Origin of the sequence: Salinisphaera sp. G21_0 (assembly GCF_017744115.1) — a bacterium.
In the GTDB taxonomy this organism is placed as follows: domain Bacteria; phylum Pseudomonadota; class Gammaproteobacteria; order Pseudomonadales; family Endozoicomonadaceae; genus Endozoicomonas.
Genome location: NZ_JAGHQW010000008.1, coordinates 1 through 57,671, shown reverse-complemented (window position 1 = coordinate 57,671; position 57,671 = coordinate 1). Strand labels below are relative to the sequence as shown.

56 protein-coding genes and 2 pseudogenes (1 of these 58 running past the window's edge) are annotated in these 57,671 nt (G+C 49.5%); 20 read left to right on the top strand and 38 right to left on the bottom strand.

Annotated elements, in window-relative coordinates; all coding sequences use genetic code 11:
* The 5 genes in view from J7439_RS05855 to J7439_RS05835 are tightly spaced (at most 16 nt apart) and all read left to right on the top strand, a layout consistent with a single transcriptional unit that may run on beyond the window.
* A protein-coding gene (locus J7439_RS05855; protein ID WP_209200891.1) for a PAAR domain-containing protein crosses the window boundary here: on the top strand, positions 1-261 show its 3' portion. The gene continues 42 nt to the left of window position 1, outside the view; 261 of the gene's 303 nt are visible here — the last part of the coding sequence; the start codon falls outside the window, past its left edge; the stop codon is at positions 259-261.
* A 5-nt stretch (positions 262-266) separates the two neighbouring features.
* Positions 267-776 carry a type VI secretion system lipoprotein TssJ gene (gene tssJ, locus J7439_RS05850; RefSeq protein ID WP_353620122.1) on the top strand — a complete coding sequence of 170 codons (510 nt, stop codon included), beginning with the start codon at positions 267-269 and terminating at the stop codon, positions 774-776.
* Between the two features lie 8 nt (positions 777-784).
* Positions 785-2,137 (top strand): type VI secretion system baseplate subunit TssK, encoded by a 1,353-nt coding sequence (gene tssK, locus J7439_RS05845; protein ID WP_353623004.1) that lies wholly within the window; start codon positions 785-787, stop codon positions 2,135-2,137.
* 12 nt (positions 2,138-2,149) lie between these two features.
* The gene (gene icmH, locus J7439_RS05840) at positions 2,150-2,974 is read left to right on the top strand and encodes a type IVB secretion system protein IcmH/DotU (protein WP_209200888.1); all 825 of its coding nucleotides are present in this window, start codon (positions 2,150-2,152) and stop codon (positions 2,972-2,974) included.
* Between the two features lie 16 nt (positions 2,975-2,990).
* On the top strand, positions 2,991-6,305 hold the full coding sequence (locus J7439_RS05835) for an ImcF-related family protein (RefSeq protein ID WP_209200887.1): 3,315 nt from the start codon (positions 2,991-2,993) through the stop codon (positions 6,303-6,305).
* A 7-nt stretch (positions 6,306-6,312) separates the two neighbouring features.
* Here J7439_RS05835 and J7439_RS05830 read toward each other — a convergent pair.
* Positions 6,313-6,528: pseudogene (locus J7439_RS05830) on the bottom strand (peptidylprolyl isomerase); the annotation flags it as partial.
* Here J7439_RS05830 and J7439_RS05825 point away from each other — a divergent pair.
* The gene (locus J7439_RS05825) at positions 6,478-6,747 is read left to right on the top strand and encodes a hypothetical protein (protein ID WP_209200955.1); all 270 of its coding nucleotides are present in this window, start codon (positions 6,478-6,480) and stop codon (positions 6,745-6,747) included. The pseudogene J7439_RS05830 and the gene J7439_RS05825 sit on opposite strands and share 51 nt — an antisense overlap.
* 13 nt (positions 6,748-6,760) lie before the next feature.
* On the opposite strand, the gene J7439_RS05820 is transcribed toward J7439_RS05825, so the two are convergent.
* Positions 6,761-7,738, bottom strand: a complete 978-nt coding sequence (locus tag J7439_RS05820; RefSeq protein WP_209200885.1) for an NAD(P)/FAD-dependent oxidoreductase — start codon at positions 7,736-7,738, stop codon at positions 6,761-6,763.
* 445 nt (positions 7,739-8,183) lie between these two features.
* On the opposite strand from J7439_RS05820, the gene J7439_RS05815 reads away from it, so the two are divergent.
* Positions 8,184-8,798: a LysM peptidoglycan-binding domain-containing protein gene (locus J7439_RS05815; RefSeq protein WP_209200884.1), complete on the top strand. Its 615-nt coding sequence runs from the start codon at positions 8,184-8,186 to the stop codon at positions 8,796-8,798.
* Positions 8,799-9,080: 282 nt separating this feature from the next.
* On the opposite strand, the gene J7439_RS05810 is transcribed toward J7439_RS05815, so the two are convergent.
* The gene (locus J7439_RS05810; RefSeq protein ID WP_209200883.1) at positions 9,081-9,293 is read right to left on the bottom strand and encodes a hypothetical protein; all 213 of its coding nucleotides are present in this window, start codon (positions 9,291-9,293) and stop codon (positions 9,081-9,083) included.
* Positions 9,294-9,325: 32 nt separating this feature from the next.
* On the opposite strand from J7439_RS05810, the gene J7439_RS05805 reads away from it, so the two are divergent.
* The gene (locus J7439_RS05805; protein WP_209200882.1) at positions 9,326-9,970 is read left to right on the top strand and encodes a hypothetical protein; all 645 of its coding nucleotides are present in this window, start codon (positions 9,326-9,328) and stop codon (positions 9,968-9,970) included.
* A gap of 19 nt (positions 9,971-9,989) precedes the next feature.
* On the opposite strand, the gene J7439_RS05800 is transcribed toward J7439_RS05805, so the two are convergent.
* The 10 genes and pseudogenes from J7439_RS05800 to J7439_RS05755 form a co-directional block, all read right to left on the bottom strand.
* Complete coding sequence (locus J7439_RS05800; protein WP_209200881.1) at positions 9,990-10,754, bottom strand: SDR family oxidoreductase; 765 nt, start codon at positions 10,752-10,754, stop codon at positions 9,990-9,992.
* 236 nt (positions 10,755-10,990) lie between these two features.
* Positions 10,991-12,064 carry a hypothetical protein gene (locus J7439_RS05795; protein WP_209200880.1) on the bottom strand — a complete coding sequence of 358 codons (1,074 nt, stop codon included), beginning with the start codon at positions 12,062-12,064 and terminating at the stop codon, positions 10,991-10,993.
* A 351-nt stretch (positions 12,065-12,415) separates the two neighbouring features.
* Positions 12,416-12,550, bottom strand: a pseudogene (locus tag J7439_RS26935) (NADH:ubiquinone reductase (Na(+)-transporting) subunit F); the annotation flags it as partial.
* 61 nt (positions 12,551-12,611) lie between these two features.
* The gene (locus J7439_RS05785) at positions 12,612-13,883 is read right to left on the bottom strand and encodes an ankyrin repeat domain-containing protein (RefSeq protein WP_209200879.1); all 1,272 of its coding nucleotides are present in this window, start codon (positions 13,881-13,883) and stop codon (positions 12,612-12,614) included.
* Positions 13,884-14,099: 216 nt separating this feature from the next.
* Positions 14,100-15,326 (bottom strand): NADH:ubiquinone reductase (Na(+)-transporting) subunit F, encoded by a 1,227-nt coding sequence (nqrF, locus tag J7439_RS05780; protein ID WP_209200878.1) that lies wholly within the window; start codon positions 15,324-15,326, stop codon positions 14,100-14,102.
* Between the two features lie 16 nt (positions 15,327-15,342).
* Positions 15,343-15,939, bottom strand: coding sequence for an NADH:ubiquinone reductase (Na(+)-transporting) subunit E (gene nqrE, locus J7439_RS05775; protein WP_209200877.1), 597 nt, complete (start codon positions 15,937-15,939; stop codon positions 15,343-15,345).
* A gap of 3 nt (positions 15,940-15,942) precedes the next feature.
* Positions 15,943-16,608, bottom strand: a complete 666-nt coding sequence (locus tag J7439_RS05770) for an NADH:ubiquinone reductase (Na(+)-transporting) subunit D (RefSeq protein ID WP_209200876.1) — start codon at positions 16,606-16,608, stop codon at positions 15,943-15,945.
* Entirely contained in the window at positions 16,608-17,399 is a 792-nt protein-coding gene (locus tag J7439_RS05765; RefSeq protein ID WP_209200875.1) for a Na(+)-translocating NADH-quinone reductase subunit C, read from the bottom strand. Before J7439_RS05765 ends, J7439_RS05770 begins: the two co-directional genes overlap by 1 nt.
* On the bottom strand, positions 17,399-18,571 hold the full coding sequence (locus J7439_RS05760) for an NADH:ubiquinone reductase (Na(+)-transporting) subunit B (RefSeq protein ID WP_502950406.1): 1,173 nt from the start codon (positions 18,569-18,571) through the stop codon (positions 17,399-17,401). The genes J7439_RS05765 and J7439_RS05760 overlap by 1 nt, the downstream gene beginning before the upstream one ends.
* A gap of 33 nt (positions 18,572-18,604) precedes the next feature.
* Positions 18,605-19,942, bottom strand: a complete 1,338-nt coding sequence (locus J7439_RS05755; protein WP_209200873.1) for a Na(+)-translocating NADH-quinone reductase subunit A — start codon at positions 19,940-19,942, stop codon at positions 18,605-18,607.
* A gap of 76 nt (positions 19,943-20,018) precedes the next feature.
* On the opposite strand from J7439_RS05755, the gene J7439_RS05750 reads away from it, so the two are divergent.
* Positions 20,019-20,177, top strand: coding sequence for a hypothetical protein (locus tag J7439_RS05750; protein WP_209200872.1), 159 nt, complete (start codon positions 20,019-20,021; stop codon positions 20,175-20,177).
* Positions 20,178-20,656: 479 nt separating this feature from the next.
* On the opposite strand, the gene J7439_RS05745 is transcribed toward J7439_RS05750, so the two are convergent.
* A complete protein-coding gene (locus J7439_RS05745) occupies positions 20,657-21,439 on the bottom strand; it encodes a TatD family hydrolase (RefSeq protein WP_209200871.1) in 783 nt (260 codons plus the stop codon).
* Positions 21,440-21,668: 229 nt separating this feature from the next.
* On the opposite strand from J7439_RS05745, the gene J7439_RS05740 reads away from it, so the two are divergent.
* Positions 21,669-22,808: a multidrug effflux MFS transporter gene (locus J7439_RS05740; protein ID WP_209200870.1), complete on the top strand. Its 1,140-nt coding sequence runs from the start codon at positions 21,669-21,671 to the stop codon at positions 22,806-22,808.
* 260 nt (positions 22,809-23,068) lie between these two features.
* On the opposite strand, the gene J7439_RS05735 is transcribed toward J7439_RS05740, so the two are convergent.
* The 9 genes from J7439_RS05735 to fabD all read right to left on the bottom strand — a co-directional run bounded on the left by J7439_RS05735 (position 23,069) and on the right by fabD (position 30,840).
* Entirely contained in the window at positions 23,069-23,410 is a 342-nt protein-coding gene (locus J7439_RS05735) for a PilZ domain-containing protein (RefSeq protein WP_209200869.1), read from the bottom strand.
* A 54-nt stretch (positions 23,411-23,464) separates the two neighbouring features.
* A complete protein-coding gene (locus tag J7439_RS05730; protein WP_209200868.1) occupies positions 23,465-24,484 on the bottom strand; it encodes a DNA polymerase III subunit delta' in 1,020 nt (339 codons plus the stop codon).
* A 30-nt stretch (positions 24,485-24,514) separates the two neighbouring features.
* The gene (gene tmk, locus J7439_RS05725) at positions 24,515-25,156 is read right to left on the bottom strand and encodes a dTMP kinase (protein WP_209200867.1); all 642 of its coding nucleotides are present in this window, start codon (positions 25,154-25,156) and stop codon (positions 24,515-24,517) included.
* Between the two features lie 29 nt (positions 25,157-25,185).
* A complete protein-coding gene (mltG, locus tag J7439_RS05720) occupies positions 25,186-26,241 on the bottom strand; it encodes an endolytic transglycosylase MltG (protein WP_209200866.1) in 1,056 nt (351 codons plus the stop codon).
* Positions 26,234-27,058 carry an aminodeoxychorismate lyase gene (pabC, locus tag J7439_RS05715; RefSeq protein ID WP_209200865.1) on the bottom strand — a complete coding sequence of 275 codons (825 nt, stop codon included), beginning with the start codon at positions 27,056-27,058 and terminating at the stop codon, positions 26,234-26,236. Before pabC ends, mltG begins: the two co-directional genes overlap by 8 nt.
* A gap of 24 nt (positions 27,059-27,082) precedes the next feature.
* Entirely contained in the window at positions 27,083-28,324 is a 1,242-nt protein-coding gene (gene fabF / locus J7439_RS05710; protein WP_209200864.1) for a beta-ketoacyl-ACP synthase II, read from the bottom strand.
* Positions 28,325-28,647: 323 nt separating this feature from the next.
* Positions 28,648-28,881, bottom strand: a complete 234-nt coding sequence (acpP, locus tag J7439_RS05705) for an acyl carrier protein (protein WP_020582918.1) — start codon at positions 28,879-28,881, stop codon at positions 28,648-28,650.
* A 223-nt stretch (positions 28,882-29,104) separates the two neighbouring features.
* Entirely contained in the window at positions 29,105-29,887 is a 783-nt protein-coding gene (gene fabG, locus J7439_RS05700; protein ID WP_209200863.1) for a 3-oxoacyl-ACP reductase FabG, read from the bottom strand.
* Between the two features lie 14 nt (positions 29,888-29,901).
* Positions 29,902-30,840 carry an ACP S-malonyltransferase gene (gene fabD / locus J7439_RS05695; RefSeq protein ID WP_209200862.1) on the bottom strand — a complete coding sequence of 313 codons (939 nt, stop codon included), beginning with the start codon at positions 30,838-30,840 and terminating at the stop codon, positions 29,902-29,904.
* Between the two features lie 822 nt (positions 30,841-31,662).
* Between fabD and J7439_RS05690 the strand changes: the two genes are divergently transcribed.
* Both J7439_RS05690 and J7439_RS26345 read left to right on the top strand, forming a co-directional pair.
* On the top strand, positions 31,663-32,298 hold the full coding sequence (locus J7439_RS05690; protein WP_209200861.1) for a hypothetical protein: 636 nt from the start codon (positions 31,663-31,665) through the stop codon (positions 32,296-32,298).
* Positions 32,299-32,601: 303 nt separating this feature from the next.
* The gene (locus tag J7439_RS26345; protein WP_286198219.1) at positions 32,602-32,733 is read left to right on the top strand and encodes a hypothetical protein; all 132 of its coding nucleotides are present in this window, start codon (positions 32,602-32,604) and stop codon (positions 32,731-32,733) included.
* A 72-nt stretch (positions 32,734-32,805) separates the two neighbouring features.
* Here the strand turns inward: J7439_RS26345 and plsX are convergent, their stop codons facing one another.
* The 3 genes from plsX to J7439_RS05675 are packed head-to-tail and all read right to left on the bottom strand — an operon-like array spanning position 32,806 to position 34,634.
* The gene (gene plsX, locus J7439_RS05685; RefSeq protein ID WP_209200951.1) at positions 32,806-33,840 is read right to left on the bottom strand and encodes a phosphate acyltransferase PlsX; all 1,035 of its coding nucleotides are present in this window, start codon (positions 33,838-33,840) and stop codon (positions 32,806-32,808) included.
* An 8-nt stretch (positions 33,841-33,848) separates the two neighbouring features.
* Positions 33,849-34,031 carry a 50S ribosomal protein L32 gene (rpmF, locus tag J7439_RS05680; RefSeq protein ID WP_209200860.1) on the bottom strand — a complete coding sequence of 61 codons (183 nt, stop codon included), beginning with the start codon at positions 34,029-34,031 and terminating at the stop codon, positions 33,849-33,851.
* A gap of 33 nt (positions 34,032-34,064) precedes the next feature.
* The gene (locus tag J7439_RS05675) at positions 34,065-34,634 is read right to left on the bottom strand and encodes a YceD family protein (RefSeq protein WP_209200859.1); all 570 of its coding nucleotides are present in this window, start codon (positions 34,632-34,634) and stop codon (positions 34,065-34,067) included.
* Between the two features lie 219 nt (positions 34,635-34,853).
* Here J7439_RS05675 and J7439_RS05670 point away from each other — a divergent pair, with 219 nt between their 5' ends.
* Complete coding sequence (locus J7439_RS05670) at positions 34,854-35,435, top strand: Maf family protein (protein WP_209200858.1); 582 nt, start codon at positions 34,854-34,856, stop codon at positions 35,433-35,435.
* Positions 35,436-35,477: 42 nt separating this feature from the next.
* Here J7439_RS05670 and J7439_RS05665 read toward each other — a convergent pair whose 3' ends face one another.
* Positions 35,478-36,464 carry a S49 family peptidase gene (locus tag J7439_RS05665; RefSeq protein WP_209200857.1) on the bottom strand — a complete coding sequence of 329 codons (987 nt, stop codon included), beginning with the start codon at positions 36,462-36,464 and terminating at the stop codon, positions 35,478-35,480.
* Positions 36,465-36,687: 223 nt separating this feature from the next.
* The gene (rluC, locus tag J7439_RS05660; RefSeq protein ID WP_209200950.1) at positions 36,688-37,632 is read right to left on the bottom strand and encodes a 23S rRNA pseudouridine(955/2504/2580) synthase RluC; all 945 of its coding nucleotides are present in this window, start codon (positions 37,630-37,632) and stop codon (positions 36,688-36,690) included.
* A gap of 857 nt (positions 37,633-38,489) precedes the next feature.
* On the opposite strand from rluC, the gene J7439_RS05655 reads away from it, so the two are divergent.
* The 3 genes from J7439_RS05655 (at position 38,490) to J7439_RS05645 (ending at position 42,641) form a co-directional block, all read left to right on the top strand.
* Positions 38,490-38,681, top strand: a complete 192-nt coding sequence (locus J7439_RS05655; protein ID WP_209200856.1) for a hypothetical protein — start codon at positions 38,490-38,492, stop codon at positions 38,679-38,681.
* 68 nt (positions 38,682-38,749) lie between these two features.
* A complete protein-coding gene (rne, locus tag J7439_RS05650) occupies positions 38,750-41,911 on the top strand; it encodes a ribonuclease E (protein ID WP_209200855.1) in 3,162 nt (1,053 codons plus the stop codon).
* A gap of 247 nt (positions 41,912-42,158) precedes the next feature.
* The gene (locus tag J7439_RS05645; RefSeq protein WP_209200854.1) at positions 42,159-42,641 is read left to right on the top strand and encodes a hypothetical protein; all 483 of its coding nucleotides are present in this window, start codon (positions 42,159-42,161) and stop codon (positions 42,639-42,641) included.
* Between the two features lie 114 nt (positions 42,642-42,755).
* Here the strand turns inward: J7439_RS05645 and murB are convergent, their stop codons facing one another.
* The 8 genes from murB to J7439_RS05605 all read right to left on the bottom strand — a co-directional run bounded on the left by murB (position 42,756) and on the right by J7439_RS05605 (position 49,943).
* Positions 42,756-43,808, bottom strand: coding sequence for a UDP-N-acetylmuramate dehydrogenase (murB, locus tag J7439_RS05640; RefSeq protein ID WP_209200853.1), 1,053 nt, complete (start codon positions 43,806-43,808; stop codon positions 42,756-42,758).
* An 11-nt stretch (positions 43,809-43,819) separates the two neighbouring features.
* On the bottom strand, positions 43,820-44,311 hold the full coding sequence (locus J7439_RS05635) for a low molecular weight protein-tyrosine-phosphatase (RefSeq protein WP_209200852.1): 492 nt from the start codon (positions 44,309-44,311) through the stop codon (positions 43,820-43,822).
* 5 nt (positions 44,312-44,316) lie between these two features.
* Positions 44,317-45,207 (bottom strand): 3-deoxy-manno-octulosonate cytidylyltransferase, encoded by an 891-nt coding sequence (gene kdsB / locus J7439_RS05630; protein ID WP_209200851.1) that lies wholly within the window; start codon positions 45,205-45,207, stop codon positions 44,317-44,319.
* Complete coding sequence (locus J7439_RS05625; RefSeq protein ID WP_066015636.1) at positions 45,207-45,398, bottom strand: Trm112 family protein; 192 nt, start codon at positions 45,396-45,398, stop codon at positions 45,207-45,209. The genes kdsB and J7439_RS05625 overlap by 1 nt, the downstream gene beginning before the upstream one ends.
* A 16-nt stretch (positions 45,399-45,414) precedes the next feature.
* Entirely contained in the window at positions 45,415-46,473 is a 1,059-nt protein-coding gene (gene lpxK / locus J7439_RS05620) for a tetraacyldisaccharide 4'-kinase (protein WP_209200850.1), read from the bottom strand.
* A complete protein-coding gene (locus J7439_RS05615; RefSeq protein WP_163372422.1) occupies positions 46,470-46,898 on the bottom strand; it encodes an ExbD/TolR family protein in 429 nt (142 codons plus the stop codon). The genes lpxK and J7439_RS05615 overlap by 4 nt, the downstream gene beginning before the upstream one ends.
* Complete coding sequence (pocA, locus tag J7439_RS05610) at positions 46,895-47,596, bottom strand: flagellar polar localization protein PocA (protein WP_209200849.1); 702 nt, start codon at positions 47,594-47,596, stop codon at positions 46,895-46,897. Before pocA ends, J7439_RS05615 begins: the two co-directional genes overlap by 4 nt.
* Positions 47,597-47,735: 139 nt before the next feature.
* A complete protein-coding gene (locus J7439_RS05605; protein WP_209200848.1) occupies positions 47,736-49,943 on the bottom strand; it encodes a DNA internalization-related competence protein ComEC/Rec2 in 2,208 nt (735 codons plus the stop codon).
* Positions 49,944-50,342: 399 nt separating this feature from the next.
* On the opposite strand from J7439_RS05605, the gene J7439_RS05600 reads away from it, so the two are divergent.
* The 3 genes from J7439_RS05600 to J7439_RS05590 all read left to right on the top strand — a co-directional run bounded on the left by J7439_RS05600 (position 50,343) and on the right by J7439_RS05590 (position 53,167).
* Complete coding sequence (locus J7439_RS05600; RefSeq protein ID WP_209200847.1) at positions 50,343-50,876, top strand: DUF2062 domain-containing protein; 534 nt, start codon at positions 50,343-50,345, stop codon at positions 50,874-50,876.
* Positions 50,877-50,910: 34 nt separating this feature from the next.
* A complete protein-coding gene (locus tag J7439_RS05595) occupies positions 50,911-51,216 on the top strand; it encodes a hypothetical protein (protein WP_209200846.1) in 306 nt (101 codons plus the stop codon).
* A 346-nt stretch (positions 51,217-51,562) separates the two neighbouring features.
* Positions 51,563-53,167: a hypothetical protein gene (locus J7439_RS05590; RefSeq protein WP_209200845.1), complete on the top strand. Its 1,605-nt coding sequence runs from the start codon at positions 51,563-51,565 to the stop codon at positions 53,165-53,167.
* 88 nt (positions 53,168-53,255) lie between these two features.
* On the opposite strand, the gene J7439_RS05585 is transcribed toward J7439_RS05590, so the two are convergent.
* Entirely contained in the window at positions 53,256-53,483 is a 228-nt protein-coding gene (locus J7439_RS05585; RefSeq protein WP_209200844.1) for a hypothetical protein, read from the bottom strand.
* A gap of 532 nt (positions 53,484-54,015) precedes the next feature.
* Positions 54,016-54,555 (bottom strand): hypothetical protein, encoded by a 540-nt coding sequence (locus J7439_RS05580; protein WP_209200843.1) that lies wholly within the window; start codon positions 54,553-54,555, stop codon positions 54,016-54,018.
* Between the two features lie 49 nt (positions 54,556-54,604).
* On the opposite strand from J7439_RS05580, the gene J7439_RS05575 reads away from it, so the two are divergent.
* A partial coding sequence (locus J7439_RS05575; RefSeq protein WP_209200842.1) for a hypothetical protein occupies positions 54,605-57,671 on the top strand: 3,067 nt, incomplete at its 3' end.

Here is a 57,671-nt window from a genome sequence, read left to right as displayed (position 1 = left end):
ATGCAAAGCCCCGCAGTTCCTCCGATTCCTCACGTGGGGGGGCCGGTTCTACCAGCACCTTCAGTGCCCACTGTGTTGATTGGTGGTATGCCTTCGGCTGGTGCTGGTCAGCAATGCCTGTGTATTGGACCGCCGGACTCCGTCGTTGGCTGCAGTAAGTCTGTTCTGATTAATAAAATGCCACAGGCCAGGATGGGGGATTCCACTGCGCATGGTGGGGTTATCGCCATGGGGTGTCCTACTGTTCTGATAGGGGCTTGAGTGTTGTGATCATGTTTCAACAGGGAGAAGAAATGATTAGATATGCCATGAAGATGCTGTTGATTTTGCTATGTACAACACCTGTTGGTTGCTCCAGTGGATTAAGATCAAGCGGGTTAACAGCGAAAGAAGCCATTACGATCAACATTAAAGCCAGTGAAATATTAAACCCATATCTGGGCAATGAACAAAATCCATTATTTATTCAGGTCGTTCAGCTCAAACAGATTGATCGCTTTCAATCACTGGATTTCATCTCTTTATACCAGGATATAGAAAATTCACTTGGGAAAGACCTTATCTACCTTGAACAATCTTTCCCGATAAAACCAGGAACCACTGTAACAAAATCCATCAAACCTGAAATGGACACAAATTTTATCGGACTCCTTTATTTTTTCAGCAACTTTGAGCAGGCGACTACCCGTCACTGGTTCACAACCCAGCCCGGCAAAAAACAATGTTTTGATGTTTTCTTCAATAACAATAAAGGGGTATTAGAACGCTGCAAATAAGCAACGCAATGGTTTGCACTTCACTTTATCATTGGTATATGAGGACTGTTATAGTGAAACCCTATCCTGTGTGCTGGCTTGAAGGTGCTTTTATGACTCCCCAGCACTTTCAACAGCAAAACCGGTTTACCCAGTACCTGGCAGGGCAGTATTTCCAATTGATGAACCCGGTCTGTTTTGGCTTCACGGCATTGGAAATTGACGTAGAATCGCTGAAATCCGGTAGATTCCGCATCAATTATGCCAGTGGCATATTGCCGGACTGTACCCCTTTTCTTCTGGACGAACCTTTAACCGCCACCCCCCCATCAGCCACCAGCGATGCGATAGTGACTCTCGTATTGCCAATAACCCGCGATGGCTGTTCAGAAGTTGGTGATTCAGCCCAGCATCGCTACCGGTTCCATGGGCAGTCTCTGGTTGACAGTGTCAACCCGGATGCCCCCGTCGCCCATGTTGATATGGCTCTGCCAAATTTCCAGTTAATGATTGGCAATGATGCCATGGAAAGTTATGTGAGTCTTAATGTGGCCCGGATTTCTTATATTGATGGTAATGGTGCCATTTGCCTGGATAGCAGCTTTATTCCTTCTGCTATTAATTTACAAATATCCCGGGTGGTCATGGATAAAGTCGAGCATCTTTTTAACAGAATCCAACAGATGGCCAGTGCCGTTGCTTTCAGGATCAATAGCGGCAGGCAGTTTAAAAGCGAGCACATATTATTACAGGATCGTTTATGGAGCATGTATTTCAGTCAGTGGCAAGCACGTTTGGCGGTTATGATGACGCGCCCTCACCTGCTTCCCCGGGAGCTTTATCAAGAACTTTTTTCCATGGCCGGTGGACTATCCGGCCTGACAGGTTACGAAATCCCCAAACCCAAAACACTCCATCAGGATTCACTGGGCGATGTGTTACCTGAAATATTTGAACAGCTTATCAATGCCATGGATGTTGTCTCCCGTGACACGGTCATGGAAGTACCCCTTGATCACTCCGATTTTCCAATGGAGAGAATCCTCACCGCCGCCATTCCCGCAGCACTGGGCTCTAATGTCCAGTGCGTGCTTTCTTTTGAAATTTCCGGTGCTGACTCCGGTTGGTTAATGGCGAATATACCCCGGTTTATCACGGTAGCCCCGCAGGACCGGATTCAATCTCTGTTAAAAGCCGCCATATCAGGACTCAAGCTGACGCCACTGGCCACGCCTCCTATTGAGTTATGTTTGCCGAATTGCCAGACTTTTGTCGTTGATCTCAGCGATCCGTTGATCAGGGACTGCTCCCATTTCGCCCTGCATTTTGATAAACAGCTGGGTGACCCGGAAGTCAGGTTATTCATGATTCAAACGCTTTGAGAAGAACCTTATATGTCTGATCCGGTTGCTAATCCTGAGAATAACAGTCCAGCTTATGGCCAGCTCCAATCGCCGGGGGATTGGCTTGACCCTGTAACAGGTATGATACCCGTTGATACCGGTAACCGTCTTGTAGACGGCGCATTGCCACTGCTAACCCTGATCAATGGGATTCAGCGGCTTGAACCACCGGAGAGTATTTCTGCCTTCTACCATAATATCCAACAGCAACTGCAAAACTACGAGAGTGAGGTTCAGCACCCGGATAACCGACAAGCCCTTCTGATTCTGGCCGCGACGTTGGATGAGCTCATTATGGCGACCTCCTGGGGAACTGGTTTCTGGCTCCAGGAAACCTTATGTAGCCGTTTATTCAATAGAAGGGATGCAGGTAGATATGTCTTCGAGATCATTGATGAGAGCCTCAAAGAGGCTGACCAACACATGGATCTGTTATTTCTCTCATTTCTCTGTTTCAAATCCGGCTTTAGCGGCCATTTCAATGAGGGCAGACAGGAAGAGCTGAACTCACTTCTGGTAAAACTCTACCATCTGTTTATCAAACAGGGTTTATTGCAAAAAATAAAACTGGAGACCAACAACAATCAACAGGAATTCCAGCCATTACGCTCGTTCCCCTATCGAAGAACACTGTTGTGTTTTCTGGGGGCATTGATGTTCCTGTTTATTATCGGTGGCATTTTAATCTATGAGCAAAAAGATATTGCCATCATCACACTTGAAGATACCGGAAATGTAACAAATCAACCGACTCACGGTTACCAATTAACCACAACGGACAAGGTTTATGAACTCTTATTTAATAAGAATAATTAAGCTAACGTGCTTAATTGTGGGAGTGGTGTCTTTATTCCCGTTGGGGTTGCTGGCGTTGTTGCTGAAATGGAAGGTCACACTTTACTGCCTGGTAGCTATCAGTATTATTTCCCTTTGTACAGCATTCTGTTTTACCCTGCTCCAGAAGCGCAGAGAACAGGATGAGCGAGCCACACAGAGCTATATATCGGCATTTATCAGCAAACACATTTCTCGTACTAATCGCTATCATCGCCCATTATTCCTGATATTTTCTGATAACAACGCTGCCCTGGATCAGTTTTTCCTGACCATGGGACTTGAGTTATTCATGCCCCGAATTGCCGGGGAAAAGTTCATCGAGGGCTGGCACGGTAAAGACTGCCTGTTGCTCCATGTAAAACAACTCAACGAACTGGAAGAAAGCAACTGCTCCTGGAGCACCATGCTTGCCATGGTCAGGAACAGACGACCACGACAGCCTTTTAATGGCATTCTGCTGGATTTACCACTGACTACCCTCTCCATGAGCCCTGAAAAGCAGGAGGCCTATCTTGATTGTATCTGCAGATACAGCAATCAGGCGGCTGTCGCTGCACAGCAAAAGCTGCCAACCCTGTTCATGCTCTCCGGTATTCGCCAGTTACCCGGGTATGACAGCTTTTGTAAAAGCTTGCACAGGGATGAGCTTACCTGTTCGTTAGGCGCTATACGACCAGAAGACAGCACCGAAAAAATAGTACTCTGGTTTAACTCTTCTTGGCAAAAACTGTTGCAACAGCTTTACCTACGCCAGTCAGATTTCATTGGCCTGATATACAACACCCAACACGCAAACGACAGTCTGGAAATACTGTTCCAACTGTCAACATTTGGCAGTCAGATTCAGCCGCTTATCGCCCGTTCTTCAGAGACCCTGCTGACCAACAGGCTGGATGTTGCCGGCTATTTTATCTGCCCGCCGAGCAATCCCGACGACAACAACCGTTATGACTGCGCAGCCACCTATTGTCACTCCCTGTTTTCTTCCGGTAACCGGCAGAAGTTCGACACTATCAGTTCTGAGTATCACAGTTCATTCCTGCAGAATATTTTCCAACAGTTTCTGCTCCCCCTTGCCAACCGCGCTGGCATGAATAAAAAAGCACACTATTTCTATCGCTTTGCCGGCCTCAGTGGTTACGGCTTCTGTTGCCTGTTGCTGTGTCTTTCCGGTTGGTGGTTATATCGCAATTTCACGGCTGGAAAAGAGCTGACCAACCAGACCAGACAGGTACTGCTGGCCTACAAAGCCAACACTGATCTGCTGGTGCGAGACCAGGGCCGTATCAGCTCATTGCCTGACACGCTGGCAAAGCTTAATTCTCTCGCAGACTTATTGACGGAGTTCGAGCAAACACCCCGGATGTTAGTGGCCAGTCGTCGAAGTCTCCAACCGTTACAGGAAATGCTCAAAAGCTATTACTATCAACAGTTAAAGTTGAGACTGTCGCCTTACCTGATTACCGCTTTAGCCAAATCACTGGAGTTGCAGAATCAAAAAAGAAACACGGTGCCGGTTTTTGAAAGTCTGCGGCTTTATATGATGCTATTTGACTCATCCCAACTGGTAACCCATGAATTAATCAACCACACCCTGTCTCTTCTGGCACAACCGGCGGGCTTAAACCAGCCGTTTTCTGAACAACTTGAGCAACGTCTGACAGATTACCTGACCTTGCCAGATTATATCCATTACCAGCCGGACTCTGCATTAATACAGAAAGCACAAAAACAGCTACAAGGCATGACAGCCAGCATTTTGATCTACAATCGCCTGAAGGTAATGCCTGATTTCAAACAGTCCATTGCTATTGCCAACCTGATGGGACCTCATTTCAGTCATGTTTTTGAAGTGAGTAATTCCTCCTCCTGCAACAAATACCACCCGTTACTGTTCACCTCCAACAGCTGGAACAATAAACAGCTACACCATGATGCACCACTGGTCATCAACAGCATTCAGGATACCCTGAAAATACAGGGAGAATCTGCCCATGTCTCCACAGCATTGGCAGTGAACACCCTGGACTCAGTCAGAAAGCTTTTTGCCCAGGAATATATTACTCACTGGCATCAGTTGTTGAACTGCATACATATACGCCGATCGTCGACCATAAACGAGCTTACCGACATCGTCTCTTTACTGGCGCTGCTGGGTGTTTCCCCATTAACCGATGTTCTGGGTGCCGTTAAAGAGCACACCAGGTTCCAGACAGCGGCAGAAACCAATGACCCCGGTAGCGAAGATGGTTTTAGCAGTGAAGGAAAGAATACTCTGCTGACCTATAACCAACTCGGTGGCTCCGCCGGTCATAATCAACTGCTGTCACTGGCATTTACGGATTATCACCGCCTGGTTGACGAAAACAGTAACGGGGAATTTTTCCGCAATCTGCACAAACATCTGGAAGAAATTCTTGAAAACCTGATCCACCTTCGCAGTGCTGATAACCCCACCGTGATTGCTTTCAAACAGGTTCGTCAGCTGCTTAATGGGCATCACCCGGTGCTGGCTCTTACTTTGCTGGCTGAAGGGCAGCCGGTGGCCGTCCGGCAATGGATCAAACAGCTGGTTTCGCAATGGGGCAGTGTCTATTTCCGGCTGGCTAAACAATATATAGAGAATCAGTGGTTAACTGAGTTAGTGTCTCCATGGCACCAGACCATTGCCGGCCGGTTCCCGGTTTATGGCAATGGCTCACTGCAAATAGAGCCTGATGCATTTCAAGCGGCTTTCGGTCCGGGAGGCTGGATAGATAATTTTTATTCGTCTTACTTAAAGCCTTTTCAAGTCAACGCCAATCGGCTTCAACTCCTGGAGCATCAGGATTTCCGCCTTAGCCCTGAACTACAGGTATTCTTTAACCATGCCCGGGTGATTAAACGCTTCTTTTTCAATGACACCGGAACCATGGCTGATAATTCAATAAATATTCGGGTATTCTCCTTAAGTTCAGATTCAACCCATTACCAGTTGGACGACGGGTACAAAAAAATAATTTACAATCACGGCCCATCGTTATGGCAGAAAAGTATTTATCGAATGAATGACGATGACCGAATACTGAGTTCATCATTCCATGATGTGGCTCAACAGCAGGCTGCCAAAACCTACTCTGGTCCGTGGGCATGGCTCAGGTTCATTCGGGAATCTGCCGGGGAGAAAAATGGTGACACGATTATCCTGCATCATAAACAGGATAATTATGAATCTTCAATAGAGCTTCAATCTGCTTCCAACAAAAATCTTGAAGCCCTGCTCTCCAGTTTTAAGCGTATTACCATACCTAAAGCTGTTTTTGGCGTTTGAACTTTACTCAGGTTCGGTAAAGCACCTTGTCCACATGCCAGCCGAATTTGGTTTTCACCAGATGGTGTGTCAGTAACTCGCCGGTAAAACACACCTTATCAAAGGCTGGCACCATCTGCCCTTTCCTGAACTCTCCCAGGTGTCTGCCTTTTTTACCAGAAGGGCAGGTGGAATGCCTCTTTGCCAGGACATCGAATTTGGCACCTTTCTTAAGCTGTTTCACTCCAGCAAGGCTAAAGATTTTTTCAGCCATCTTGATCATGCCCTTGAGGACTCACAACGACTGACCTCCATTTTTGATGAATTGCTGCGAATCACTCAGATCGAGTCTGGCGCGCGCAGAAGCCGTTTTACCCGGATAGATCTGGCTCAGATCGTAGATACCGTGACAGAGATTTATCAGGACCTCGCAGAAGGCGGGGGCGATCAACGATCATGGTGAGATCTGTTCATCATTAACCCGACAGATCCTGTATACACTTCTGCGCTGATAACCAGGCCCCCTCAACCCTGCCACCCGCACACCAGGCACCAATGACCGCAAGCCGCTGACGTTCATCCAGAAGATAAGGTTGCTCAAAGGTTACTGGCTTAATATTGGCATAGCGCCAGTAATGTCGATATTCCGCAGTTTTCTCAAGCCCGGTAGCCATTATTGTCTGCAGCCAGTTCAAACCTGTCTGACCAATGTCCACTGCCGTTTCCTTACCCTGTTGTTCAGACCACTCTGGCGAGAAATGCAACATCCACACATCGTCAACATCCGGCGCTTTAATAAAACCGGGTCGGCTGGATAACCGCGAAGCCCAGCGGACCGTTTTATCACCAAAGATACCCTGCACATCTTCTGGAATTTTCCCCTGGGTAGCAAGGCCTGCTGCCCAGCAGGGTTGATGGACGGCCTCAGGTACAAGAGCCATCACATCAGAACAGCTATCAAGCAGGGTACGGCTTTGCTCTGCAGGACTACTGACAATCAACCAATCGAAGCCGGAAAAAAGCGCACCATTGTCAGACAACAGCCGCCACCCTTCCCGGCTCTTTTCCACCTTCGAGATGTGACATCGGAAGTTAACGGCAATGTTGCTGCTCAAACAATAAACCAGCTGATTCATTAACGGGGAACCAATATAGCGCACCGTTTCATCCGGTGACGGTGTTAATGTTCCCTGTTCAACACAATAGGGTGAAAAATCCCAGACCTGTACAGCAGACGCTTGCAGCCAGAGCTCTACCTGTTTCTGAAACCCCGGATCCCTGGCGGTAAAGTACTGGGCACCAATATCCAGCTTACCCCATGCTTCCCGTCGATTGGCTAACCGCCCACCTAATCCGCGACTTTTCTCAAAGACAGTCACTTCATGCCCCAATTCCGCCAACAGACTTGCGGCCTTTATCCCGGAAAGTCCGGCTCCAATCAGTGCAACTTTCATGGGTATTCCTCGTTACTTATCATCCGGCCCTCTCAACGAAACGTGAATGCCACGTTTTTTTATACCATTTTCATCTGGCAAGCAGATTGCGGAAAAATTTGCAAAGTTGCAACCCACCTCTACGTGGAGGCCGCACAAATAGATGTAAAATGTACTAATTACGTTTTCCGACGCGATCCGGGGGTTTGATGGTCATCAGGAAAGAGCTGCTGAGGGTACCGGATGACCCGGCTCTAACCTTGCTCAATGAATTGAAAATGAGGCAATTGGATTAAGTAACTCCAGACCAGTAACAGAGATGACTGTCAATAAAGCATACCTGACGTAATTGTTAAGTCATAGTTAATACCTGACCAGTCAAATAAACCAAACAACCTTTATTTATTCATTTTCCTCACCAACAATAAGATCACTTCATTCAAAAATATTTTATCCAGGTGTATATATGAAAAGCTTATTGATCATCGGTCTGGCAGTTGGCTTGGCTGCCTGCTCTGATTCAAAGCAAAGAGAAGGCACGATTAACAGAGACAAAGAGTCATCACCACTTTCTGAAAACCCCAGCCAGGCAAAGACCACAAAAATAAAAGAAAATTATTCATTTTCAGACACCTATACAGAAAATGATGCAAAATCCAAGCTCTATAAACTATCGAATTTTGCCACATCAGGTTCAGATATAAACGACCTTTCTTATAGTCTTGGCTATTACACCGTCAACCAAAATGACACTCTGATGAAAATTGCATTTGAGATATACGGCGATTATGAACAATGGATAGTCATTAAGAATGCAAATTCCGAAAAAATTGATTCTGAAAATGTAATAAAAAAGGGAGTAACCTTAACTTTTCCAGAACCAGCGGATAAATTCGTTCAAAGCAAAAAAGGGGATCCATACCTTATAAAGCGTGGGGATACGTTAGCCTCTATTGCCAGAAATACATACGGTTCAAGCCGTCACTGGAAAGCCATCTGGAAGAACAACACCCGTTTGATAAAAGATCCGGATAAAATTTTTGCCGGATTCACAATATACTTGCCAGTTATCAATTACTAAACAGACAAGGGCTGCCTCATACTCTGAAAGAGGTCATTGACGTTACCATCAATGACCTCTCTGCCACTTCCACCAGCCTCCACATTCGTGCGAGGCTGCATTTTGAATGCGTTTTACATCACAACTGCTCATAGTCATAGCCAATTTATATGCCTGGTTAACGCAAATATTAAATAAACTGTGTTTGATAAGAACTTTTACAAGAAGCAGATGTCTTAAGAAATAATTCAGCAATTCAATAATTCAATAATTCAATGAATTTCCAAAATAAGTCATCTTCATTCAATCCTGCTTTTTTTGATCTTTATAACGGATCATTAGGTTTAGAACAGAATTTTCAGTTTTACGATAGCAGACAACAACCCGCGTTCCAGGGTATGTCTGTTCAGAGGATGGATGATCCTTTTTCTGTTTATCATAATCAATCAGCCATACATCATTATGGCGCTGGCTTTTCCGGTCTATTAAAGGAATATGAGATTGCACCTGTGGCATCAGCTAATCCAGCAGGCTCTTCCGGAATTGATATGTATGAGATACCACCACCAGCTCATGAGAAATATGTACCCCGGGAATATAGCAATCAACCCGATAATGGTGCCCTGCCACCAATAACAGACATCTGCTTTACTCAGCCGTCAGTCCCGAAAAGTGAGTCAGAGATCAAGAAACGAACAACAGCGCACCATTACAATCCAGATTACTGGTTAACTCATCCTCCTGTCGTATTCTTTAATCCACAAGATTCAGGACCAGTTGCTGTAGTTAACCCGCTAAACCTGAATCAGCCTACAAGTAATAACCAGTCGACTCAGAGAGAAGAAATTACGGATGGTAGCTCTTCAATCATTGATCACCAAAGGGTTCCTCGCCAGGAGCCTATTTACGCAAAGCGCAAGGATGGGTGCAGAATTAATTACTACCAAACTTATCCCGAGTATGCAGAGCGCCAAAGGAAGCGCCAGAAGGAGCGCTACCATAATGATCCCGATTACGCAGAGCGCATAAGGAAACGTCAAAGAGATCGTCAAAGGGAGCTTCGCAAAGATCCCGAATACCGTGAACGCCAAAGGAACAGCAACAGGGAAAGCCGAATGAAACGCAAAAAAATAATAGAGAGTATGGCAAAAACCCTGTTTCCCCAGAACATCAAAGGTAACACAACCAGCTAATCCCCGGGATAACTTCCCATCAGTCCATTTTTCGGACCACCTTGAAGTTATCCCACGCTTGAGAAGTTGGCATCACTTCCAGACTGTTGATATTGATATGCGCTGGCTGTCGAGCAATCCAGAAAATGATATCCGCAATGTCTTCCGGACGAAGTGGGTTAACTCCTTGATAAATACTGTCACTTTTCGCCTTATCTCCTTTAAAACGAACCAGTGAAAACTCGGTTTCACACATGCCTGGCTCAAGACTGGTCACACGTACGCCGCTGCCAGCCAGGTCACAGCGGAGGTTACGGGAAAACTGGGCGACGAAAGCCTTACTCCCCCCATAGACATGGCTGCCCGGATAAGCCCAGTTAGCGGCCACCGACGCCAGGTTAATAATGGTAGCTTTGGGTTGCTCACGTAAAATGGGCAGCAACTTATGGGTGACATTCACCAGACCGGTCACGTTGGTATCAATCATGGTGTGCCAGTCTTCCAGGCTGGCTTCCCATGCAGGACCAGCACCCAGCGCAAGTCCGGCATTATTGACCAGAACCTCAATATTGCGAAATTCATCAGGTAGTGAATCCACCATTTCTGATACTGCCCGGGCATCGCGAACGTCCAAAGTGACACTGTGAACCGGTACTTCAGGTGTCAACTCTTCCGCCAGTGCCAGCAGACGTTCTGAACGGCGACCAGTGATTATCAGGGAGTGGCCATGTTGAGCAAATAACCGGGCACTGGCGAGGCCAAAACCAGAGGTTGCCCCGGTGATCAAAACGGTGGAAGAACTCATTCCACATAACTCCATTTCATTAATGCCAAGTAGTGTACACTATTCGTGTCTTTAAATATTTTATTATGACGTCATAAGCATGAAGACACCATAAATAATAACCTGCCAATGCACATGCAATAATGACGAAGGATCAATCAGTATCCTAAGAAGCTCACACCGGGATTAATTTTTATACAGATAATATGGCTCTATCAACAGTCAAAACATTTGATTCATTGCCGTTCAGTGATTGATTACCCTTGCCTCCTGTTTACTCCTGGTTTTATTTTGCGTGCTGACTGGATTTTTGGATGATCTTTGTGGCCAGCTATGTTGGTAATATTATAAATTGATTGAAAATCCACATCACCAAATACATTGACATTACATTGTTCAAAATGCTCCTGAGTATCATCACTGATAATAATTCCTGAATCCAATTTATGTAGATCATCATCGTGCCAAAGACCAAAAAAATCATTAAGCTCAAGAGCACATGCATTACCAGGATCATACAATGAAAAAGTTTTATGCCTTCCTGTATCATTAGGTTCATAAAAAATCACTTTGAGACATCCCTCCTGTTTTTTAAATCGCAAGCCCATGATATGCTTTGGAATCAAAACCATGAAGTTTTTCTCAGTAGCATTTGGCATATCCCAATACTTCCTGGCAATTGACTGAATAGCATGACTGATAGTTGATTTGGTAAAATAGTAACCTTCACTGGATGGTTTCCTCCAACGAGCAACTAAATCTTTATCTGTTGGAAGTTTACCAGAGAAAAACTTCAGTGCTGACGGAGTATCAATGGAACTGAATGTATGCTTACCACGACCAAAAGCGCCATTAACATAACCCATGGATAAGTGCCGACACTTTAAAAGCTTACCACTATCTTCAGCATCAAAGAAAGATCGATGAACTTTACCATTCAAATTTTCAGAAATTTCATTCTTTGAATAGTACATAGGCACAGCTTCAACACCATCTGGCTTGAATGCCAATTTTACTTCCACAGTGCGGCCTTTATTACACAACTGCTTAATCTTATCAGCCAAATACTTCCCTTTATCACTAAACGTTTGAACGATATTGATCTGGTATGCACTCAGGGGTTTACATAACACTTTGGCATACCTTGAATTGGGGTTTTCTAATACCAAACGCGGAGTGACATCACCAAGAACACTGACAGTATATCTACCAAACAGTGCTTTTATACCATTAACAATGGTTTTGATCGCCCTTACTAAAAACCATGACTCGTCATGACGATGCCATGAGTGTGACATAGCTGGTAAGACACCCAACTTTATTGCGTCCATTTCTTACTGCCCTTATCAGTATTTACCTAGCTAAAATTATTTAATTATAGATTCTGTATGAAGTCCGGAATCATAGATACTTCCAGAACACAGATAATTAGAATACGAAAGTACTTAAGAGCCCACCTTCACCACCAAAATGACTTAACCATCTGATTTTGATATATATTACATTCGAATAGATGATTGGCATGATTTTTAATCGTTTAAAATAAAAATGTTATCAAGGGGTGGTGAAGACCGGTAATAGCTTCCCTCTGTTATCAATTCGCATTAAGAAATTACCCAGACAAAAAAAGCCAGCTCCCAAGAGAACTGGCTTTTCTGAAATATCAGCTGCAAGACATAGATTTAGCCGCCAAAATCATCCAGCAGGATGTTTTCAGGCTCTACGCCCTGATCTTCCAGCATCATGATAACGGCTGCGTTCATCATGGGTGGTCCACACATGTAGAACTCGCAGTCTTCCGGGGCCGGATGATCTTTGCTTTGCAGGTGTTTTCGGCCCGCGTCCGGTTACGGTTTTACATACTGATGTTTATTACCCTCACAAAATACGGCATCGCCACAGCTCTTCCCTCTTTTTTGCCCCTTTGGCAAGCAGGAGTTCTACACATCGGTCGCGACCTTCACTGATGGCCCAGTCCAGGGGCGTAAAACCCATTGAATCGATGACATTGATATTCACCTCCGGGCTAGTGAGCAGCAACTTCAAGCTATCAGCCTGGCCCATTTGGGCAGCCGAACTCAGGGGGGTTTTGCCAAAATCATTTTTGGCATTGACAAGTACTTTGCTGTTTTTGAGTAACGCTTGCACACTAAGGGTCTTATCCCCTCTAGCGGCGACGTGCAACGGTGTTTCGCCGCAAAAATTGGTGGCGTTGACATTCACTTTACTGTGAGTGAGCAGTTCATCCAGGATATCGCTTCTGTTCTCTATGGCTGCCAAGTGCAGAGGCGTGCGGCCTAACTGAGCGATGGCATTGACATTCACCTCTTCAGTATTGAGCAGTACCCTCAGGCTTTTGACGCTTCCTCTTCTGGCAGCGCAGTGCAGGGGGGTTTCGCTGAGGGTATTAATGGCATTAACCGTTGCCCCGAACTCGATTAGTAGTTGCAGGCAGTCGCTGCTATCGGTATAAGCAGCCAGGTGCGCGGGCGTGCCAAGGGAAATACCGGCGGCATTGACATCCGCCTGGCAGTTAATCAGTCGTTGCGCGCAGCCGACGTTATCTTTTATGCAGGCCCGGTGCAAGGGAGTGTAGCCGCTCTCATTAACGGTATTAACCTTTGCGCCGAAATCAATCAGTAGTTGCAGGTAATCCGCTTTGCCCTCGAAGGCGGTTATATGCAGGGGCGTTTGGCCAACCTTATTAGTAACATTGACATTGGCACCCGCCTCGCACAATCGTTTAAAGCCTGCATAATTTTTTGCCTCCAAAGCGATAAAAAGCAAGTGGCCATATTCATGTATGTTGACACCACGATCACTGTTTATTGTCAGACTCTTTTCGAGGGCTTGCATATCTCCAGTGCGAAGGGCGCTTTCCAGTGCCGGGATACCAGACGATGGCCCGGATTGATGGGGAAGCGATGATCGGGGCTGCTGATGACATTCGACACAGCCCCGTTGATTCAGTTTGGAGGGCTCCTGATCCGCGGTATGGTCAATATGATCAGGATGAAGCTGCCATCCATCCGGACCAGACATTTCGACCCGCGACCAGGAAGCAAATTGCCCTGCGGTGGAAACATCTTCGTCCTGGCGGATAATGCTATCAAACGAAGGGTTGTTGATGTTAGCGCTGACACTCTCCATTTTCACACCTCTGTTTGTTCGCGATTCGCGGTTTGGTTGGGTGCTTTTGGACAATAAACAAAATAGAAAATTCCATCATGACGAGTGCCTTTACAGAGACACCATCAGCATGGGTTCTACCGCAAAAGCATGAGTGAGGCGTATTGCTATAAATATTGCCTATAAAAAAAAGCCGGGCTCAAAGAGCACCGGCCTTTACTTCATTAAAGCCAGAGTTTAGCCACCGAAATCATCCAGCAGGATGTTTTCAGGCTCTACGCCCTGATCTTCCAGCATCTTGATAACGGCTGCGTTCATCATGGGTGGTCCACACATGTAGAACTCGCAGTCTTCCGGGGCCGGATGATCTTTCAGGTAGTTATCAAACAGAACCTGATGGATAAAGCCGGTGTAGCCGGTCCAGTTATCTTCTGGCAGCGGATCGGACAGCGCCAGGTGCCAGCTGAAGTTCTCGTTCTCTTCGGCCAGCTTATCAAACTCATCCACGTAGAAGGCTTCACGCAGGGAGCGGGCACCGTACCAGAAAGAGATCTTACGGGTAGAAGACAGACGCTTCAGCTGGTCAAAGATGTGCGAACGCATAGGTGCCATACCAGCACCACCACCGACAAAGACCATTTCGTTGTCGGTTTCTTTGGCGAAGAACTCACCGAACGGCCCGTACACGGTCATCTTGTCGCCGGGCTTCAGGTTGAAGACGAACGAAGACATCTTGCCAGGCGCAAAATCAGTACCCGGAGGTGGTGAAGCAATACGAATATTGAACTTCAGCAGGCCTTTCTCTTCCGGATAGTTAGCCATGGAGTAAGCACGGATGGTCTCTTCATCCACCTTGGAAACATATTGCCACTGGTTAAACTTATCCCAGTCACCACGGTACTCTTCGCCGATATCGAAGTTTTTGTACTCGACGGTATGAGGAGGACATTCCAGCTGGACGTAACCACCGGCACGGAAGTTAACGTCTTCACCTTCTGGCAATTTCAGTACCAGCTCCTTGATGAAAGTGGCTACGTTGTCATTGGAAACAACTTCACACTCCCACTTCTTGACGCCGAAGAGTTCTTCTTCGACTTCAATTTCCATGTCCTGCTTAACCGCCACCTGGCAGGACAGGCGCCAGCCTTCCTTCTCTTCACGCTTGGTGAAGTGAGAACGCTCAGTTGGCAGCATTTCCCCACCACCGGACAGCACCTTACACTTGCACTGCGCACAGGTGCCACCGCCACCACAGGCGGACGGCAGGAATACCCCGGCGCTGGACAGGGTGTTGAGCAGCTTGCCACCGGCAGCTGTGGTCACGGCCTTGCCGGGATCTTCGTTAATCCCGATGGTCACGTCACCCATACTCACCAGTTTCGAACGGGCGGCGAGGATAACCAACACCAGTGCCAGTACGATAATGGTAAACATGGCAACGCCATAGATAATATTTAAATCCATATCGTCCCAATCCCCCTTACAGCTGTACGCCAGAGAACGACAGGAAGCCCAGGGACATCAAACCAACGGTAATGAAGGTAATGCCCAGACCTCTCAGTCCTGCAGGTACATCACTGTACTTGAGCTTTTCACGAATGCCCGCCAGTGCAGCAATGGCCAGAGCCCAGCCCACACCAGCACCGAAACCATAAACCACGGATTCACCGAGGTTGTAGTCACGCTGAACCATGAACAATGACGCACCCATAATAGCGCAGTTTACGGTAATCAATGGCAGAAACACGCCCAGCGCGTTGTAAAGAGCAGGTACAAATTTATCCAGGAACATTTCCAGAATCTGTACCAGGGCAGCAATAACACCGATGTAGGTGATCAGGCCCAGGAAGCTCAGGTCAACACCGGCAACCAGTGCCCCGTCTTTCAGGATGTTCTGGTAAATGACATTGTTAATGGGAACGGTGATGGTCAGTACGGCAACCACCGCAACCCCCAGACCCAGGGCAGTTTTCACCTGCTTGGATACGGCCAGGAAGGTACACATCCCCAGGAAGAAAGCCAGCGCCATGTTTTCCACGAACACTGCTTTCACAAATAGCGAAATAAAATGTTCCATGACTTAGTGCGCCTCACTGAATTTGGTATTGGGAGCAATCTTGAATTCCACCTCTTCAACCTGGTCTGTCTTCCAGCTGCGAATCGCCCAGATCAGCAGACCGATCAGGAAGAAGGCACTGGGTGCCAGCAGCATCAGGCCGTTGGGAACATACCAGCCACCGTTGTTCACGGTTGCGAAGATTTCCATACCAAACAGGTTGCCCGCACCAAACAGCTCACGGAAGAAAGCAACAATCATCAGCACACAGCCATAGCCCAGACCGTTACCAAAACCATCCAGGGCTGACAGCGTTGGGCCGTTCTTCATGGCGAAGGCTTCTGCACGACCCATGACGATACAGTTGGTAATGATCAGGCCAACGAATACCGACAACTGCTTGGAGATGTCGTAAGCGTAAGCTTTCAGGATCTGGTCAACCACAATGACCAGCGAGGCGATAACCGTCATCTGACAGATAATACGGATGCTGTTGGGAATGTGGTTACGGATCAGGGAAACTGCCAGGTTGGAACAGGTGGTTACCCCGATAACTGCCAGTGCCATCACCAGGCTGACCTGCATGCTGGTGGTGACCGCCAGCGCAGAACAGATACCCAGAATCTGCAGGGTAATAGGGTTATTCTTAACAACCGGTTCCAGCAGGATATCTTTGGTCTTCACAGACATTATGCATTCCCCGCTTTCAGATTATTCAGGAACAGTTTAAACCCGGCATCGGACAACCAGAACTTGATCAGGTTGCTGACACCGTTGGCAGTCAACGTCGCGCCCGCCAGGCCATCAATCTGATTTACGGCCCCCGGGTTGGTTGAGTCAACGCCACCTTTGATAACGTGCAGCGCTACCTTGCCATCAACACTGTAGATTTCCTTGCCAACCCAGCGGGATTTCCAGACCGGGTTGCTGACTTCACCACCCAGTCCGGGGGTTTCCGCCTGCTCAAAGAATCCGAAACCTTTGACGGTGTTCAGATTGTTTTCCAGCGCCAGGAATCCGTACATGGTAGACCAAAGGCCACGGCCGTGAACGGGCAGGATCAGTGTCTGCATCTGACCATCCTGTTCTACCAGGTAGACCTTGGCGACGTCCGCCTGACGGGAAATACCCGCAATGTCGGCACTGCCCAGGGCTCTGGAAGTCCTGGCATCTTTGGCGGCAGTACGCTGATCGTACTGGTCTACGGTCAGGCCATTGGCTTCATCAACAAACTTACCGGTTTTCAGATCCACCAGCCGTGGTTGGATCTGCTGGTACAGTTCAGCAATTTCAGCAGGACTCAGCGCCCTGGCATCATTGCTCAGACCGGCGATATCCAGAATGTTACGCTGAACGTCCAGCTTGATGTTCCGGTCCTGAACCGGCTTCAGAAATACTGCCGCCATGGATACCAGCACTGAACAGATCAGTGACAGCACCACCGTGACCAGCAGCGTCTTTTTAATTGTATCGTTTCCCATCAGGCCCGAGCCTCCCGACGCTTGATATTAGCCTCTACCACAAAGTGGTCAATCAGCGGCGCAAACAGGTTGGCAAACAGAATGGCCAGCATCATCCCTTCCGGATACGCAGGGTTCACCACTCGAATCAGGATAACCATGACACCAATCAGCGCACCGTAGAACCAGCGGCCCTGGTTAGTCATGGACGCCGATACCGGATCCGTAGTCATAAAGATCAGACCGAAAGCAAATCCACCCAACACCATATGCCAGTACCAAGGTACATGGAACATGTAATTGGTGTCAGAACCGATCATGTTGAACAGGGTAGACAGGGCAATCATACCGATCATGGTACCCGCGACAATTCTCCAGGAAGCAATACCGGAGAACAGCAGAACCGCACCACCGATAAAGATAGCCAGTGTCGATGTCTCGCCGACAGAACCCTGCATCACTCCAACAAACGCCTGGATCCAGCTGATGGACTGTTGCAGTGCTTCCATACCGCCCTGCTGGGTAACGCTCAACATGGTGGCACCGGAGAAGCCATCAGCCGCAGTCCATACCAGGTCACCGGAAATCTGCGCCGGATAAGCGAAGAACAGGAACGCACGGCCAGTCAGCGCCGGATTCAGGAAGTTCTTGCCCGTACCACCGAATACTTCCTTACCGATAACGACACCGAAGGAGATACCCAGGGCTACCTGCCAGAGCGGGATGGAGGGTGGCACAATCAGGGCAAACAGCACAGAGGTAACGAAGAAACCTTCATTCACTTCATGCTTACGGATAATGGCAAACAGTACTTCCCAGAAACCACCGACAAAGAAAGTCACTGCGTAGATGGGCAGGAAGTGAACAGCACCATAGATCAGGTTATCCCAGATACTGGCAGGATCATTACCGGCCAGCATGGCAATCAGCATACCGTGCCAGTCAGCCGGGACAGTGCCCAGACCATTGGCAATGGCCGTGTTTGCCTGGTAACCCACGTTCCACATACCAAAGAACATGGCCGGGAAGGTACATAACCAGACCAGCCCCATCATGCGCTTCAGATCAACCGCATCACGCACGTGACTGGTGTTATGGGTTTTGTCCAGCGGTGTATAGAACAGCGTGTCAGCGGCTTCATACAACGCATAGAATTTTTCGTATTTACCGCCCTTGACGAAATGGGGTTCCATCGAGTCAAGGAGATTTCTTAATGGCTTCACTGATTACCCCTCCAGCTCAATACGGGTCAGGTTGTCACGCAGCAGGGGGCCGTACTCATACTTACCCGCACAAACGAATGTGCAGAGAGCCAGGTCTTCTTCTTCCAGCTCAAGGGCACCCAGTTTCTGAGCGGTCTCGGTGTCGCCGACAATAATGGCACGAAGCAGCTGAGTCGCCAGTATATCCAGAGGCATCATCTGCTCGTAGTTGCCTACGGGTACCATCGCACGCTCACCACCATTTGTCGTTGTGGTGAAGTTGAACAGGCGGCTCTTGCTCAGGCCGGAGGTCATAACGCGCAGAATGGAGAAGCGATCCACCATTGGGTTGACCCAGCCCAAGAACAGACGCTCGTCACTCTCTTCCAGAACGGAAACCTGATTATGGTAACGTCCCAGGTAAGCAAATGGACCGTTGGCAGTGCGACCGCCAAATACCGATCCAGAAATAATACGGTTGGTGGCAGGCTTCAGTTCACCGGCAGTGATTTCATCGGTAGAGGCACCCAGGCGGGAACGAACCAGGCGTGGCTTGTCAACCTGAGGCCCTGCCAGAGAGACAACACGGTCCGTGAACAGCTTACCGGTGGTAAACAGTTTACCGACAGCAATAACATCCTGATAGCCCACCTGCCAAACCGTTTTGGTGGCAGAAACCGGGTCCAGAAAGTGGATGTGTGTACCTGGCAGACCAGCAGGATGCGGACCTGCAAACTCTTCGCTGTTGGCAATGCCCGCAGGAATATTGGCACCTGGAGCCTTGCACAGGAAGATCTTGCCACCACTGAGTTTACCCAGGATATTGATACCCTGTTCAAAAGCCTCGGCCTGTTCCCTGATCACCACTTCCGGATTGGCAGCCAGCGGGTGAGTATCAATCGCCGTGATAAAGATAGACGCCGGACGGGTTCCCAATACAGGTACCTTGCTGAACGGACGGGTGCGCAGTGCAGTCCAGAGACCGGATTCATTCAGCAGCGCTTCCACCTGTTCAGCGGTCAGACCCGCCAGTTCTTCAGGCTTGAAGGCTGTAAAGGTCTCTTCTTCTTCCTGGCCATCGACATCGATCACCACGGATTGCAAAACCCGTTTTTCACCACGATTAATTGCTGAAACTGTACCGCCAGCCAATGCTGTGTACCGGATACCCGGTGTCTTTTTATCGGTAAAGAGCAGTTGCCCTTTTTTAACTCGATCTCCCACAGCAACCGCCATCGTAGGCTTCATACCTACGTAATCAAAGCCAATCACGGCGACAGAACGCACTGCCCTGCCTTCCGAGATACTTTGTTCAGGCGATCCTGAGATCGGGAGATCCAGCCCCTGTTTGATTTTGATCATACCTTTCGCCTAATCAATCAAGTTGAGGTCAGGAGTAACCCGTCTCTCCGGTGATCCGGAACTGTCGTAACGAATTATGGAAGCCATGGTCATTGAGTCTTCCCTGACGAAAAACACAAAAACCAAACTCCCGGTAACCAGAACACTGGCCGGGGCACTGCACATTATGTTCAGTAGACAACTTGAGAAAGGGGGGAGCAAACCTGCCGGGCAAAGCGAAACCCTGAGGCATTAGAGCCAGGCAGCAGAAGCCGGTAGTGCACCCCCTTTTTCAAGGTTACTGCTGCGCAGCTATATTCCCGGAAAGCAGTCTGGCAATCCGATCAGACACAGAAAAAACTCCGCTGAAAGTCAGCAGAATTCTGATGGGCATCCAGATAGACAAGCGTCGTAATTGGAGAACTTAAGTTCTTTATAATTAGTCGAAGCATGATCGGAAATTCCGTACCTGAGCCTAAATCCGCAACATCACCGATGAAAATGGTGGGACAATTATAAAGAGACTGGAGGTGATATGCCATACTGGCAGGGAGGATATTTTTACCAATGCCTATAAGAAATAACCAACAAATACCCTAATCGCCAGAGTTTTTCTCGCTCTTCCCCAGCAGAGAAAACAGCGAGAAATCTCGGCAAACTCACCCTTCAATCATGCAAAGCCTGATAAATAATTTTTCCTTTATAGCACTAAATTACACGACCATTGCTTACCAATCAGACTGCCCGGCGGAACAGCCGATAGAAATTGCCAGAAGTTTTTTCTCCAAGCTCCTCAGGTGTCACTCCTTTCAGAGCAGCAATGAATCGTGCCACATCGGCAACGAACCGGGGTTCGTTCGACTTGCCCCGATGGGGGACCGGTGCCAGATAGGGAGAGTCCGTTTCAATCAGCAAGCGATCCATGGGTAAATAGTCAACCACCTCCCGCAACGCAGACGCATTCCGAAAGGTCACAATACCCGATATGGAAATGTAGTAATTCAGGTCCAATGCCGCTTTTGCCATCTCCAGAGACTCGGTAAAGCAGTGCAGCACCCCGGCAGACTCCCTGGAACCGTATTCACGGAGAAAGTCCAGAGTATCTTCCCGGGCATCGCGGGTATGCACCACCACCGGCAACGCCAGTTCTGCGGCCAGTTCAAGATGATTAATAAAGGACTGTCGCTGAACCGCCTGAGCTCCTTCGGTGGTGGCGTAGTAGTAATCAAGCCCTGTTTCACCGATAGCAACCACTTTTTTATGGTTGGCCAGTGAGCGCACGACGTCGATATCAGGCACAACCTCTTTGCAGTCCAGTGGATGAACGCCAACCGAGGCATAGACATCCTCATACCGCTCCGCCAGTGATACCACCTCCGGGCCATTGGCCAGATCGATGCCAATACAGAGCATACGATCAACACCCGCCGCCCTGGCCGCCTCTACTGCAAGGTCAAGATTTCCCTCATAAGCACTCAAATCCAAACGATCGAGATGACAATGGGAGTCAATAAACATTCTTCTCTCCTGAAAGCTCAACCCTGACAAGTTTGAACTTTTCAATTCACCTCAGTTTGTCAAGCCTTATGTCAATACCAAAAAAAAAACGACTATGGCGATGCTGAAGCGATTACAAAAGCAACTTCACGGCCCGGCATACGTTTTTTCCTGTTAAAGCGTCAGGGCATTAGAATATCATAAACCCACTTCTGCTTTTCCCACGTTTTTTTAATGGCAAGACTGAATTGTGAAAGTTAACTCCACATTATTGATTCTGCTGCTGATGATCATGTTTCCACAGATTGTCGAAACGATCTATAGCCCGGCGCTGGGATCTATTGCCAATGCTTTTTCAGTGAGTACAGTTCAGGCCGCCCAGACTCTCTCTGTTTATTTTTCTTCTTTCGCAATAGGTGTTGCGGTTTGGGGAATCATGGCTGATAAATGGGGCAGAAGACCTTCAATGTTAGCCGGCCTATTGATTTATGGATTGGCAACTTGCACAGCAACGTTAACCGATAGCTTTACCATATTAATGTTTGCAAGAGCGATGAGTGCTTTTGGTATTGCTGTGGGTTCGGTGATCACACAAACCATGTTGCGGGATCTCTTCACCGGAGTCGAACTCAGTAAAGTTTTCAGCCTTGTCAGTATGGGAATTGCACTAAGTCCGATTATCGGCATGTTTGTTGGCGGGCAACTTACTCAAATGGGCGGTTATCAGTATGTTTTTGCTGCTTTGTCTTTCTCCGCATTCCTGTTATTTGTGCTGAATAGGGCGAAACTTCCCGAAACACGACCAGAAAGAATAAAATCGGTAAACCTTGTTTTGCTTGCCAGGCGTCTCTATTCAGATTCACATATATGGCACTCAGCACTGCTGGTAGCACTATACAATGTTGCTCTGTTTTCTTATTACCAGCTTGGCAGCTTCACGTTTCATCAACTTGGTCGCAGTGCTGAGGAATTTGGCCACAGTGGTTTAATCTTGAGTATTGGCACCTTGCTGGGCAGCTATTTAAATAAAAGACTGCTGGAGAGAGATATTAGTCAGCATAAATTATTATGGCTGGCTAATGGCTTCCTTCTATTCGGTGCATTGGGTGTATATCTGTTAAATACCACTATCTGGTTCCTGATACCAATGCTGCTGGTCGTCATGGCTTTTGGTATTGCAATGCCTAACGTTATAAGCTCTGCACTACAGCAATATCAGGATAATCTCGGCAGCGCTGGAGCTCTTTTTGGCTTACTGTATTATCTGATCATCGGAAGTGGTTTGATGCTGGCTGGCATTGTCCAGGATCTTGGTCTGGTTTTGCCAGGAGTCGCTATCTTAATTTCGCTGGTAATGCTATCTCAAAGCCGAAATTATTTTCATACATAAGTAGTTGGCCAAATGGAATCGTATATTTCTGGCTGAGTGGGCAGTTACTATGCAAGGCACAACGAAGGGAGCATAGCCTTAGCTATGTGACCGGAGTTGTAACGCCGCAGAGTGACTGTCCACTTAGTCAGAAAATACGATTTCATTTGGTTAACTACTTAATTGTGGCCGAAAGCAAATCGGCCATAAGGATTAATGAATCAACGAAACAGGCTCTTGTAAAACGGGGCGGATCATATAAGCCGCCTGCGTAAGACCGCTCAAATTGTGTTGGTATGGCGGTCTGAAGACAAGGCACCGGCAATGTGCTTCTCAATTTTACTGCGGACACTGTCAGTCGGATCATTAAATTGAACACCGATCCCTGCCTGTCGGCCACCCTGGGCCCCCATCGGCGTAACCCAAACCACCTTCCCCGGCACAGGAATCTTCTCCGGCTCATCCATCAACGTCAGACGAATAAACACGTCATCCCCGAGGTTGTAATGTTTGTGGGTTGGCACAAACAGCCCGCCGCCACTGATAAACGGCATATACGCTTCATAGAGTGATGCCGTGTCCCGTATGGTTAGAGACATCAGTCCCTGCATCCCTTTCCCCATGACAACCCTCTCCTTTTTTTCCTGAATTCAAATTCAACCTGTTAGGAACCCGATTTATATCACCAGCTCAAGATAATCGCTGAACACCCCTTCCATCAACATCTGACTGTTCAGGTTAGCGCCCTCAAGCAACTGCTGTCGCTGCAGCATGATTTTATCGCGCAATACCAGCAGATCAGCCGCTTCCACTTTTTTAGCCATATAGTCCAGCATTCTCATCAAATCACGATTCCGAACACAGCTTTCATCGGCCGCCAGTTTCAGTTTTACAGCATCATCCAGCCAGCTGCCCATCCAGGCCAGCAGTTCAACCAGGTTACCCGTATGCCACTCTTTCGCCATCTCTACGGGGGTAAGATTCCCCCGAAACAGTTCGGGCATAGCATTGAACAAACGTCCTCGAACTGCCAGCGTATCATGATCAAACATTGCCCTGGCGATCATGGGTGAACCTGATGAAAGGCTCAACAACTGATCCACCACCAGAGGATCGGCAATATGATCCGATAACCAGGCTTTTGCCTGCGCAATATCCGGCACAGTAAAAGAAACCATCTGACAACGGCTGCGGATGGTCGGCAACATATCTCCGGAGCGGGCACTGACCAGAATAAAGAGGGTATCACCACCGGGCTCTTCCAGACTTTTCAGCAATGCATTGGCGGCATTAACATTCATCGCTTCCGCCGGATTAATAATGATTACCCTGCGCCCCCCCTGCTGGGCGGTTTTACGGGCAAACTCATTGACCTGACGAATCTGGTCAATCTTGATTGGCTTGCCTGTCGACTCAGGCTGAACCACCAGCAGATCAGGATGAGTTCCCGCCTTGACCAGCTCACAGCTCTTACAATGACCACAAGCGTACTCGCCACTGTTTTGATGACAAAGCACACGAGTGGCCAGAGCCCTGGCAAAATAACCTTTACCCACCCCGGGCACCCCCTTCAACAACAGGGCATGGGAAAGCAGGCCTGCCTGCATTCGCTGAACCAGTGGTTGCCACTGAGCCCCGTGCCAGGGTAACGGCTTTGACAAGAAGTTACTCACCATATCAGTTGATTCAGAACTCAATTAATCCAACCTTTATCCTTGGCCGTGGAGCTATTGACTCCCAAGCCGACGCTGCAAAGCCTTGATGATGTGTGTTTCAACCTCTGGAATCGGCTGACTGCCATCAATAACAACGTACTGATTGGGAAAACGCTCAGCCCTTTCCAGATAGACATTGCGAACGCGGTGAAAGAACTCGATCGCTTCCTGCTCAATCCGATCCAGAGCCCCACCCTGCTCAATAGCCCGACCTTTCGCCCTTGCCAGGCCAAGTTCCGGCTCAATATCCAGAAGCAACGTCATATCGGGCCTGCGATCCCCCTGTACCAGCTGCTCCAGCACCGCGATACGCTGCTCATCGATACCACGACCGCCACCCTGATAGGCATAAGTTGCATCGGTAAACCGGTCACAAACCACCACCTTGCCCTCAGCCAGTGCCGGCTCAACACGCTGACTGAGATTCTGGCTGCGTGCCGCAAAGACCATCAGCAGTTCGGTAGTATCCGTCACCGTCTCCTCGTGCTCAACAAGCACCAGGTTTCTCAGCTGTTCAGCCAATGGTGTGCCACCGGGCTCCCGGGTTTCTACAACATCATGACCATTAGCCTTTAACCATTGCAGAACAACCCCTTTGGCGGTGGTTTTACCGGCACCTTCACAGCCTTCAATCGTCAGAAAAAAACCCATCAATCTCTCAATTTCATCAATAACCAGTGTTTCTATTGCACCGTAGAACGATAATCTTTCCGCCGTTCCGTAATCTGATACTTCCTTACGGCCCGATTGTGTTCCGCCAGTGTTTTGGAAAAGTGGTGAGTACCATCGCCACGGGCAACAAAATAAAGCGTTTCCCCATCGGACGGATTCAGTGCTGCCTGAATGGCCTCGCGCCCAACCGTCGCTATCGGGGTTGGGGGCAGACCATGAATAACATAAGTGTTATAGGCGGTTCGCTCCCTCAGCATGCGACGATTCAATTCACCCTGATAACGATCACCCATACCATAAATAACGGTCGGATCGGTCTGAAGTCGCATCCTTTTTTCCAGACGTCGGATAAAGACACCGGCAATATCAGGCCGCTCTGATGGCACACCTGTTTCTTTCTCAATAATCGACGCCATAATCAAGGCTTCATAGGGGGATTTATACGGCAGGTTTTCGGCCTTTTGATCCCACTCATTCGCAAGGACGGATTGCAGTCTTTGATGGGCTCTTTGCAGAATTGACGCCACCGGCGTCCCTGCTTCAAAGCTGTAGGTATCCGCATAGAACATCCCTTCCAGGTTATCGGTCTGCGGTACATCCCTTAGCAACGCCCCCATCACCTCTGTCAGATTTTTCTGCTCTACCGGAGCGGTCAGCTTCGGGTGGCTGTTCAAGTCTATGAGCAACTCTTTTAATGTCCAGCCTTCCACCAGGGTCGCACTGAAGTAACGGACATCGCCAGTAACAAACTTCTGCAACAGCTGCCGATAGGTGGTACCGGGAGCAATCAGGTATTCCCCGGCATGAAGGTCAGCAGCAACCCCCTTAACCCTGGCAAAGACCTTAAACATATCAGGATATTGAATCAGCCGGTCTGCCGCCAGCCGCTGCACCACACGCCCCAGCGAGTCACCCGCAACAATGACAAACCCGGCATCACTGGTCACCGGAACCTGCTGATCACCATACCAGCGCAGACCATACCAGCCAGCTGCAAGACCCGCTATGACCAGCAACAGAGCCAACAGCAAACCACCGAACAGTGTCAGCAGCAACTTCCTAAGCATTGAATTCTTCCAGTACACAATCTCGAATTTGGCTAGTCAGGGGACCAATCCCCCACTCCCTTCCTTCGTATTCAATCACAGGCCAGACACCGTTGACACTGTTACAGAGAAAGATTTCTGCAACATCCAGACCCCGGGGTACGGACTGCTCTTTAACCGTCATCCCACGATGACGGGCAAACTCAATGATAAACTCGCGACAAACCCCGGCCACACCATGGAATGACAGATCCGGAGTCACCAGGTCACCTTCATGAGTCACAATAAACAGATTACTCATGGTGCCTTCAACCAGGTTGCCCTCAAAATCACACAGCAGACCTTCGTCGTAAGCATCGCCCTGCCATTCACTTCTGGCCAGCACCTGCTCAAGACGATTCAGATGCTTCAGCCCTGCCAGGGCACTTCGCCCAAGACGCATCTGACAGAGCTTTACCCGTGCGCCATGCACTCCGGGATCACGGGACCTTGACGGTAGCGGGTGGAGTGACAGAATCCGACGCACAGAGAGACAACCCTCAGGATTATAGCCGCGTCCACCGCTGCCCCGGGTGATCATAACCTTCAGCACACCGTCAAAGGCCCGGTTATCCAACAGAAAGGCATCCACCTCTTCAAGCAATCGCTCAATATCCACGGCAATACCCAGCTGCTGGCAAGAACGTTGCAGGCGACGCCAATGATAGTCAGCCAGCGTTGGCTTACCACCGGCAACCCGAACCGTTTCAAATAAGCCATCCCCGTAGGCCAGCCCACGGTCTGAAACCGGCAGGAAACTTTCAGGCACTCCATTCACCCAGACTGGATACTCACTCACCCGGAACCCCCTCTTTAACCGGCCCTATCTGTCTAATTTGGAAAATGCCAGGGTTACATTGGTACCACCAAAGCCAAAAGAGTTGGTGAGCACATGATCCATCTGCATTTTTCTGGCATGGTGCGGCACATAATCAAGATCACAGCCTTCGCCGGGCTGATCCAGGTTGATGGTCGGGGGAATCACACCTTCAACCAGGGATTTGATACTGAATACCGCTTCCACAGCCCCGGCAGCCCCCAGCAAATGGCCGGTCATGGATTTGGTTGAACTGACCGCCAGACGCGCGGCGTGGGTACCAAACACCTTATGAATCGCCCGTGTTTCAGCCACATCCCCTGCCGGTGTGGACGTGCCGTGGGCATTAATATACGACACATTTTCAGGTACCAGACCGGCATCTTCAAGAGCTGAAATCATGGCACGCGCAGCACCACGACCATCTTCTGGCGGTGACGTCATATGCCAGGCATCACCACTCATGCCAACACCACTGAGCTCAGCGTATATCCTGGCACCACGTTTAACCGCATGCTCGTACTCTTCCAGTACCAGAATACCGGCACCATCGCCCAGGACAAAACCGTCACGATCCGCATCCCACGGGCGGCTGGCTTTTTCAGGCTCATGGTTACGGGTAGAAAGCGCACGGGCCGCAGCAAAACCGGTCATGCCCAGCGCTGACGAACCTTTTTCGGCACCACCAGCCACCATCAGATCGGCATCACCATAAGCAATGGTTCTCGCGGCAAGGGCAATGGCATGGCTGCCGGTAGCGCAGGCTGTAGAGGTGGCAAAGTTGGGTCCCTGAAGATTGTATTTCATGGAAACCCAGCCCGCCGCCATATTGACGATGGCAGCGGGAATAAAAAATGGGGATATTCGACGGGGGCCGCTGTTCAGCAACGTGGAGTGGTTCTGCTCAATAGACGTCAAACCACCAATACCCGAGCCGATCGCCACACCATATCGGTGCGCACGGTGATCATCAATCACCAGACCGGAGTCAGCCATGGCCTCGGCAGCAGCAGCCACACCGTACTGAATAAAGACATCCATTTTACGGGCATCTTTCTTATCGATAACACCGTCAGGATCAAAACCTTTGACCGCGCCACAGATAGACACACTGAAACCTTCCGTATCAAGGTGGGAGATCGCCTCAATACCACTGCGTCCCGCCAACAGAGCAGACCAGCTGTCATGGACATTATTGCCCACCGGGGTTATTGCCCCCATGCCTGTTACAACAACCCTTCTACGCATTCGCTGCGATAACCATTCTGTATTTTTTTCTTCCGACAAGACTGACTCTCCTGCTGACCTGTCGTACAGATTTAATGAACCGTCATTCACATCAAAGCATCGCCACAGCAGCCTGACTATGAAAAAACGACAACAACACGATGATAATCGTCATCATGCAGCCAGCTTTTACAGCGATAGCCAGCAGACTGCCATAAACAACAAAAGCCGCAGACCATCGTCATGCGGCTTTCGAGTGACACACTTTTTGTAGATACTTTCGCTAAAGAATCAGTATCGAAAAAGCGTGTCACAAAGATACAGTTGTGCAAATCAAGGCAGAATCAGGAGTGTGCAACAACGTAGTCAATTGCTTCCTGAACAGTGGTGATTTTCTCAGCCTCTTCATCAGGAATCTCGGTTTCGAATTCCTCTTCCAACGCCATCACCAACTCAACAGTGTCCAGAGAGTCCGCGCCAAGATCCTCTACGAATGACGCACTGTTAGTGACTTCGTCTTCCTTCACGCCAAGCTGTTCGCAAACAATCTTCTTAACGCGCTCTTCAATGGTGCTCATACCTTGTTGTGCTCCTATCGATATTCGGTGCAGCCTGAGGCTACAGGTGAACTAGTTTATATGGTCAATTATGGGAATTTCAAGCCAGTTCATGGAAAACCAGTGACTATCCACGCAAATTGACAACAGATTTAACAAAACCCCAAAACCCAACCCATTAGAACAGGGTTTGCCTCGCCCTGCTCACTACTGCCAAAGCACTAAAGGTTCAGGCAAAGGAGGATTAATTCATGTACATGCCGCCATTGACATGCAAGGTCTCACCAGTGATATACCCGGCAGGCTCACTGACCAGAAAAGCAACAGCAGCGGCAATTTCTTCCGGCTGACCCAACCGGGCCAGGGGAATCTGGCCAAGCAGGGAGGACTGCTGCTCTTCAGGCAGCGCCCTGGTCATATCGGTTTCGATAAAGCCCGGAGCAACGGTGTTCACGGTAATGCTTCTTGAGCCGACTTCACGGGCCATCGCCCGGGTGAAACCTTCGATACCGGCCTTGGCTGCCGCGTAATTTGCCTGCCCCTGGTTACCCATGGAACCAACAACAGAACTGATATTCACTATCCGCCCCCAGCGTGCTTTAGTCATACCACGCAGGACAGCCTTACTCATCCGGAAGATGGAACTGAGATTAGTATCAATAACGTCATCCCACTCATCCTCCTTCATGCGCATCAGGATATTATCACGGGTAATGCCGGCATTGTTGATCAGAATCAACGGTGCGCCATATTCTGCGCTGACCGCCTTGAGCACTGCCTGACATTCTTCCGCTGAGGTTACGTTCAGTGCCATGCCCTGACCTTGAATACCCTCCGCCTGCAAAGCGTCAGTAATGGCCGCCGCACCGGACTCAGACGTTGCCGTGCCAATCACGATGGCTCCGGCCTTCCCCAGGGCAAGCGCTATGGCTTTGCCAATACCACGACTGGCACCGGTAACCAGGGCAACCTTCCCATTCAGACCATCTCCTGCAATAGGCCGTTCCAGCTCTCTTTCAGCAGTCATTTCCCGCCTGTTCCTTATTGGTTAGCTTCTGCCAGCATCTGAGCCATAGCGTCAGCAGACTCCAGCGTAGCAATGGGCGCACGTCGCGCAATACGTTTATTCAGTCCAGCCAGTACTTTACCGGGGCCACATTCAGCAAACCGGCCAACACCAGCGGCCATCATGGTTTCCACAGACTCAACCCAGCGTACCGGACTGTACAGCTGGGCAACCAGGTTCGCCTTAAGCTGAGCCGGATCAGAACAGACATTAGCAGAAACATTCTGCACCACCGGAATCACCGGCTCAATCAACTCAATACCGTCCAACGCTTTCTGGAGGCGCTCTGCAGCAGGCTTCATCAAGGCACAATGGGAAGGAACACTGACTGGCAGCTCAATCGCCCTCTTGGCACCCGCTTCTTTTGCACACTCAATGGCACGTTTAACTGCGGCAACCTGACCGGCAATCACCACCTGACCGGGAGCATTGAAATTGACCGCCTCGACCACTTCATCACCTGCCGCCTTCTCACAGGCAGCAACCACATCAGCATCATCAAGGCCAATAATAGCAGCCATGGCTCCTGCACCGGAGGCAACCGCCTCCTGCATGAACAGTCCACGCAGGCGAACCAGGCTGACGGCATCCGTAAAATTCATCGCACCGGCACACACCAGGGCCGAATACTCACCCAGGCTATGCCCGGCCATCATCGACGGTGCCTCACCCTGACGCTCACACCAGAGACGCCAGAGAGCCACACTGGATACCAGCAATGCAGGCTGGGTATTCTCCGTCTGATTTAACGCCTCAGCAGGCCCTTCAGAAACCATATTCAGGAGATCAAAACCAAGCACCCCGGCGGCTTCAGCAAACGTTGCCTGCACCACTGGCTCTGAAAGATAGTCAGCGATCATGCCAACCTGTTGGGACCCTTGTCCTGGAAAGACAAAAGCAAGCTTATCCGTCATTGCAACCCGCTCTTTCGCTTAGCTCTCTTGTTACCGAGAGGCCTGAAATTCAATTGAATACGAAGCGAACCTCCCGGTACAACTACGCCAGTTAATGCAGTCATCCCGGAAACCAGATACGCTTCCCAGTAAAAAACCGGGGCAATTATAGGAAAAATAGACAACAAGGTAAGTAAATTTATGTTTCCAATAACAAAAAAGAACCGAAAAATGATTCATATTCTTTCCTGCCTGGCAGCAAACAAACTCTGTGATTAACCGTCTATACCCCTTCGATTCGGTTGGATTAAGCAGTTGGCCAATTGTAACCGTATATTTCTGACCACGTGGGCAGTCACTACGCAAGGCACACCGCAGAGAGCATAGCCGTAGCTGTGTGACCGGAGTTGCGATGCTACACGACTGCATGGATGCAGGAGCAATTGCCTGGAGCGACTGTTCACTTAGTCAGAAAATATGATTACATTTGGTTAACTACTTATGCGCCCCCCCAAATACGCTTTCATTGTATGGTCAATGCAGGATAGATGATTTCTGTCGTTAATGGCATCAGTCATCCCGTCAATGAGGCCGGTTTACCGGATGGTTTCGCGCAGAGGCAGAGTTCCAAAATAAGACGACAGCTCTGCACCGTTGAAATCTGCCCGAATATTTTTTTCATTTGAAGGGTAAAAACTAAGCTATGCTTGCATAGTTTCGGGCGTTGCAACTTCTGGCCTGCTTCTTCCGAAGCGTTTTTTAGCCGATCCAATTATTTCAGTCAATTGGATAGTACTTTATCTTCTTTCATAAAATATTCGGACTAAAAAAAGGATTATAACCATGTACCCTGTCAACTCAGCTTTTTCCCGTGCTTCTAATATCCCCGTGAAATCACATGTTCTTTCTGCTGCGCAGAAGTCATCAACTAATGGTTGTCAAGGCGTTTCTGCATTTTTTGGTCAGCATCAAGTCAGTATTTCAAAACTCAGCAAACCATTGGTACTAAAGTGTTTATGGGATAATGCGAAAGGAGAAGGGGTTGCATTTACCAAGATAAAAAATCCTGCAATATTGATGGCGATGAGATTACCCCCGGAGATGGACATTAAAATTGCTGAACAACACATACAAAATGCCCAAAGCAAAAATCTACCATTGTCGTTTGATCATCTTGATAATAAACTGCTAAAAATAAATATCACTGGAAATAATCTGAATACTCAATCTTACGATCATTATCATGGTGATGGTTCCGCAAAAAGAGCAATTGATAAGGCGATAGAACTTGATTGTAAGGAAAAGTATCCTGAAGAACGTTACTTGTTTGATCAGTTTTATCAGGCTATGGCTCATCATCCAAATTCGAGAGAATTAACAGAAGATCAATTGTTAGATTGCTTGATGTCTGCTCTTCATGGCAAAGATAATCCCCCTGTGCCAGGCAACGGAAAAAATCCAGATCAGCAGTCAACCTGATTAAACTTTCCAAAACAAAAAAGAACCAAAAATGATTATAAACACAGAATAATTAACACAAAATATTATTGATACCATTACCTGCAAATCCCGTACAGTTTCTGGTTTAGAGTTGTCATTGATCATTATTAGCGGTAGAGCCTTAGCCGTAAGTTAAGCAGGACAGCCGCAATAATCTTTGCTTGGCAACTTAAATACCAGCACGAACGGATTGCCAGCATCATCAGTAGTTACTCAACGATCAAGTCATTTGTTGCCAAGCAGTTCTCCCGGGTATTTGACCATGCACCTATTGATCCTGAGTTGAAAAATGAGCTGATCAACCAGGTAGCACGGGTTAGCCTGTACGCATTAAAGGGGAAGATCACCGACGACAGTTGGAAGGCTGTGGGCATGGAAATGCTAAAGCAGGAGTACAAAGAATTTATTGAGTGAAATATCTGTGGGATGGGAGTTACCGCCCTCCCTCGCTTGTTAATCCGTGCGGGGTATCACTGAACGATACCCTTACCCCCCTCCCAGCATTAATTCTATCTCTTCTGCCAACCGCCCGGGAACATCGCTATCCACTTCCCTGACGGCCTCGCCAATAGCCCGGAAAAAACCTTCTTCATCGGAGTGACCGTGACTTTTGACCACAATCCCCTGCAGCCCGAGAAAACTGGCACCGTTGTATACTACCGGATCAATGCTTTTATAGATTTTACGCATGACCGGCGCAATCAGCAGAGAGAGAAACCGACGCCAAAGCGTCTGCTGAAAAGCGGCAACCAGGCTGTCACTAATTAAACCGGCAACCCCCTCTCCGGTTTTCAGGGCAATATTGCCAACAAAACCGTCGCAGACCACCACATCCGCGCCACCGGCAAACACATCATTCCCTTCGATATAGCCGATGTAGTTCAGACGACCATCGTCCTTCAATAGCCGATTTGCCAGCTTTACCTGTTCATTCCCTTTGATATCCTCAGTGCCGACGTTCAGCAACCCTACCCTTGGAGAAGTGATACCTCTGACAGTAGCGGCCAGCAAAGACCCCATCACAGCAAACTGGTAAAGACTGTTGGCTGAGCAGTCAACATTAGCCCCCATATCCAGCAGCAGAACACTGCCACCGGCACAGGGAATAGCCCCCGCAATGGCAGGACGGTCAATACCCACAAAGGTCTTCAGGGCAAATCGCCCCATGGCCATCAGGGCACCCGTATTCCCCGAACTGACGCAGGCAGCCGCACGGCCACCAGCCACCTGCTCAAGGGCAACCCACATGGAACTGTCTTCTTTGGATCTCAGGGCAAAAGAGGGTTTTTCATCCATACCGATGGTCTTTCCAGCATGAATAACCGTAAGACGGGACTGATCGAAAGCAATAGAAGAGAGATGACCGGTAATCAGTTGCTGATCACCCACCAGGGAAAGATGAAGATCCGGATAAGCATCCAGGGCTCGGAGGGCAGCCCGGATACGAGAACGGGGACTTTCGTCCCCGCTCATAATATCAAGCGCTATTCTCCTTCCTGGAGCTGCTGACCGTCCTGGCATGCAACGACTCACTCGCCGACTTTACCTTCAAGCACTTTGCGGCCACGGTAGAAGCCGTCAGCGGTCATGTGATGACGACGATGAGTTTCGCCGGAAGTCGCATCAACAGACAGCTGAGAAGTAGTCAGACTGTCGTGGGAACGGCGCATGTCACGCTTGGAACGGGTTTTACGGTTTTGCTGAACAGCCATGTGTCAACTCTCCTAAATTCTTTGCCTGGAACTCTATTTGGGTTCGGTACTTTTATCCGGATCAGCTTTCAGACTAGCCAGAACACTGAACGGGTTACGACGCTTTTTCTCTTCCTCTGCCCGGGCAGCGGAAGCCTCAGCCTCTTCATCAGATTCAGTAGTAAAGTTCTGCTGAACCTGGCAGGCTTCAGGCGGATGATAAGCCACGATTGGAAGGCTCAACAGAAGCTCTTCCTCCAGCAGGGGCACTAACTCCATCGACTCCTCCTGGAGCATCAGGGGTTCATAACCCTCTGGCAGGGACCGGGCCTGCTCATCGGTCAATACACCCATCAGGTTGAGGTCTGAACGCACGGGAAGTTCTGCTACATCAAGGCAGCGCTGACAAATCATTTTAAGATTCGCCTCAACATGCCCCTCAAGAACCACTCGGTGATCTTCGCTCATGTAGAAATGAAGAAAGACCTTCACCTCGCCCTGATCGTCAGCGAGACTGGCCACCAGTCGATCAAACTGTTTAAGCGCCAGCGAACCTTCAAACTGTAACCCCTGACGCGCGAGTTTCCGCGGATCAATGGTTTTTGGTAATTGGCCTGATAACATAAGCGCGCAATCATAGGGCGATGCCCCTTTGCTGTCAAACATCCTTTTCGGATGAGGTTTATCAGAATTTCAACTATTTCATGAATAACATGCCTGAAGACTGTATTTTTCACAACCTGCTGCCGGATGGCGCAGGCGTGTTTTACAAAAATTCGTAACCATGCATACTGTGCTCGACTATCCGAACCTTTGCCCGCACTACCTGCACATCATAAAACGATGAATATATTGCTAGCCTCAGGCTCACCCTATCGAAAAAGCCTGCTTGAACGACTCAACCTGACCTTCAGCCAGGCCTCACCGGACATTGACGAAACCCCTGAACCCACAGAGAGCGCCAGGGAGCTGGCAATCAGGCTTTCCCGGGAAAAAGCCCTGATACTGGCCGACCAGCATCCGGACACCCTGATTATTGCCTCCGACCAAACCGCCGCACTGGACAATAGAATTATGGGCAAACCCGGAACCCGGGAACAAGCCATTCAACAGCTTTCCCGCTGCAGCGGCAGACAGGTGGTTTTCCACACCGGACTTTGCCTGCTGAACACGGCCAAAGCAGAGCATCAGCTGACCTGTGTGGACTACACCGTCTGGTTCCGAACACTGTCCAGCACGCAGATTGCTACCTATATAGATGCAGAGAGTCCGCTGGACTGCGCTGGCAGCTTTAAATGTGAAGGACTGGGCATAACCCTGTTCGAGAAAATGGCTGGCGATGATCCTGACAGTCTGGCTGGACTGCCACTGATCACCCTGACCACCATGCTGATGAATGAAGGGGTTTACCCTTTGGGCAGATAGGCTAGATACACCGGGTCTTGCACAGCAGACCCGGTGATCAAATCACATTAACTGAAAACCATCACCCAGGGCTTCCACCAGGGTGGCGCTGACACCAGCCCCGAAATCCCGGGCAAATTTTTCCAACGGTGAAAGGCGGAAGGTGTAATCAACAATATCCTCTTCCCCCACAACTTCACGGGCCACATAACCGGCACTGCCCAGACCATCAATCAGACCCAGTATTTTGGCCTGCTCACCAGACCAGACCATGCCTGAAAAGATATCCGACCGATCCGCCAGTCGATCACCCCGCCCGGTTTTGACCGCATCAATAAACTGCTGATGAATAGTATCCAGCGACGCTTGCCATTCAACAGCAGCTTCACGGTCCACGGACTGGAATGGATCAAGGAATGCCTTATTTTCACCGGAGGTATAGGTTCTGCGGGTAACCCCCAGCTTCTCCATCGCCCCGACAAAACCAAAACCAGAGGAAATAACGCCGATAGACCCCACCAGACTTGCCTTGTCAGCGTAAATTTCATCAGCGGCAGCGGCAATGTAGTAGCCGCCAGACGCACCGATATCCATAATGACCGCATAAAGAGGCGTATCCTTATGCAGTTCACGCAGCCTGAGAATTTCATCATAGATGTAGCCAGATTGGACAGGGCTACCACCCGGACTGTTAATTCTCAAAATAACAGCTTTAGTGCCCGGATCCTCAAAGGCTGAGCGTAATCCCGACACCACGACATCTGCATTCACATCGCCACCACCAATCTGGCCATCAATCTCCACCAGCGCCGTATGCTCACTGGAGCCATCACTGATCACTGCATCATTGATATTGGTCGCGTTATAAATGACGGCAACAGAGAAAAACAACCAGCCAAAGGTCAGCAGTTTAAAAAATATACCCCATCGCCGGGAACGTTGCTGCTCCAGCAGCGCGCCTTTGGCCAGGGTATCCACCAGATCCCAGGCTCGATTACTGTCCAGACTATCCTGCGCCTCAGACGAGGACTCCCGCCACTTGTCTTGCATAATCACCCCTTAAACAGGTTCACTCAAAAACGATCAATGCATATTTATCAATTCTTCGATCCGACATCCAGGAGGCTGTCCGAGAATAGCGCCCGTAGCGAGGATGGCAGAAAATTGAGGATAAAAATTTCTGCTTCTGAGGAGAATAGCGGGGCTATTTGACGAAGAAGCAGGAATTTTTAGACCAATTTATCGCAACCGCAGTAGGGCAGTCTATTCTCGGTCAGCCTCCCGGCCCTTGCAAAGCTGACAACACCTCAGCCAGCTCGTCCGGCAAAGGCGCTTCAACCTTCAACCGCTTACCATCCAGCAGGTCAAATTCGATACTGGCGGCATGCAGGAACAGCCTCTTAAGACCAAACTGCTTCTGGGACTGATTGTCTGAATCCATACCGTATTTTTCATCCCCGGCAATGGGATGCCCCGCGTGCAAACAGTGGACCCGAATCTGATGGGTACGCCCTGTGATGGGGTAAGCCTCAACCAGGGTCATATTTGGAAAACGGTTCAGCACCCGAAACGCCGTTCGGGATTTTTTGCCATCCACATGCACCCGGACCATTCGCTCTCCTGAGCGCAGCACGTTCTTCAGCAACGGCGCATTTACCAGCTGTTTTCTCGCTGGCCACTTACCCACCACCAGAGCATGATACAGCTTTTCAACTTTTTCTTTCTGCTGCAACTGGTTATGCAGATGACGCAGCATACTGCGGCGCTTGGCAATCACCAGACAACCCGAGGTGTCCCGATCCAGGCGATGCACCAGTTCCAGCGTGCGGTTATCCGGCCGTAGCTGGCGAAGCGCTTCAATCACGCCATAAGACAGACCACTCCCGCCATGCACAGCAAGCCCGGACGGCTTGTTGATAATCAGCAGCAGATCATCTTCATAAAGTACCGCTTTTTCCAACTGAGCGATCACGCTGTCAGCGGGCCTTATGGGAGCCTCCCTTTCAGCAACTCTGACCGGAGGAATACGAACAACATCGTTCAATTCAAGGCGATAATCTGCGGTTACACGCTTTTTATTAACCCGCACCTCACCCTTGCGAACGATACGATACACCCTGGTCTTGGGCACCCCTTTAAGAACCCGCAACAGAAAATTATCAACACGCTGACCAGCCGCATCCTCATCAATGGTAATAAAGTTAACGTTTGCGGCCACAACACCAGCTTCAACGGCCTCCCCATTCCCGGGAGGCTGATCCTTTAACCTTCGAGGAAGAGCCTGTCGGCCTGAACCCTCTCGGCCAGCCCGTTCAGCCCCACGCCCGGAAACCACTCCCCCGGTTCTACCGGACTTTGGGGCCCCCTTCCTGTGACTGGAACGGCCTTTACCATTAACGTTGCGCGCTTGTTTCAATCGTCTAACCACATATTTGTTTATGCCAAGTTGCAGCCCCGGAAGCTCTACCTTAACCGGTTGAGATAAAAAGACTTTCAGGGATTACCGCGATTTTCGTACAGGTAATGTTATCAGCTTTGTGTCATTTGAAGCACTTACAGATTACTGATATAGTTGTGGCACTGCCTTGTAACTATCCGAAGAGGCAGTTCGATTTACGAAGTCTGAGCATGACCCGAAAGGGATAGCATCACTTAAATTCCGCTAACCGGGCCGAAAATAAACTGGAGTTACGTTTACCCGATGAACAAGTCCGGGCCAGGTAACTCCGGGAATAGCCGCTCAGGCAGACATCATGGCAGATGAACCAGTTGCATCCCTCCCTGAGGGCATGAGTTCCTGCCATGGTACTGAATGATTAAAGACCACGGCCACTGCCGTGATAGATAAACAGTGCCACCCAAGAACAGAGGTTGCGCTCCCGATACCAGGGATGAAGAACAGCGGACGGGTCATATGCTAGTGAAAGGCTCAGTGATACCTGCAAACGTATCCACAACCAGCCAGAAGCGCCCGATCAACGCATCTCCCCACTATGCATCCGGTCAACATACGGATGCAGATTACTATATCGTTACAGCCTTACCCTTGAATAAGCCCGGCTGTAAGTCTGATAGTTGGTTACCACCGACCACACCGCTCTCCTGCGGTTGTTGGCCTGTGTACACTCGGGTAGCACCGAAGAGTTTGTACAAAAGCTGAAGGAAACCAGTTGCACTGCCAGCCACCACGAATACGTCAGGTGGCAGGCCGGGCGCTTCCGGAAAGACGATGGATTGCCCGTCAAACCAATGAATGCGCTGGATTAACCGAATGTCACGAACAACTTTTCGCCACCAACATCTGATCAGGGTAGCCATTAGCAATTTGGTACTCTATGAAGAGAATGTTGATCAATGCGACCCAGCAAGAAGAGCTGAGGGTTGCACTCGTCGATGGGCAGCGCCTGTTCGATCTGGATATTGAATCCGGAGCCCGCGAGCAGAAGAAAGCCAACATCTATAAAGCAAAAATCACCCGTGTTGAGCCCAGCCTGGAAGCCGCGTTTGTGGACTTTGGTGCAGAGCGACACGGCTTCCTGCCCTTAAAAGAGATCTCCCGGGAATACTTCGTCGGCCATACTGGTGGTCGTCCCAACATCAAGGATGTCATTAAGGAAGGCACCGAGGTTATCGTTCAGGTAGATAAGGAAGAGCGTGGCAACAAAGGTGCCGCCCTGACCACACTGGTCAGCCTGGCTGGCCGCTACCTTGTGCTGATGCCCAACAACCCACGGGCCGGTGGCATCTCTCGCCGCATTGAAGGTGATGAGCGTGCTGAACTTCGTGAGGCCATGAGCAAGCTGGACATCCCGGCCGAGATGGGTGTCATCGTTCGCACAGCCGGCCTTGGCCGTTCAACAGAAGACCTTCAGTGGGATCTGGACTATCTCCTGCAGCTCTGGAACTCCATCAAAGATGCTGCCGATAAAAATTCCGCACCATTTTTGATCTACCAGGAAAGCAATGTCATTATCCGCGCTATCCGCGACTATCTGCGCCAGGATGTTGGTGAAGTACTGATCGACAAAACCCCGGTTTATCAAGAAGCCCTGGATTTTGTTAAACAGGTCATGCCCCAGTACCAGAACAAGATCAAACTGTATAAAGACAGCGTCCCCCTGTTCAACCGCTTCCAGATTGAAAGCCAGATCGAGACCGCCTTCCAGCGTGAAGTCAAACTGCCATCCGGCGGCTCCATTGTTATTGACCCAACAGAAGCCCTGGTATCCATTGATATCAACTCTGCCCGTGCAACCCGTGGTGGCGATATCGAAGAAACCGCCTTCAACACCAACCTCGAAGCGGCGGATGAAATTGCCCGCCAACTGCGCCTGCGCGATATTGGCGGCCTGATTGTTATCGACTTCATTGATATGGGCAGCAACCGGAATCAGCGGGAAGTAGAGAACCGTATTCGTCAGGCGCTGTCGGTTGATCGTGCCCGCGTTCAAACCAGCCGTATCTCCCGCTTTGGTCTGCTGGAAATGTCCCGTCAGCGTCTGCGCCCATCACTGGGTGAAACCAGCGGCGTGGTCTGCCCTCGCTGCTCAGGCCAGGGCACGATTCGGGATATTGAGTCTCTGGCCCTGTCTATTCTGCGCCTGATGGAAGAAGAGGCCATGAAGGACAAGACGTCCGAAATTCGTGCACAGGTTCCCGTGCCAGTGGCGGCATTTCTGTTGAATGAAAAGCGCAAAATGATCGCCAAGATCGAGAAGCGCCATGATGCCCGCATCATCGTCATTCCAAATGCCAATCTGGAAACCCCTCATTACGATGTCCAGCGCCTCCGTGACGACAATCTTCAGGATCGCGAGAGCAGCTACGAAATCATCCTGGAGGGCGAAGACTCCAGCCCGGAAGAGCTGACCACAGCCACCAGGCCCCAGCCCAGACAACAAGCTGTCGTTCGCAATATTGCCCCGGCACAGCCTGCACCAGCCATTAAAGCGTCTGAATCAAAACCCGGATTTATTGGCAGTCTGCTGAAGTCCATCGGCAGCCTCTTCAACTCTGAAAATGACGATGACAAATCCGCTGGCCAGAACAAACCCACCCAGCAACGTCAACCGGCGCGTCGTGATCAAGTCGGCCAAAACAGGAAAAAGGCCCGAACTGATTCCCAGCGCCGCGACAGACAGGACAGCAACCGTCCTCAGAAAGAGCGTAAAAAGAGTCAGCAGGAACGCTCAGACAACCGCTCCGGCAGTCAGGAAAATCGCTTCGAAAGGCAGGAAAGACGCCAGCGTGACAAACCGGAAGTAGCGGAACAACGGGAACCCAGACAGGAACGCCGCCAGGACCAGGAACCAGAACAAGGCTCTGGTGATCGTCGACGCCGCCCCAACTCTGCGCCCCGTCGTCGCAACAACCGACAGTCTCAGCGCCAGCAACAAAATGAACCGCAATTACAGCCACTGCTGCCTGAAAGCGCTAAAGGGGCAGTAAATGCGCCTGCTGTTCATGAAACTGCCACTCAGGAAAGCGCCCCACAGGAAAAGCGTGCTGACAAAAAAGAGTCGTTTGCCAGCATCGAGAAGCCTGAGCTGGAAAGCAGCAAAGCTGCTGCATCTGCCCCGGAAGCTCCTGCGGCTCCGACCATGCCAATGGATAAGGTAGAGGAAACCAGCAAAGCTCCTGTCGAAGAGCAAACAATTGCCAACACCCCTGAAGCACCGGAAGAAGGGAGACCTCGTCGCTCAAGAAGAGTGAAGAATGACCCTCGCCGTCTCAGGGAAGCTCAGCAGTCTGCGCCTCAGGAAGTCAGCGAACCTGAAATCCCTGCCAAGAGCGACTCACCAGCACAGCCTTCTGCCGATAAAGAGCCGACAGTTGAGCTTAAGATTGCAACAGCCGGAGATTCTGAAGCGCAACTGAAAAAAGCAGAACAAGCCACCGTTGAGACCAGCACTCAAGAACGTCAGGCTGACCTGCCCGTTGCCACTGCAGAAGCAGCAACCGTTGAGCGGGAGAAGGCAACCCCTCGCCCTCAGATGACAGAAATGGCAAAAGCCGTTGCCGCTTCCCATAATCTCGACAAGCCAGCGTTTGCAACCATGCCACCCGCTTTCGAGAAACCAGCTGTAGCGGATGCTGAAACAGAGGCTGTCGAGCCCAAGCCGACCATGACCGCCAATGAAGCTGAAGAGATGCTGAAGCAGGCATTAAATCAGTCTGACGAAGACCAGGCAGTTGTTCATGAAAGTCAACAGGAGAAGCCTGCTGAGACTGCCCCGACTCCAAAGCCTTTTGCGCCTGAGAGCAAAGCAGCAGAAGTACCACAAGCAGTTGAGCGTGACCAGACAGCAGAGGTTAAAGCCAGCGAAGCTGAAGCAGTTACTGCTGATGAAACCGTTGAAAGGCCGCGTCGTCGTCGCAGCCGTGCTCACAACGACCCCAGGGCAAAGCGCCAGACTCAGCAGATCGAACTGACTGTCGAGCCAGAAGGCGAAACCCAGGAAGCTCCGCAAGTGCGTACTGAAGAAAGCAACCTGTAATACAGGTTGATACAGGTCTGAACGGGGTGGTTTCCACCCCGTTTTTTTTTGCCTTGAAAAACCACCAGAAGGCTCTCCAGTCATAAATCACCCTGCGCTATAGCGATGGACAATAAATCTTTGCCGAACTCGCTCCCACGCAAATTAAAAGAGCCGCAACCCGCCACTGGTGGAACTTTTATCAATTTTAGAAATCAAAACAGGGAGTAAATCATGTAACTAAAACAACCAAAACAGAGGAAAATTCATGAAAAACAACATATTCAAGCAATGGGTAATGGCCAGTTTACTGTGCATTCTATCCTGCTCTGCATTTTCAGACGTTGAATATTCAGGCATCGCTTTCAGCAACGTAGATATCCACGGGCAAGGCACTGAAGCCGACGTTAAACCCGGTGAAACTGTCGGCATCCATGCCCATTACAAATGGCTCTGGCCGCGGGAAGAAGGCAGCATTGTCCAGATTATTGTTGGCATTGACGGCATAGGTGCTCAAACAACAATTGCCAATGCCATTGTAATTGATGGTCGATATCTTGACCCTCATTACTATGATATCACCGAGCAAGATGTAGACTTTCACATCGTTGCGCCCAACGAACCGGGCACTTACCAGATTCGCTTCCGTTACGCCCAGGCTTACGGGGCCGAGGAGGCCGTTGGAACATGGTGGTACGTCGATCAGGCTCCTACCGAAGAAGCAACAATTGGCACTATTACTGTCCGTTAAACGATATGAAACACTAGTCAGTCAGGAGTCCCGGACAACTCATGGGACTTCTGGTTTATTACTATCAGTGCAACGTAGAATCATCTCCCATCTCACAAATCTGCATCCTTAGATTCACAGGGGTGTTCTGTCATCATCCAGATAAAGCCGCGGCTCTCTTTCCAGCTGAACACCAAACTTTTCATTTACTTTCTGCTGAACCTGCCTGGAGAAAGACAGTACATCCCGACCAGTGGCTCCTCCGTGATTCACCAGAACAAGAGCCTGTTTCTGGTATGTCCCCACACAACCGTCACGCTTCCCTTTCAGCCCGGTCTGATCAATCAGCCAACCAGCGGCCAGTTTCCAGTTCTGCCCAAGGGGATAAGCGACGATATTCGGATATTCCTGCTTCAGGCGATCCATCTCTGACTGTGATACCTCCGGGTTTTTGAAAAAGCTGCCAGCGTTACCCACCTCAGATGGATCCGGCAACTTTTCCCGGCGAATATCACAAACAGCCCGACTGATATCCACTGCGGAGGGAGCCTGATCGCCCAGGCGTCTGGCAAGCAGATCACCTAACTGGCCATAGCCCAGATTGGGTTTTAATGTTGCATCAAGATCCAGGGTCACAGCGACAATAATGTACTGATCACGCTTTTCCCTTTTGAATACCGAATCGCGATAACCAAAGCGGCAACTTTGCCGGTCAAAATACTCAACCTGCCCGGATTCCAGGTTCATCGCCTCCAGCGAAACGAAAGAATCCGTCAACTCAACACCATAGGCACCAATATTCTGGATAGGTGCAGCACCAACATTACCCGGTATCAAGGAGAGGTTTTCCAACCCATAGGCCTGATGATCCAGAGACCATAAAACAAACTCATGCCAGTTCTCTCCCGCCTCGGCCCTGACCCGAACACAATCCTGATCACGACTCAACACCGTTTTTCCCTTGAGATTAACGTGCACAACCAGGGCATCAAGAAAATCACCAAGCACTACATTACTGCCACCGCCCAGGGGAATAACCGGCAACTGCTTTTGCCTGGCAAAAGCCAGTGCCGACTGCAATTCAGCAACCGTATTTGCCTCAGCGTAGTATCTGGCAGTAGACGGCAAACCCAGGGTATTTCTCTCCACCAGGGAATAGTTGTCGCAAATCTTAACCGGGAAGTTCATTAATAGTTGATTCAATAGAAATTGGAGACAAAATACTTATGGGTTTTCTGCAAATGATCCAGCAACGCAACCCCACCCAGCTCAACCAGATTAAGTACCCGCTCAAACCCTTCGTTACCACCGTAGTATGGATCCGGAACTTCAGAGACTGGCAGGTCAGCAAAATCAAGAAAAAGCTTCAACTTATAGGCATGTTCCTGCGGGCAGATCTTTTGCAGGTTCTTCAGGTTCTCTCTGTCCATAGCCAGAATATAATCCTGCTCAACAAAATCAGCAGAGGTAACCTTGCGGGAGCGAATAAATGAAAGATCATAACCGTGATCCGCAGCCTGCTGCATGGAACGGCTGTCTGGTAACCCGCCATCATGCCAGCCACTGGTGCCCGCTGAATCAACTCTGATACAGTCTGACAAGCCTGCTTCCGCCACTTGATAGGCAAACACACCATGGGCAGTGGGTGACCGACAGATATTTCCCAGACAGACGAACAGTACTTTTGTCATTCTGTTTATGCTCTGACCGTTGTTTCATTGGGCTCAGGGCTGTCCAGTTCCTGCTCTCTTTCAAGCAATGCACGAACTGCCAGCAGATCCTGTTCCGTATCGACACCATGGGGCGGCGTTGCCACCGCTTCAGCCACATGAATCCGATAGCCATGCCACATCAGTCGAAGCTGCTCAAGAGACTCCATGCTCTCAATCGGACTGACACCCCAGGTCACATAATGATTCAGGAGTCCAACCCGATAGGCATAGATGCCAATGTGACGCTGAAAGCAGGCATCTGCCGACACTCTCTTTTCTTCCGTGGCAAAATCGTCCCTCGCCCAGGGAATGGGTGCACGACTGAAATAAAGCGCATATCCCCGGGCATCAGCAACCACTTTGACAATACCGGGATCAAAAATCTGCTCCACCCGGGTCAATGGGCTGGATAACGTAGCAGCCCCGGCCTCAGACGACAGCTGCAGATTTCTGGCCACCTGATTGATCACAGAGGGGGGGATCAGAGGTTCATCACCCTGCACATTGACAATGATTTCATCATCCTTCAGACCATAGATTCTGGCCACTTCCTGCAACCGGTCAGTGCCAGAAGGATGTCCCGGCAGCGTCATGCATACCTCTGCGCCAAAACCTTCAGCCACCTTCAGAATACGCTCATCATCCGTGGCAATGATGACCTTCCTGGCGGCACTGGCCAGTGCCCGCTCATAAACATGCTGCACCATAGGCTTGCCCGCAATATCAGCCAGTGGCTTGCCCGGCAAACGACTGGAAGCAAATCGGGCAGGTATTACAACGGTGAAGTCAGAGCCTTCACCAGAGGGAGAGCCCTCAGCCGATAAAAAGCCCTCAGCCGATAAAAAGCCCTCAGTCGATAAAAAGCCTTGTGCCATCAGGACGCCTCATCCAAACGTTCATCAACGGTCAATGTGCGCGCCTCACCTTCGAGCATGACAGGAATACCGTCACGAACCGGATAAGCAAGACCACAGGGTCTGCAAACCAGTTCCTGACGCTCTTTATTTGGCCGCACTTCCCCTTTACACAGTGGGCAGGCCAGAATTTCAAACAGCGTTTTATCCATCATTGTTCCTCAGCCATCAGCCAGCAAATACCGGCTTACGGGCTTCAATCATTGCCACCAGCTGCTCAATACATGAGCCCGATACACGGGTCGTCACCGGCAGATACCAGTGTCTGTAATCGGCAAAAGCACTGCATTTAACGGCATCCTTGGCGGTCATAATTACCGGAAGATCGTCGTTAAAACAGATATCTTCCGGTGCAAATAAGTGGTGATCCGGATAAGGATGCCCAATAACATCGTATCCCAAAGAGCGCAGTGTATTAAAAAAACGCTCCGGATTACCAATTCCTGCAACACCATGAACCCTGCTTTTATCGGGAATTTGTTGCGAAATACCGACCATACTGACCAGTGCCGAAGGTTCAAGGGAAAAACAGTACAGTTTTTCCCGCTCCAGCGTCGTCAGCCCAAGGGAACTTTCTACTTCCTCAGCCTTCGCTGACACAGAAGCATTGTTGGTGTTGACCAGAATCATATCCACCTGGCTCATTCTTTCCGGTGGTTCCCGAAGCGGGCCTGCGGGCAGACACAATTGGTTGCCAAGCAACCGGTCACCATCCAGAACCAATACTTCAATATGCCGTTGCAGATTATAGTGCTGCAATCCATCATCTGCGATGATCAGATTGCAGTCTGTCTGATCACAGAGATAGCGGGCCGCCTTTACACGATCAACGTCAACAATCAAAGGGACATGCAGCTGTCGGGCGAGCATAACCGGCTCATCCCCGGCCTTTGCCGGGTCTGAATCCGGCCGGACCGACAGGGGCATACCTCCGGTTTTCGCACCAAATCCACGACTGATAATCCCCGGCCGGTAGCCCCTTCGCTGAAATTCACGCACAAGGGCGGCAACCAAAGGGGTTTTGCCGGTTCCACCGACCGAAATATTACCCACCACAATGACCGGCACAGGCGAAGACCACCGTGCTGTCTGCAGTAAACGCTGCTTTCTTCTCGCAGCCAGAAAGGAAAATAACCAACTAAGTGGCTTGAGACAGCGGGTCCAGCCACCGGAAGGAGAATACCAGGAGTCTGTGACCGACTGGCTGAAACGGGGCCAGAGCTTCACTGATCAGACTCGGTATCTTTTCGGGTGGTCATGCTCAGGTTGGTAAAACCCAGCTGCCCGGCAGCATCCATTGCCGTAACAACCGCCTGATAAGGCGTATTGGCGTCAGCAGTAATAATCAGGGGGATCTTGCTGTCTCCCTGGCTTACTTTGCCCAGTGCCCGCTTGAGTGTATCCAGCTGACCATTGACCAGCCCCTGACCGTCAACGGCAAAATCTCCAGACTTGCTGATGATGATCTCAATCTGCTTTGGCTGCTGCTGCAACACCTCTCCGGAGGATTCCGGCAAGTCAATGGCCAGATGCGTCTCCTTGGTGAAGGTGGTTGAGACCATAAAGAAAATCAGCAGCAGGAATACCACATCAATCAGAGGCGTCAGGTTGATCGACACCTCTTCCTGATTTATCTGTCGTCGAAAGTTCATTTTTTCCTGGCCTCACTGCCCAGAGCGGATGATGAGCCCGGAGCGGATGAAGAGCCGTTAGCTGATGAAGAGCCGTTAGCTGATGAAGAGCCCTTGCGGTCACCCTGCAGCACTTCCACCAGCTTGATGGCATCCTGCTCCATGGCAACCACCAGCTCATCAATGCGCCGGGTAAAATAGCGGTGAAAAATCAGGGCCGGGATAGCCACGGTAAGACCGGCTGCTGTGGTAATGAGTGCCTTGGAAATCCCGCCAGCAAGAACACCGGCATTACCGGTGCCTTCAACCATCAGCACAGTAAAGACATCAATCATACCGATCACAGTTCCCAGCAAGCCCAGCAGCGGAGCAATTGCGGCAATGGTCCCCAGGGTATTGAGATAACGTTCAAGGTCATGGATCACCTTGCCAGCCTGTTCTTCAATACTCTCCTTCATGATTTCCCGGCCACTGCGGGCATTGGTCAGACCAGCCGCCAGAATCTCTCCCAGGGGCGACCCGGCTTTCAGCTGGTCAAGCTTGCGATTGTCCAATCCATTACTTTTGATCCACCTCCATACTTGAGAAAGGGTATTTTTCGGTGCAATGCGTGAGGGTCTCAACGTCCAGAGCCGCTCGAAGATGATTGCCATGGCAATGACTGAAGACAACAGGATAGGCACCATCAGCCAACCACCGGATTTCACCAGTTCGAACACAATAATCTTCCCTTATAATGACAAATTCATGATATCTGGCACAGTTAATGTCAGGCATATCAGTTCCCAAGGTAACCGTTATGACTGTATCACAGAGATTAGCGCCATTTAAGCAGTAACTGATCGCTGTGAGATTGCATTAGCGCCACCAGTAGCGGGCGCGGGTTTTGCGGTAGGCTGAAACCCTGGGATCACCGCTACCGAGCGCAAAAGAAAGTGAGCCATCTGCAGCGGTATTGAAGGTTTTTGCCCCCGAGTTTTGCGCACGAGCCACTGTTTCAGCAGCCGGATGACCGAAGCGATTGGCAAAGCCGGAGGAAAAAATAACCGCCCCGGGCTGAACCGCAGAGAGAAAGTCAGAACTACTGGAAAACCGACTACCATGGTGAGCGGCCACCAGCACACTGGATTTAAGATCAGCGCCCTCCTCTATTAAACGTTTCTCAACCCGTCCACTAATGTCTCCGGGCAGTAAAAGGCTATCTGACCCTGCTGTCACTTTCAGAACACAGGACGCATCATTACTGCGCCGATATTCACCACCGGCCAACACCTGAAAATAAACCCCATCCCACTCCCAATGATCTCCGGATTGGCATTTCACCCAGTCTTGCTCAAAATCGGGCAGCCTGGTACCACTGATAACCGGTACATTCGGGTATCTGGACAACAGTGATGGCAAACCACCTGAATGATCCTGATCACCATGAGAAATGATAATGCGATCAATTTGGGCCACACCGGATTTGGACAGCGCCGGAAGAATCACGCTCTCTGCCGCTGACAATTTTTCCGAGAATCTATCACCGGTGTCGTATACCAGAAGGTGCTGACGTGTTCTGATAAACACAGACAACCCTTGCCCTACATCCAAAACAGTGATCTCAGCCTGACCTGCCGGCATCTCAGGTGTTTTCGGGAACAACGAAGGCACCAGCATCACCGGGGCAAGCCAGCGCAAACGCAGAGTTGCCGGGGCAATCAGCAACAGCATACCGGCAACAGCGAACAACAGGTTAAGCCAGGTCAGAGCCTGCTGTGGTGGAATAAGCACCATCAAACCGGACACCCACTGCAGTCCCCATTGAAACCCTGTCACCAGATAATCCAGCCCGGTCATAATGAAACCGGCAGTCTCAGGCAACACAAACTGCACAATGGCACTGAACAGCAGTAAGGGAACGACGGCAATGCCAATTAATGGGATGGCCAGCAGATTCACCAGGGGAGACAGTGGTGATACCGGCTGACCATTAAACAGCAGCAAAGGCGTCAACAGGGCAAACACCAGCCATTGTGGCTTAAACAGGGTTACCGGCCAGCCAGCCCTCTCCCTTCGACCAACCATACCAAACAGCAGTGCGCCTGCGGCAATAAACGAGTACCAGAATCCATTGCTGGTTATGGCCAGGGGGTCAATGGCAAGCACTGCCGCCAAAGCCAACAACCAAAGTGTTGCGGGAGAGGCCCTGATACCCAGCAAGGGTGCCAGTAATGCAGCAAATGTCATCACCAGGGCCCGTTGCACCGGCACACTGAACCCGGCCAACAGGGCATAGAACAACGCAAACAGCATGCCTGTCAGCGCCTTGACCACGGGTAAGGGTACTCTTCGAAGTGGAATTCCCCCCAATCGCCCAACAATGGTGGCAAGGGAGAAGCCCAACCAGGCCATAAGACCGATATGCAGGCCGGAGATCACCATCAAATGGGTGGTTCCCGTCTCATTCAACACCTGCCATTGCTGGGTGTTGATCGTTGTTTTATCACCCAGCAGCAGTGCCGAGAAAACCCCTCTGTTGTCATCAGATACCGTGGAGTACAACCACTGTCTTAACAGCGCCCTTACCTGATGAAGCCGGTAAATACCGGTAACATTATTATCGAGCAGTGATCCGGACTTCACGTACCCCGTGGCCTGTATCCCCTGACGCAGCGCCCAGGCCTCATAATCAAACGCACCCGGGCTTGCAAAACCATGGGGCTGTCGCAACCTCACCGTTAACCGCCAGGTCTCTCCAGCCTGCAAATCCGGCGGTTCATACCAGCTCAGCCTGACCTTTTTGGCGTATAGACCAGACCCTGCATGACTGACTGTGAAATCAAAGCGGGCTGCCATGCCGTTTATCACCGGCAGACTGGCAATCTTTCCTTCGATATTGATATCCCGCCCATGTATATAGCCATCAAGGCGATTGACAGCATAATGCGTTGCATACCATGAGCTGACGAGAGTACCCGCCAGCAGAGGCAGCAGCCACCAGCGGACTCGGGAAGCTCTTGCTGAAGATAATCCCCACAAAAACAGAATGAACAGCGGCAGGCTGATCGAAAGCAGTACTGACATGCCAAATGTCAATGAAACAAACCCACTGGCAAGTACGAATATAAGTAATCCTCTTACCGGTTTTATGGTCGTGTGCGTGTTATCCACGTAGTCTTGCCTACCATTTCAGTGCATAATCCAAGGCTTTACCTCATTCAAGGCACTGTTCTGCCTTGAATGACCGTCATTGCGCCGTGGCATAATCAACCATTCTTTATTTGAAAAGTGGCATGTCATGGCCGATGAAAATCAGCAAGCATAGATGAATTTCAGTCTGGAAAAGCCAATCCCGAATCGGGGGAAAACAGCTGGCAAGACTTTCATACTGGAAAACTGGCAACCTCTGCAAACCATGAACTAAAGTCAAAGCTCAGAGCATAATGAGTTGACGTCATGATAGCGGAAAGATAGTGAAAGGATATGGCGAAAAAACTGATTAAAAGGTATTTGCCGGAACCAAAAACCATCAAGGAACATCGCCACCTGCGGTTTCTGGGTTCTGCATTATATGATGCAAACCTGTGGCAACTGAATCGCCGTTCCGCTGCTGCCGCATTTTTTGTCGGCATATTTGTTGCCTTTATTCCCATGCCTTTCCAAATGATTCTGGCGGCATGTCTGGCCATTGTTTTCCGGTGCAATCTGCCTCTTTCTGTCGCACTGGTCTGGATTACCAACCCATTGACCATGCCTGCCATATTCTATTTTACATACAAAATTGGCTGTTTTATCCTTCAGACACCGGTAAGTGAAGCTTCCTTTGAACTCACCGTACAAGGTCTGGGTGCCGGACTTGCCCGTGTGTGGAAGCCTCTTTATCTGGGATCGCTGGTATCAGGCGTTGTGCTCGGCTTTATCAGTTACCTGCTGATTCGGGCAGCCTGGCGCTGGAATGTTGTCATCCACTGGCGCCAGAGAAACAAACGTCGCTCCCGACCCGATCCTTTCAACTAACCGCTATTCAAAAGTCTCTAGAGATAACAGCCCCATGCAAAGAAGTTTTCAAAAACGCCAGCCAAAACTGGAAGGTCGTGGTCTGCTTGAAGCCGTCAGCACCGATGGCCCTCACAGCGACTGGCTGGGGATGCCGGATTACTATATCCATACCCTGACGGTTGCTGGTGAGGATTACAAATATCTGTCCGCAGATAAGCAGCTGGATGTCAACATTGGTGATACGGTGGTCTTCAGATATCAGGAAGTCGGCAAGACTGAAAATAAGGAAAAGCGCATTGATAAGCGCTCCCTTGGTCTCTACATTGACCCAAGCCAATACCTTCAGGAAACGCCTTGAAGCCTGCCTGCCAGGCCGTTTGAACCGGGTAAACCCTGCGTCCGGACGGCTGGTAACTGACAGCAAAATCACTCTGAAATTAGATATCATCTCTGGCGCATCAAGCCCCTGGCTTCCGGGCTATAAACAACTTTGAATGGTTAACTGAAACCAATTTAAGCAATATGAGGAACTATATGACTCAAAAGCAGACTAAGTGTTTATTGACGGTGTTTTATGAGTACCTGACAGCAGCAAATCCCTGACAATATACAATTTTAAAATATCAATTTTTAAAAATAAAAAATCATAATATTTAAAGTAAATATGCAATTGACCAGATTTCCCGTAAAAGTAGCCATTAACAATGTTATTTAATAGAAAACACACAGACAGCCATAAGCAAAAGCATACAGGCCCTCGTTATATTAAGCTGATTACCAAACTCGCTATTACCATTGCCGCTTTAACCACAACAATGGCCTACTGTGAATTTGAACATCCGCAAAACAAAAGCCTGAGATATTCCGTCGCCAGGCGTGCAGTCCCCATATTAACCGAGACATTGTTTTCAATTGAGAGGCTTTATGAACAATCACCGATGCTGTCATGGGTGTTAAAAAGCAGCCTGCTACAGGCACTTCAGACAGCATCCCGAATAAACAATCTGTATATCATCTCTTACCGTGATATCAAGGCACTTAATGATTATGCCAAAACCACTAAACACGGTTATTACGAGTTATCCTACAAAGGCAAGAGAATTTACTTTATCGCCAATGCAGATATAGCCAATCAGATCATCGCTCTTGAAGGACAAGAGCATAACCTTCATACCCACAGAAGACTCCTGAATGCGAAAAACTGGTTTCTGCTGGAAAACAATCCTGTAGCTGCAAGGGATATGCATCACCATAGCTATGGAAGCAAGCAGGCGGCACTCTTTCAGCAGGCGTTCGAAAGACTGCAACAGTTGCCCGATACCTCCGTATTATTAACAAACCAGCAAACAACAGACCTCGTATATGGCGAGAAAGCTGCCGACCTGATCAGCAATCTGTTAACCCAGATATATTTTCAAATACTGTTTTCCAATGTCTCTCCGGAATACCCCGTCAACAGAAAAATTCAGCAGCAGGTTAATCAACATTATTACCAGATAAAGCGGCTTTACGATCAGCTGGAAGTGCATACCGGAAAATACGATTTAAAAGCCAATCTTTTCATTCATGGTAACAGCCCATTTGCAAAAGATCACCCGTACACCAATATTCAAACATTAGAACAGTTTTATAAAGTGCTCTGTTATTTATATGACGAACCCCTGTTGCCGAGCATTAATTCTGGCAACCACCAATCCACCAGAGAAACAGTGGCAACCAGAACAGTCGAGCTATTAAGAAAAAATAATGCAGCCGTGCTACCCGTATTTGCCCCTTCCCTGACACAGGACCTTGAAGAGGTGTCACCACAGGAAGCCATCAACATTATTTTCAATTTATTATCCTGGATTGATAATTCATTGAACATCAGCAATACAGCGACAAATTTTGTTATTCACATCGCTGAACATTATCAAAACCAGCACCTTATTGATATGCATCAGCTATTCGCTGATGAAGTCCACAACCTGCGCGCCCTGGCAACGCTGTTTCCAAGAAAAGTGAACCGCTCCTTTCTGGTAACAATCAGATCAGAAACGGCTAACCACCAGATACATTTTAAACCGGATGATATGATACTGATAACCAACGCCATCAAAGGGCACGCCTTTGGCTATGAGCCGAGAAAATGCCCATCAAAGCCATACAGTGTTTATATTCTTCCTGAGTTTCTCCAGTATTTTTTTGCGAATTATCATGCCCGATATGCTGTTCGCCCAAAACTGATTCCAAACAGTACAAGCTGGTTCTGGAATAAACTGGATGTTGCTCCATTAGTTCTGGAACCAGCGTTTAATTTAGCTGAGTAGCAATTATCGGAGCACCAGCCCTGCATCAGGCTGCCTGGCAGCCTTTGTCATTACTCACCCCCGCAAGTGGGAATAAAGATACATGGAGTCACGCCTCATCCAGCGTACCACTTTTCACCCCCAGAGATGACAGGGTAATAGTCAGATCCTTTGGGAATGATGTCTTGAGATTGGCTTCCAGCATACATGTTATACCATCGACCAGCTCAAAATTGATCGTGTTCTTCAACGGCTTTCTTATCAGTAAACATGCTTCAGTCCCGGTCAACTCTTGGGGGTAATGGACATGGGCTTCCTCCTGCATTGGGTTTTTCATTTGTATATAAATACAGTTATTTTACCCGGTAGGCTCTCTGGGAATCAGCTTTTAAAAAAGGTGGCCTGGTTTTACCAAGTTGCTGAGCAACCCCGGAAGCTGGGCAGTTCTGCCTGGTGATTTACAGCTATGAAATCCTGGAAACAGCAATAATCAACAATCCTTATTAGTCATCCCCGAACCGTATAATTTTCTCTCTCGAATATTTGCAAATTTTGTAAAGTTGGATATTTTTTTCACTCAATCTGAAATGAATAAAAGTCAACTGACGGGTTAATTAAACAATGCATCTTCGATTTCCAGTTAAACCAACCAATCCAGGTTTTCTGCCTGATCAAAAATTTCCTCATGATGATGATAAAAAATTTCCTCACGATGATGATAAAAAATTCCCTCATGATGATGATAAAAAATTTCCTCATGATCGTGCTAAAACAACCAGCGTGTTTCACTCACGTCAAGTGGCTAATAATAAAAAGACAGGGAAGACGACACCTGCACTGGGTAGCCAGTATCAAACCAGCTATTTGGTTCAGTTTGCCAGCTCTTCAGACTTACTTAGTCGAACAAAGTCAATTAATTCAAGCGCAGCCGGTTCAATAATTGGCACAACCTCAATATCAGCTTCGGCCAGCAATTCAAATCCAGCAAAAGCATCTGCATCAGTATCAACGTCTGAATCAGTATCAGCATCAACGTCTGAATCAGTATCAGCATCAACGTCTGAATCAGTATCAGCATCAACGTCTGAACCAGTATCAGCATCAACGTCTGAATCAGTATCAGTATCAGCATCAACATCTGAATCAGTATCAGCATCAACATCTGAATCAGTATCAGCATCAACATCTGAATCAGTATCAGCATCAACATCTGAATCAGTATCAGCATCAACATCTGAATCAGCATCAACATCTGAATCAGCATCAACGCCTGAATCAGTATCAGCATCAACATCTGAATCAGCATCAACATCTCCGAGCGCAGTCAGTACACACACAGAAAAGGCCAGTAAGTCGGAGGCAATGAAGGATGGTGTCTCTAATAACGCTACTTCGGCAACATCTGCCATCAGCCCATCTGTAAACAGTGAGACAGGCTTGGTACAGGCATCGGCATCGATGTTAACTGCAAACTCCAGTGCGCACCTGGCAAAATCCATCCTGGTCAGATCCTCTGCCATTGGCGCATCCAGCAGCGATTACAAGACTACTTTCAGTCCATCAGAGTCCATTAAACATACCGCTACTACCCACGATTCAGCAGGCTCAGTCAAAGCGACGGACTCCGGTTTTACGGCAACCGGCGCTCATCGGACAGCCAGTCTGTCCGGTTCGGTCAGCAACCCCCTGGCAACCAGCGTCTCCAGCCACCACTCCCATCCTTCCGGCTCAGCAGGGCCTTCCGCCACAAGTGTAAATATCAATGATATGGGTGAAACCGGTGAATATTCGGCAACGTCCATGGGGGTATCCGGCTCGGTGAAGAGTACCGCCTCTACCCATGCAACGGGTATGCATTCATTGCCTTCGCTGCACAGTTCGGCAACTGCCATGAATGCCACCACGGCTTTCCCAGCCCGGTCCAGCCTGTCCGGTTCCGGCAAGGGCGCTGTTGCTGCCAATGCATCGGCAACGTCAACAACAGCCAATCCCGGTTCTGTTTCGGTTGTTGCCAGCCCGATTGGTATGGATTCATCGTCGTTTAATTATGCAAGCCCGACTAGCATAAAAACAACATCGTTTAATTATGCAAGCCCGACTGTTCAGGAGTCTGCTTCTGCAAGCATTGCCAACACCCCGATACTACTACCCACCAGTACTCCCTCACTGGTTGATACCCTGCCCCCCTGGACTGACAGTATTATCCCGGCGCATTCATTGGGCGGCATCACCGACATCGCGCCCGCCAGGACCACCCTGGCCCTGTCCAGTTCGCTGGCCGCTACCAATTTAACACTGGATCAGCAACTGACCGCCATAGTGGACGATATGGCCAAATCAACCAATCTTGGCATGTTCGAAAATGACCTGGTTTATTTTCAACAGCTGTTTCCGACCCTTAACTTCACAGAATTAGTCACCTTTGTTAAGGACAGTGCCAGGAATTTTGCCGGATACATGCTGCTCGAGGGCATTGAAGCCTTCGCCCAAACGCTCAATGGCACGTTCACTAATGGCACTTTCCCTAATGCCACTTTCCCTGATGTCGCTCGTCACTATTTCGATATCGTAGCAGCCGGGGTGGATGACATTATCCATGAGTTCAACACCACAATTGCGCCTACCTCGGCCACTAGCACAACGACAGTAGCCCCTCACCATCGTTCAAAAAGAATGATCCTTTCGGAGCCGGATTTCTTAATCAGAATCAGCCGGCTGATAGATGCTGAAGAGGCCGTTACCGCAGACGACATGGTCCCGCAACTGATGGAGTTTTTACGGGGTTTTTCTGCAATGCGCAAAGAATTTACCCTTACGGTGCAGCGTGGCGTTGCGGGAGACCCGGATGCAATAGCTCTTGCCAATCAACTCCGTCAGCCGCTGAGGATGGCCAATTATTTGAATCAATATGAGAACGAGGCCATTGATTTACTACAGAATCAAGACTATCAGGCACTTGGCAGAGTAGTGTTTAAAGTTAACGTCCTCTCATTTATTAACGCCAATGCTCTGCCACGAAATGCAGACACGATGCAATCGCTCAGGGTCATGGTTCGTAATCTGATACAGCGTCTCCAACAGATATCTCTGGGGACCCCCAATCCGCCAGCTATGACGAATATAAAAGATCTCACAGATTTCTCTTTGGCATGGAACCCTTTGCAAATGATGATGAATGATCGGCAATTACCGGAAGGCATATGTCTGGGGGATGTAGTTTCACTGACCGTTGCCAGCCACTTTGGAATTTCTGTTAGCCGCTCTTTAAATGCTCTGGTCAATGCTGTTTTTCTGGGTGCCGGATATGCTCGATTACCCGCTCTTGTCAGGACCTTGCTACAGGAATTGTCGGCTAAAAATCTGATTGCTTCCCGCGCAGGTTTATGGCGTAGCCTGGGCCTGAAAACAGACAGTCATTACCTTACTAAAATTGGCCAGGAACTTGGGCAATTTTCGTATGGAGTCTATGGTGGACAACCAGAACCATTTGTTACAATTCGGTCAATGCTGTCAAAGATGGTTGCAGCGTTCAATGCGAAGGCAACTCAGTTACCGGCAGGGGCAGATGCTAACGTTCTGTTCAGCGTCTCCCCGTGTGCCGGACATATCCTATTTGCAAACATACAAAGGGTGAATAATCAACTGTCCCTGGCCATTTCTGATACCGCAAGCTCCTTGTACGTGGCCAGCGCCGATTCAATGGATCAGTTGGTCGCAAGGGCCATGGACGCACTGAGACGACTGGCTGAGCTATACGACATTGGATTGACTCAGCCAGAGCAGATTGCCAACGGAAGAGGTATCGGGCATTTTGTTCAACCCACCGACGCAGAAATAACCGAGTGGGCTGACATGGCTCCCATTCCCACCTCGGCTTTAACGGTAAAACAGATCCTGACCAAGCCGGTAACGGAACTTGAAGCCCTCGACAAAGAGGCCACGAAGGCCCTGGCCAAAGAATACATCAACAAGGTGACCAGTGTAGATGGGCTTAAGAAACTGAAATTAAGCCAGAAACTGACTGAACAGGACCTGCTCCCTCCACCCTCAAGCACTGAGGTAACCACAGCCGATCCACTGATTATGCAGATGCGGGAAGTGATCAGTGTGCTTGACGATGCCCTGGCCAATAATACCCCGGTACCGGAAGCCATCAAAAAACTGAATGCTCACATTATGGCCAAAACCAATCGAAGCCTGCTTGCCCGGGCCAAAGCGACCGCTGGAGAACAGCCGAACCCGGTACCCGGTCCTTCCGGGGTGGCCCAGGCCCCGTCCAGCCTGGACGAATTTCAATATTCGATGGAAATGATGGTTTTGCGCGATGCCATCAATGCTATTGCCCCGGAGGTTCCCGGAGCGGCGCTGCTGGCTCACCCATCCGCTGGTGCAGATCCCCAATCGTCCGGTGGCCAGCCTTCCGGTGGCACCGATCAAGGGTTAAGTGCGGGAACCAAGGCCGGAATTGCGGTGGGTAGCATCGGCGGAGCGTTAGGTACGGTGGCTAGCGGCGCATTTATAAAAA

Excerpts from the sequence above, each read along its gene's own strand:
- tssK (WP_353623004.1), top strand. The coding sequence starts at position 785 with ATGGTTTGCACTTCACTTTATCATTGGTATATGAGGACTGTTATAGTG.
- icmH (WP_209200888.1), top strand. The coding sequence starts at position 2,150 with ATGTCTGATCCGGTTGCTAATCCTGAGAATAACAGTCCAGCTTATGGC.
- J7439_RS05825 (WP_209200955.1), top strand. The coding sequence starts at position 6,478 with ATGCCTCTTTGCCAGGACATCGAATTTGGCACCTTTCTTAAGCTGTTT.
- J7439_RS05820 (WP_209200885.1), bottom strand. The coding sequence starts at position 7,738 with ATGAAAGTTGCACTGATTGGAGCCGGACTTTCCGGGATAAAGGCCGCA.
- J7439_RS05815 (WP_209200884.1), top strand. The coding sequence starts at position 8,184 with ATGAAAAGCTTATTGATCATCGGTCTGGCAGTTGGCTTGGCTGCCTGC.
- J7439_RS05810 (WP_209200883.1), bottom strand. The coding sequence starts at position 9,293 with ATGCCACAGGTGCAATCTCATATTCCTTTAATAGACCGGAAAAGCCAG.
- J7439_RS05805 (WP_209200882.1), top strand. The coding sequence starts at position 9,326 with ATGTATGAGATACCACCACCAGCTCATGAGAAATATGTACCCCGGGAA.
- J7439_RS05800 (WP_209200881.1), bottom strand. The coding sequence starts at position 10,754 with ATGAGTTCTTCCACCGTTTTGATCACCGGGGCAACCTCTGGTTTTGGC.
- J7439_RS05795 (WP_209200880.1), bottom strand. The coding sequence starts at position 12,064 with ATGGACGCAATAAAGTTGGGTGTCTTACCAGCTATGTCACACTCATGG.
- J7439_RS05785 (WP_209200879.1), bottom strand. The coding sequence starts at position 13,883 with ATGGAGAGTGTCAGCGCTAACATCAACAACCCTTCGTTTGATAGCATT.
- nqrF (WP_209200878.1), bottom strand. The coding sequence starts at position 15,326 with ATGGATTTAAATATTATCTATGGCGTTGCCATGTTTACCATTATCGTA.
- nqrE (WP_209200877.1), bottom strand. The coding sequence starts at position 15,939 with ATGGAACATTTTATTTCGCTATTTGTGAAAGCAGTGTTCGTGGAAAAC.
- J7439_RS05770 (WP_209200876.1), bottom strand. The coding sequence starts at position 16,608 with ATGTCTGTGAAGACCAAAGATATCCTGCTGGAACCGGTTGTTAAGAAT.
- J7439_RS05765 (WP_209200875.1), bottom strand. The coding sequence starts at position 17,399 with ATGGGAAACGATACAATTAAAAAGACGCTGCTGGTCACGGTGGTGCTG.
- J7439_RS05760 (WP_502950406.1), bottom strand. The coding sequence starts at position 18,571 with ATGGAACCCCATTTCGTCAAGGGCGGTAAATACGAAAAATTCTATGCG.
- J7439_RS05755 (WP_209200873.1), bottom strand. The coding sequence starts at position 19,942 with ATGATCAAAATCAAACAGGGGCTGGATCTCCCGATCTCAGGATCGCCT.
- J7439_RS05750 (WP_209200872.1), top strand. The coding sequence starts at position 20,019 with ATGGAAGCCATGGTCATTGAGTCTTCCCTGACGAAAAACACAAAAACC.
- J7439_RS05745 (WP_209200871.1), bottom strand. The coding sequence starts at position 21,439 with ATGTTTATTGACTCCCATTGTCATCTCGATCGTTTGGATTTGAGTGCT.
- J7439_RS05735 (WP_209200869.1), bottom strand. The coding sequence starts at position 23,410 with ATGGGGAAAGGGATGCAGGGACTGATGTCTCTAACCATACGGGACACG.
- mltG (WP_209200866.1), bottom strand. The coding sequence starts at position 26,241 with ATGCTTAGGAAGTTGCTGCTGACACTGTTCGGTGGTTTGCTGTTGGCT.
- fabF (WP_209200864.1), bottom strand. The coding sequence starts at position 28,324 with ATGCGTAGAAGGGTTGTTGTAACAGGCATGGGGGCAATAACCCCGGTG.
- acpP (WP_020582918.1), bottom strand. The coding sequence starts at position 28,881 with ATGAGCACCATTGAAGAGCGCGTTAAGAAGATTGTTTGCGAACAGCTT.
- fabG (WP_209200863.1), bottom strand. The coding sequence starts at position 29,887 with ATGACTGCTGAAAGAGAGCTGGAACGGCCTATTGCAGGAGATGGTCTG.
- fabD (WP_209200862.1), bottom strand. The coding sequence starts at position 30,840 with ATGACGGATAAGCTTGCTTTTGTCTTTCCAGGACAAGGGTCCCAACAG.
- J7439_RS05690 (WP_209200861.1), top strand. The coding sequence starts at position 31,663 with ATGTACCCTGTCAACTCAGCTTTTTCCCGTGCTTCTAATATCCCCGTG.
- plsX (WP_209200951.1), bottom strand. The coding sequence starts at position 33,840 with ATGCCAGGACGGTCAGCAGCTCCAGGAAGGAGAATAGCGCTTGATATT.
- rpmF (WP_209200860.1), bottom strand. The coding sequence starts at position 34,031 with ATGGCTGTTCAGCAAAACCGTAAAACCCGTTCCAAGCGTGACATGCGC.
- J7439_RS05675 (WP_209200859.1), bottom strand. The coding sequence starts at position 34,634 with ATGTTATCAGGCCAATTACCAAAAACCATTGATCCGCGGAAACTCGCG.
- J7439_RS05670 (WP_209200858.1), top strand. The coding sequence starts at position 34,854 with ATGAATATATTGCTAGCCTCAGGCTCACCCTATCGAAAAAGCCTGCTT.
- J7439_RS05665 (WP_209200857.1), bottom strand. The coding sequence starts at position 36,464 with ATGCAAGACAAGTGGCGGGAGTCCTCGTCTGAGGCGCAGGATAGTCTG.
- rne (WP_209200855.1), top strand. The coding sequence starts at position 38,750 with ATGAAGAGAATGTTGATCAATGCGACCCAGCAAGAAGAGCTGAGGGTT.
- J7439_RS05645 (WP_209200854.1), top strand. The coding sequence starts at position 42,159 with ATGAAAAACAACATATTCAAGCAATGGGTAATGGCCAGTTTACTGTGC.
- murB (WP_209200853.1), bottom strand. The coding sequence starts at position 43,808 with ATGAACTTCCCGGTTAAGATTTGCGACAACTATTCCCTGGTGGAGAGA.
- J7439_RS05635 (WP_209200852.1), bottom strand. The coding sequence starts at position 44,311 with ATGACAAAAGTACTGTTCGTCTGTCTGGGAAATATCTGTCGGTCACCC.
- kdsB (WP_209200851.1), bottom strand. The coding sequence starts at position 45,207 with ATGGCACAAGGCTTTTTATCGACTGAGGGCTTTTTATCGGCTGAGGGC.
- J7439_RS05625 (WP_066015636.1), bottom strand. The coding sequence starts at position 45,398 with ATGGATAAAACGCTGTTTGAAATTCTGGCCTGCCCACTGTGTAAAGGG.
- J7439_RS05615 (WP_163372422.1), bottom strand. The coding sequence starts at position 46,898 with ATGAACTTTCGACGACAGATAAATCAGGAAGAGGTGTCGATCAACCTG.
- J7439_RS05605 (WP_209200848.1), bottom strand. The coding sequence starts at position 49,943 with ATGTCAGTACTGCTTTCGATCAGCCTGCCGCTGTTCATTCTGTTTTTG.
- J7439_RS05600 (WP_209200847.1), top strand. The coding sequence starts at position 50,343 with ATGGCGAAAAAACTGATTAAAAGGTATTTGCCGGAACCAAAAACCATC.
- J7439_RS05595 (WP_209200846.1), top strand. The coding sequence starts at position 50,911 with ATGCAAAGAAGTTTTCAAAAACGCCAGCCAAAACTGGAAGGTCGTGGT.
- J7439_RS05590 (WP_209200845.1), top strand. The coding sequence starts at position 51,563 with ATGTTATTTAATAGAAAACACACAGACAGCCATAAGCAAAAGCATACA.
- J7439_RS05585 (WP_209200844.1), bottom strand. The coding sequence starts at position 53,483 with ATGAAAAACCCAATGCAGGAGGAAGCCCATGTCCATTACCCCCAAGAG.
- J7439_RS05580 (WP_209200843.1), bottom strand. The coding sequence starts at position 54,555 with ATGGCAGATGTTGCCGAAGTAGCGTTATTAGAGACACCATCCTTCATT.